The organism is Flavobacterium sp. RNTU_13 (genome assembly GCF_046614455.1).
Classification (GTDB): domain Bacteria; phylum Bacteroidota; class Bacteroidia; order Flavobacteriales; family Flavobacteriaceae; genus Flavobacterium.
This window is the reverse complement of record NZ_JBKJHB010000002.1, coordinates 57,672-115,342: the sequence shown is the minus strand read 5'-3', so window position 1 is coordinate 115,342 and position 57,671 is coordinate 57,672. Positions and strand designations below refer to the sequence as shown.

37 protein-coding genes (2 of these 37 cut by a window edge) are annotated in these 57,671 nt (G+C 44.3%); 24 read left to right on the top strand and 13 right to left on the bottom strand.

All coding sequences use genetic code 11. From position 1 onward, the window contains the following. Positions 1 to 1,102 carry the 3' portion of an energy-dependent translational throttle protein EttA gene (gene ettA, locus ACLI08_RS05505; RefSeq protein ID WP_411427465.1) on the top strand. It extends 593 nt beyond the left edge of the window, so only the last 1,102 of its 1,695 coding nucleotides appear in the window; its start codon lies beyond the left edge, outside the window; its stop codon occupies positions 1,100 to 1,102. A 170-nt stretch (positions 1,103 to 1,272) separates the two neighbouring features. On the opposite strand, the gene ACLI08_RS05500 is transcribed toward ettA, so the two are convergent. Then, positions 1,273 to 1,803 carry a hypothetical protein gene (locus ACLI08_RS05500; protein ID WP_411427464.1) on the bottom strand — a complete coding sequence of 177 codons (531 nt, stop codon included), beginning with the start codon at positions 1,801 to 1,803 and terminating at the stop codon, positions 1,273 to 1,275. Between the two features lie 535 nt (positions 1,804 to 2,338). Here ACLI08_RS05500 and ACLI08_RS05495 point away from each other — a divergent pair. The 8 genes from ACLI08_RS05495 to ACLI08_RS05460 all read left to right on the top strand — a co-directional run bounded on the left by ACLI08_RS05495 (position 2,339) and on the right by ACLI08_RS05460 (position 17,831). After that, positions 2,339 to 3,754, top strand: a complete 1,416-nt coding sequence (locus ACLI08_RS05495; RefSeq protein ID WP_411427463.1) for a T9SS type A sorting domain-containing protein — start codon at positions 2,339 to 2,341, stop codon at positions 3,752 to 3,754. A gap of 108 nt (positions 3,755 to 3,862) precedes the next feature. After that, positions 3,863 to 6,661 carry a triple tyrosine motif-containing protein gene (locus ACLI08_RS05490; RefSeq protein WP_411427462.1) on the top strand — a complete coding sequence of 933 codons (2,799 nt, stop codon included), beginning with the start codon at positions 3,863 to 3,865 and terminating at the stop codon, positions 6,659 to 6,661. A 247-nt stretch (positions 6,662 to 6,908) separates the two neighbouring features. After that, the gene (locus ACLI08_RS05485; RefSeq protein WP_411427461.1) at positions 6,909 to 9,944 is read left to right on the top strand and encodes a SusC/RagA family TonB-linked outer membrane protein; all 3,036 of its coding nucleotides are present in this window, start codon (positions 6,909 to 6,911) and stop codon (positions 9,942 to 9,944) included. Positions 9,945 to 9,956: 12 nt separating this feature from the next. Then, positions 9,957 to 11,429: a RagB/SusD family nutrient uptake outer membrane protein gene (locus tag ACLI08_RS05480; RefSeq protein ID WP_411427460.1), complete on the top strand. Its 1,473-nt coding sequence runs from the start codon at positions 9,957 to 9,959 to the stop codon at positions 11,427 to 11,429. 12 nt (positions 11,430 to 11,441) lie between these two features. Beyond that, on the top strand, positions 11,442 to 12,986 hold the full coding sequence (locus ACLI08_RS05475; RefSeq protein ID WP_411427459.1) for a PKD domain-containing protein: 1,545 nt from the start codon (positions 11,442 to 11,444) through the stop codon (positions 12,984 to 12,986). A gap of 7 nt (positions 12,987 to 12,993) precedes the next feature. After that, a complete protein-coding gene (locus tag ACLI08_RS05470; RefSeq protein WP_411427458.1) occupies positions 12,994 to 14,655 on the top strand; it encodes a family 16 glycosylhydrolase in 1,662 nt (553 codons plus the stop codon). Positions 14,656 to 14,756: 101 nt separating this feature from the next. Then, positions 14,757 to 17,063, top strand: a complete 2,307-nt coding sequence (gene bglX, locus ACLI08_RS05465) for a beta-glucosidase BglX (RefSeq protein WP_411427457.1) — start codon at positions 14,757 to 14,759, stop codon at positions 17,061 to 17,063. 12 nt (positions 17,064 to 17,075) lie between these two features. Then, positions 17,076 to 17,831 (top strand): family 16 glycosylhydrolase, encoded by a 756-nt coding sequence (locus ACLI08_RS05460; RefSeq protein WP_411427456.1) that lies wholly within the window; start codon positions 17,076 to 17,078, stop codon positions 17,829 to 17,831. Between the two features lie 64 nt (positions 17,832 to 17,895). Here ACLI08_RS05460 and ACLI08_RS05455 read toward each other — a convergent pair whose 3' ends face one another. The 6 genes from ACLI08_RS05455 to ACLI08_RS05430 are packed head-to-tail and all read right to left on the bottom strand — an operon-like array spanning position 17,896 to position 24,967. Then, positions 17,896 to 18,297: an excinuclease ABC subunit B gene (locus ACLI08_RS05455; protein WP_411427455.1), complete on the bottom strand. Its 402-nt coding sequence runs from the start codon at positions 18,295 to 18,297 to the stop codon at positions 17,896 to 17,898. 55 nt (positions 18,298 to 18,352) lie between these two features. After that, complete coding sequence (locus ACLI08_RS05450; protein WP_411427454.1) at positions 18,353 to 18,928, bottom strand: chemotaxis protein CheB; 576 nt, start codon at positions 18,926 to 18,928, stop codon at positions 18,353 to 18,355. Further along, entirely contained in the window at positions 18,910 to 19,719 is an 810-nt protein-coding gene (locus ACLI08_RS05445; protein WP_411427453.1) for a CheR family methyltransferase, read from the bottom strand. The genes ACLI08_RS05450 and ACLI08_RS05445 overlap by 19 nt, the downstream gene beginning before the upstream one ends. A gap of 16 nt (positions 19,720 to 19,735) precedes the next feature. Then, a complete protein-coding gene (locus ACLI08_RS05440; protein ID WP_411427452.1) occupies positions 19,736 to 20,101 on the bottom strand; it encodes a response regulator in 366 nt (121 codons plus the stop codon). Between the two features lie 40 nt (positions 20,102 to 20,141). Beyond that, positions 20,142 to 23,732 (bottom strand): response regulator, encoded by a 3,591-nt coding sequence (locus ACLI08_RS05435; RefSeq protein ID WP_411427451.1) that lies wholly within the window; start codon positions 23,730 to 23,732, stop codon positions 20,142 to 20,144. A gap of 26 nt (positions 23,733 to 23,758) precedes the next feature. Then, the gene (locus ACLI08_RS05430; protein ID WP_411427450.1) at positions 23,759 to 24,967 is read right to left on the bottom strand and encodes a response regulator; all 1,209 of its coding nucleotides are present in this window, start codon (positions 24,965 to 24,967) and stop codon (positions 23,759 to 23,761) included. Between the two features lie 244 nt (positions 24,968 to 25,211). Here ACLI08_RS05430 and ACLI08_RS05425 point away from each other — a divergent pair, with 244 nt between their 5' ends. The 7 genes from ACLI08_RS05425 to ACLI08_RS05395 all read left to right on the top strand — a co-directional run bounded on the left by ACLI08_RS05425 (position 25,212) and on the right by ACLI08_RS05395 (position 45,623). Further along, the gene (locus ACLI08_RS05425; RefSeq protein WP_411427449.1) at positions 25,212 to 26,252 is read left to right on the top strand and encodes an endonuclease; all 1,041 of its coding nucleotides are present in this window, start codon (positions 25,212 to 25,214) and stop codon (positions 26,250 to 26,252) included. Between the two features lie 210 nt (positions 26,253 to 26,462). Next, complete coding sequence (locus ACLI08_RS05420; protein WP_411427448.1) at positions 26,463 to 30,737, top strand: beta strand repeat-containing protein; 4,275 nt, start codon at positions 26,463 to 26,465, stop codon at positions 30,735 to 30,737. Between the two features lie 251 nt (positions 30,738 to 30,988). After that, on the top strand, positions 30,989 to 33,772 hold the full coding sequence (locus tag ACLI08_RS05415; RefSeq protein ID WP_411427447.1) for a beta strand repeat-containing protein: 2,784 nt from the start codon (positions 30,989 to 30,991) through the stop codon (positions 33,770 to 33,772). A 592-nt stretch (positions 33,773 to 34,364) separates the two neighbouring features. Next, positions 34,365 to 39,608 carry a YDG domain-containing protein gene (locus ACLI08_RS05410; protein WP_411427446.1) on the top strand — a complete coding sequence of 1,748 codons (5,244 nt, stop codon included), beginning with the start codon at positions 34,365 to 34,367 and terminating at the stop codon, positions 39,606 to 39,608. A gap of 288 nt (positions 39,609 to 39,896) precedes the next feature. Further along, a complete protein-coding gene (locus ACLI08_RS05405; protein WP_411427445.1) occupies positions 39,897 to 43,154 on the top strand; it encodes a T9SS sorting signal type C domain-containing protein in 3,258 nt (1,085 codons plus the stop codon). A gap of 129 nt (positions 43,155 to 43,283) precedes the next feature. Further along, positions 43,284 to 44,543: a glycoside hydrolase family 5 protein gene (locus ACLI08_RS05400; protein WP_411427444.1), complete on the top strand. Its 1,260-nt coding sequence runs from the start codon at positions 43,284 to 43,286 to the stop codon at positions 44,541 to 44,543. 84 nt (positions 44,544 to 44,627) lie between these two features. Beyond that, the gene (locus ACLI08_RS05395) at positions 44,628 to 45,623 is read left to right on the top strand and encodes a hypothetical protein (RefSeq protein ID WP_411427443.1); all 996 of its coding nucleotides are present in this window, start codon (positions 44,628 to 44,630) and stop codon (positions 45,621 to 45,623) included. A 34-nt stretch (positions 45,624 to 45,657) separates the two neighbouring features. On the opposite strand, the gene ACLI08_RS05390 is transcribed toward ACLI08_RS05395, so the two are convergent. Further along, entirely contained in the window at positions 45,658 to 46,086 is a 429-nt protein-coding gene (locus tag ACLI08_RS05390) for a hypothetical protein (RefSeq protein WP_411427442.1), read from the bottom strand. A 119-nt stretch (positions 46,087 to 46,205) separates the two neighbouring features. Here ACLI08_RS05390 and ACLI08_RS05385 point away from each other — a divergent pair, with 119 nt between their 5' ends. Continuing rightward, on the top strand, positions 46,206 to 46,808 hold the full coding sequence (locus tag ACLI08_RS05385; RefSeq protein ID WP_411427441.1) for an IMPACT family protein: 603 nt from the start codon (positions 46,206 to 46,208) through the stop codon (positions 46,806 to 46,808). 77 nt (positions 46,809 to 46,885) lie between these two features. On the opposite strand, the gene ACLI08_RS05380 is transcribed toward ACLI08_RS05385, so the two are convergent. After that, on the bottom strand, positions 46,886 to 47,284 hold the full coding sequence (locus ACLI08_RS05380; RefSeq protein ID WP_411427440.1) for an acyl-CoA thioesterase: 399 nt from the start codon (positions 47,282 to 47,284) through the stop codon (positions 46,886 to 46,888). 189 nt (positions 47,285 to 47,473) lie between these two features. Between ACLI08_RS05380 and dnaA the strand changes: the two genes are divergently transcribed. The 6 genes from dnaA (at position 47,474) to ACLI08_RS05350 (ending at position 53,737) form a co-directional block, all read left to right on the top strand. Next, complete coding sequence (dnaA, locus tag ACLI08_RS05375; RefSeq protein WP_411427439.1) at positions 47,474 to 48,901, top strand: chromosomal replication initiator protein DnaA; 1,428 nt, start codon at positions 47,474 to 47,476, stop codon at positions 48,899 to 48,901. Positions 48,902 to 48,906: 5 nt separating this feature from the next. Then, a complete protein-coding gene (locus tag ACLI08_RS05370; RefSeq protein ID WP_411427438.1) occupies positions 48,907 to 49,374 on the top strand; it encodes a low molecular weight protein-tyrosine-phosphatase in 468 nt (155 codons plus the stop codon). Beyond that, complete coding sequence (locus ACLI08_RS05365) at positions 49,374 to 50,087, top strand: SAM-dependent methyltransferase (RefSeq protein WP_411427437.1); 714 nt, start codon at positions 49,374 to 49,376, stop codon at positions 50,085 to 50,087. The genes ACLI08_RS05370 and ACLI08_RS05365 overlap by 1 nt, the downstream gene beginning before the upstream one ends. A gap of 255 nt (positions 50,088 to 50,342) precedes the next feature. After that, positions 50,343 to 51,839 carry a SulP family inorganic anion transporter gene (locus ACLI08_RS05360; protein WP_411427436.1) on the top strand — a complete coding sequence of 499 codons (1,497 nt, stop codon included), beginning with the start codon at positions 50,343 to 50,345 and terminating at the stop codon, positions 51,837 to 51,839. Between the two features lie 74 nt (positions 51,840 to 51,913). Continuing rightward, entirely contained in the window at positions 51,914 to 53,086 is a 1,173-nt protein-coding gene (nhaA, locus tag ACLI08_RS05355; RefSeq protein WP_411427435.1) for a Na+/H+ antiporter NhaA, read from the top strand. Positions 53,087 to 53,296: 210 nt separating this feature from the next. Beyond that, positions 53,297 to 53,737, top strand: a complete 441-nt coding sequence (locus ACLI08_RS05350) for a hypothetical protein (RefSeq protein ID WP_411427434.1) — start codon at positions 53,297 to 53,299, stop codon at positions 53,735 to 53,737. Here the strand turns inward: ACLI08_RS05350 and ACLI08_RS05345 are convergent. From ACLI08_RS05345 to dapF, 4 genes are all read right to left on the bottom strand, one after another. Further along, a complete protein-coding gene (locus ACLI08_RS05345; RefSeq protein WP_411427433.1) occupies positions 53,706 to 54,353 on the bottom strand; it encodes a peptidoglycan-binding protein LysM in 648 nt (215 codons plus the stop codon). The genes ACLI08_RS05350 and ACLI08_RS05345 overlap by 32 nt on opposite strands. A gap of 295 nt (positions 54,354 to 54,648) precedes the next feature. Then, the gene (mltG, locus tag ACLI08_RS05340) at positions 54,649 to 55,689 is read right to left on the bottom strand and encodes an endolytic transglycosylase MltG (RefSeq protein ID WP_411427432.1); all 1,041 of its coding nucleotides are present in this window, start codon (positions 55,687 to 55,689) and stop codon (positions 54,649 to 54,651) included. 13 nt (positions 55,690 to 55,702) lie between these two features. Beyond that, complete coding sequence (locus ACLI08_RS05335) at positions 55,703 to 56,233, bottom strand: GNAT family N-acetyltransferase (RefSeq protein WP_411427431.1); 531 nt, start codon at positions 56,231 to 56,233, stop codon at positions 55,703 to 55,705. Further along, a complete protein-coding gene (gene dapF, locus ACLI08_RS05330) occupies positions 56,227 to 57,009 on the bottom strand; it encodes a diaminopimelate epimerase (RefSeq protein ID WP_411427430.1) in 783 nt (260 codons plus the stop codon). Before dapF ends, ACLI08_RS05335 begins: the two co-directional genes overlap by 7 nt. Positions 57,010 to 57,125: 116 nt before the next feature. Here dapF and ACLI08_RS05325 point away from each other — a divergent pair, with 116 nt between their 5' ends. Beyond that, a protein-coding gene (locus ACLI08_RS05325) for a Do family serine endopeptidase (protein ID WP_411427429.1) crosses the window boundary here: on the top strand, positions 57,126 to 57,671 show its beginning. The gene runs 849 nt beyond the window's last position; the window shows 546 of its 1,395 coding nt (coding positions 1-546); it begins with the start codon at positions 57,126 to 57,128; its stop codon lies off the right edge, out of view.

The following is a 57,671-nucleotide window of genomic DNA, read 5'->3' as shown; positions in this document are numbered from 1 at the left end:
TACCAACCACCTTGATGCCGAAAGCGTATTGTGGTTAGAGCAACACCTTCAGCAGTATGCAGGTACGGTTATCGCGGTAACGCACGACCGTTATTTCCTTGACAATGTAGCGGGCTGGATTCTTGAACTAGACCGTGGCGAGGGTATTCCGTGGAAAGGAAACTATTCGTCTTGGCTGGATCAAAAAGCAAAACGCCTGGAGCAGGAAGAAAAAACAGCTTCAAAACGCCGTAAAACCCTTGAGCGCGAGCTCGACTGGGTACGCCAGGGTGCTAAAGGCCGCCAGACCAAACAAAAAGCACGTTTACAAAACTACGACAAGCTACTTAACGAAGACCAGAAAGAACTTGACGAAAAACTGGAGCTTTACATACCTAACGGACCAAGGCTTGGTACTAACGTTATAGAGGCTAAGAGTGTAGCAAAAGGATTTGGCGACAGGCTACTGTATGAAAACCTTAACTTTACGCTTCCGCAGGCGGGTATTGTAGGTATCATCGGGCCAAATGGTGCCGGTAAAACCACCATTTTCCGTATGATAATGGGCGAACAACAACCCGATAAAGGTGAGTTTGTAGTAGGCGAAACGGTAAAAATAGCTTACGTAGACCAAAGCCATGCTAACATAGACCCTAACAAATCGATCTGGGAAAACTTCTGCGACGGTCAGGAACTTATTATGATGGGCGGACGCCAGGTAAACAGCCGCGCCTACCTAAGCCGTTTTAACTTTAGCGGAAGCGACCAGAACAAAAAGGTGAGCACGCTATCGGGCGGTGAACGAAACAGGCTTCACCTTGCTATGACCCTTAAGGAAGAAGGTAACGTTCTACTACTGGATGAGCCTACTAACGACCTTGACGTAAACACGCTTCGTGCGCTGGAGGAAGGTCTTGATAACTTTGCAGGTTGTGCAGTAATCATTAGCCACGACCGCTGGTTCCTGGACAGGGTTTGTACACACATCCTTGCATTTGAAGGTGACTCGGAAGTGTATTTCTTTGAAGGCAGCTTCTCTGAATATGAAGAAAACCGCAGGAAACGCCTTGGCGGCGATTTAACTCCTAAGCGTATTAAATACAAAAAACTGATAAGAGGATAGTTGAGTCGAAGTCGAAAGCTTTAAAGTCGAAAGACATAAGCCTTTTTGATTAAAACTATACCGCTTCTTCAAAATACAAAACCCCGCCAATGGCGGGGTTTTGCTTTGTAGAACGCTAATAAAGCCTGCCTTTGCGGCATGCTGTTATTCAAAAAACATAACAGAAGAAGTTATTTTTTAAACACGTATGTAGTAGAACCTGAGGTATATACTGGTTCGCCATTGCTGTTCCTGTTAGGATAGGTAGACAGCAGGTTATCGTTTACATACGTTAATGTTGTTCCCGTTTTGGTTAACGTTACTATGTTGTTATCGCCGTTTTGGTCTGTATATACCGCAGATATAACAGCATTTTCATCGTTACCGCTTTGCTGCTGCCATTGGCCTGTAGCTTGGTATTCCTGTTTACAACCTACCGAACCATCGGCAGTGCTTATAAGAATACCGGTAACTACATAAGTAAGCGTACCATCTGCATTCAGGGTAATTTTGCCATTGTTGTAGCATTGGCTTTCCTGCATTTGGTTCGTGTGTGCAGTACCATCCTGATCAAAGTCGGTTTGCGTTTCGGTGTTAACCTCCTTAAGGTTATACGTTCCGGAAACACCCGAATTTACATTGTTGTTGTCGTCATCGTTACAAGAGACTAAGGTCAGTGAGGCGACTGCCAGCGCACCGAAAATAAAAGGTAGCTTTTTCATACTTGCATTTTAATTAGTGTTAGTGACCCAAAACTATTACGGTTAACGCTTCGATTTTCTTAAAAAAATTTCCGTTAAGTTTTATTTAACCACTGTATTACTAAATATTCTTTACACCCTACTGTTCATCAGCAACTTAAAAAACAACTGACAAAAATGTTTAACGAAACAATACTTAAAAAGTTTAACAAAAAAATTAACCGCACAGTACACAATAACCCACTTAAATCGTCGTAATATGTAATAATAGGCGACAATCTACCTACTACAGGCTTAAAACCAACCACAACAATAACCCACCGATGCGCCAAAATACCTATACATTACCTATACAAGAACGTTATAGATTTAAATAATTACGCCTGCTATTTAAATTTCTACGTAAGCCAAACCCTCACATTTATAAGGAAAAACAACATTTACAGTATTCAAAATTATTCCGTTAAAAAAATGTATAGTTTGTATATACATCTATTTATATATCGTTTTCGTGCATTAAGCTATTTTTACTATCGCAAACCTTAAACAGATATTTATGGAACTCGGAACATTACGCTTCTCTTTTAAAAACCTTGCCCTTGCCGGAATAGCCGCAATGGGAATGAGCACTGCCAGTGCACAGACAAACATTACTGTTGATGCCAATGCTAACTGGGTTGGTGGTATGCTTTGCTTTGACAACACTGAAACGCAACCGTACCTTTGGTACAGCGACTGGGCGATTGCTGACGTAAAGACAGAAAAGAACACTACAGACAACACCCTTACACTTTACCCTAATTACAATACTTACGATGCCGCAAATGCATACTGGTCTAACGGTGCTATGGGGAATAAGATATTGGAAGGCCTTACTATGGTAATAGACGACGCTCTGGCCACCCAGCAGTTTACGTTTACGGCTACGGTAACAAGTTTTACGCTTTCATCTCAATATACACCAAGGATGTTTGTAAAAACATTTGATGCTAACTGGGGTGTATTAAACGAAACGTATGCAGCAATAACAGGTACAGGCACATTTAGCATTCCGTATAATGCTACAATGTATACCGGCGCAGCACACGTACAATATGGCTTCTCTGTAAGAGGATTAAACGCTAACCCGGCTGATATGAATCAACTTGGAAATTTAGTGGTTACTGCCGGTACGCCAGAAGTACCACAGGGTACAGAGGTAAGCATTTCCGCTACATCTCCGGTTGTAGCATACGCTAACTGGTTTACTGCCGATGGTACGACGTATATGGGCGGTAGCAGCTGGGGCCTTGCCGAGCTTAAAACCGTACTCAATGAAGACGGCACTTTAGATCTTCACCCTAACTTTAATACTTATGGAGACGGTACAGATCCTTACTGGGCTAACGGCGAAATAGGCGCCAAACTTTTTGAAGGTAACACCTACATAGACGATGAAACCCTGCTGGGCCAAACCGTAACATTTAAAGGACACTGCGTAAGCAACACACTTGCTGCCGGTTACGCAGGCAAAGCCTTTATAAAAGTACTTGATGCTAACTACGGCATTGTAAAATTTGCTACTGCAGACCTTGTATCTGATGCAGACTTTAATATTACCGTAACTCCTGCAGATTACACAAACGGTGCTCACTTTCAGTACGGGTATTCTGTTACCGGCCTAAACGGTAATCCTGCACAGGAGGCTGCTCTTGGTTTTGCTAAAGTAAACAATGGTGTTGCCGCTGTAGCTACTACTACAAAGAGCACAGTTACTGCATTCCCTAACCCGGCAGGTAACGTACTTAACCTGGCATCTCAAAACAACATTGAGCAAATCAGCATTTACAACATGCTGGGGCAAAATGTACTAAACACAAACGTAAACGCTACAACAGCAACGCTTAATGTAAGCAACCTTGCACCGGGCGTATACATACTAAACGCGGCATCGGCTGGTAAAACATCATCTGTACGCTTCGTTAAAAAGTAGTCTTTCATTTTTTCATGCATAGTTTTTAACCGCAACGCCCCCACGCGTTGCGGTTTTTAGTTTTAGTATTTCTCGTATATTCGTAACTGCAATCCATAACACGCACCCTTGAAAAAAATAATTACCCTTATTTTACTGTTCTGTAGCCTTGGCATAACCGCGCAAGACCTTCCCCCTATTCTAAAATACAGTCCGGGCACATACGCGGCGGGCAACCAAAACTGGATGATAGCCCAGGACAACCTTGGGTATATGTATTTTGCCAATAACGAAGGATTGCTGGAATACAACGGCTCTGACTGGAACCTCTACCCTACCCCTAATGAAACCATTATGAGGTCTGTAAAGGTTATAGGTAACCGCGTGTACTGCGGTTTTTACATGGATTTCGGGTACTGGACACGCAAGCCCGATGGCAGGCTGGCCTATACATCATTAACTAAAAAAATCAGGAAGCAAATAAAAGACGACGAACAGTTTTGGAACATCGTACAGTATGACCGCTGGGTAATGTTTCAGTCGCTTATGCAGATTTTTATTTACGATACTAAAACAGGCACCTTTAACACCATAGGTTCAGATACCGGCATACACCGGGTATTTACGGTAAACAACACCATTTTTTACCAAACCTTTGGCTCAGGGCTTTTCGAAATAGAAAATGGCAGGAGCAGGCTTGTGTCTAACGATGCGTTTCTTACGCAAAACAAAATCGTTAACCTTTATGCTAAAGATGATGGATATTTAGCGCTTACACAGCATAATGGCTTTTTCGAATTTAAAAACGGCGTGTTTACAAAGTGGGATATACAGGCCGAGCCCGAACTTTCGGCATGTACCATATACAGCGGCAGCCAGCTATCTGACCAAAGCTTTGCCATAGGAACGGTGAGCAACGGTATTTATATTATTTCGCCACAGGGAACCATCCGTTATCATATAACCCAAAACAAAGGCCTGAGTAATAACACTGCACTGTCTGTGTTTGAAGATCAGGACCGTAACGTATGGATGGGGCTCGATAATGGCATTAACTGCCTTAACCTGCAGTCGCCCGTACATAGCTATGTAGACGATACCGGCTTTTTAGGAACGGTATACAGCGCCGTACTGCACAGCGGTATGCTGTACATAGGCACCAATCAGGGGCTTTTTGCCAAACACTACAACTCAAACGAAAACTTTCAGTTTATACCCGGCACTAAGGGCCAGGTATGGTCGCTGTACCTGTATGACAACACTTTGTTCTGCGGGCACGATTTCGGTACGTACATCATTAACGGGCAAACGGCTACTTGCATAGCGCAGGGCGTGGGCACCTGGAAATTTGAACCAAATCCTTACAATAAAAACCAACTTATACAGGGTACATACACGGGTTTATCGGTACTTGAAAAAACAACAGCCGGCTGGAAGTTTAAAAACCGTATAAAGGGCTTTGATGTTTCAAGCAGGTTTTTTTGCATCCGCAAAAATAACGACGTGTATATAAGTCATGAATACAAAGGCATTTACCGTATTACCCTAAATAAATTCCTTACAACTGCCAGTGCTGCAACCATATATAAATCGCCCGTAAAAGGACGCAACGTAAGCCTTGCCACTTTTGCGGGTAGCGTGTACTTTGCCGGGAAAGATGGTATTTACCGCCTTAACGACCGCACCAGGCAATTTGAAAAACAAGCTGCACTTTCTACCATTTTTAATAACGATGAGTATACATCGGGTAAGCTAATACCGGATAGTAGTGGTAAGCTATGGCTGTTTACTAAAAATTACATCAACTACTTCTCTGCAGGCAGGCTAAATGCCGACCTGAAACGGAATATTATCCCTATTCCATCATCTATAACCAATTCTATGCTGGGGTATGAAAATATAACACAGCTTACGCCAAATGTGTACCTGATAGGCACTACCGACGGGTACTATACCCTAAACATTAACGAAATATCCTTTAAAAAATACAGCGCATACATTACAAACATTAGTGTTAACGAGCAAAACAGGGATCCGTATGTAATAAATACCACGCAGGAAGTTACGCTTTCGCACAACGATAACAACATTACGTTTTCGTTTACTGTGCCCGAATACGGAAAGTACATCAACGCAGAATACAGCTATATGCTGGAAGGTGTTCAGGATGAATGGACCCCTTGGAGCAGCCGTACTGCTGCCAGTTTTAAAAACTTGTCTCCCGGCGAATATAACTTCAGGGTAAAGGCAAAAACGGGTGACTCGCTTTCTGTAAATACGGCTACGTATACGTTTACCATATGCAAACCGTGGTACGCTACTAATTTTGCGCTACTGGTATACTGTATTATAGGGCTTATAGGTGCGTACGTTATAAACCGTAGCTATAAAAACCACTACCAGGAGCAGCAGGAAAAACTGATTGAAGAAAACAATCGCCTCCTGGAAATTAAAGAACTTGAAAAAGAGCAGGAACTTATGCGCCTTAAAAACGAACAGCTGCAACAGGAGTTTGAAAACAAGAATCGTGAGCTGGCGGTTAGTACCATGAACCTTATTAAAAAGAATGAACTGCTGTCTGCAATTAAAGACGATTTAAAGAAAAGCAGCGAAGACACTAAGAACCTCAAATCAGTAATTACAACCATTAATAAAAACATTAATGAAGACGATACCTGGGATATGTTTAAAGAGGCGTTTAACAATGCCGATAAAGATTTCCTAAAGAAAATTAAAGCATCGCACCCGGCACTTACGCCAAACGATTTACGCCTCTGCGCATACTTAAGGCTGAATCTTTCAAGCAAAGAAATAGCACCGCTTCTTAACATCTCTGTACGAAGCGTAGAAATAAAACGCTATCGTTTGCGTAAAAAAATGGAATTACCGCATGAGCTAGGCCTCGTTGAGTACATATTAAACGTGTAGAATAACTCAACATAAGTGCATTTTACCTATACAACACCTATACAAAACCACTATTTACAAGGTTTTCGTAACGTTACAACTACTGCGTTAAAAGGCTCTTAAAAGCCTGTTAATACTGTATTAACGGTGGTTTCGGGGAGTGGGGCTAACTTTTTTAACGCATGTAGATTTTTTGTAGGGGTTAATTTTGATGTTGATACCATAAAGGGTGGTAATTTTATAAAATCACAAAAAACCCTAATTGTTTATGAAGTCAAAACTCCTCTTGTTTACCTTCCTCCTTTTATCAGCATTCTCCTTTGCGCAGGATGTACAGATAACCGGACAGGTAACTGAAGCGGCAACCGGTATGCCAATACCGGGAGCGAACGTCGCTGTAAAAAATGCCGCTATTGCTGTGGCAACAGACCTTGACGGTAATTACAGTATTAAAGTACCAAAAGGCGGTACACTTGTATTTAGCTTTATAGGTTTCGAGACGGTAGAAAAAACCGTTACTGATTCTGGCAAGGTAACCGTAGCGCTTAAAGAAACCAGTAAAACCTTAGACGAGGTTGTGGTTATTGGTTATGGTAGCCAAAAGAAAAAAGAAATTACCGGAGCCGTGAGCACCGTAAGTGCCGAAACACTAGATAAACTTAGACCTGTAAAAGTAGAACAGGCATTACAAGGAACTATTTCGGGTGTAAATGTTACCACTACATCGGGTGCTCCGGGCGCTGGCCTTACAGTGCGCATAAGGGGTATTGGTACTAATGGCGATGCCAGTCCTATAGCCATTATAGACGGATATCAGGGCGACCTTAGCCTGCTAAACCCCGCCGATATAGAAACCGTAACCGTACTAAAAGATGCTCAGGCAGCTATTTATGGTACCATAGGCGCAAACGGTGTAATCCTTATTACAACTAAAAAAGGACGCAAAAATCAAAAACCAAAACTTTCTTTTAATACATACGCCGGTTTCCAGGAAACCAGCCGAAAACTGCCTGTACTAAATGCTACCGAATATGCAGCTTTAGTAAATGAGGCGTATGCCAATAATGGTGATGCTGTACCCTACCCTAACGTAAGCGGCCTGGGTAAAGGAACAAACTGGCAAAACGAAGTGTTTGGAAAAAGTGTACCGTTAGTAAACCACGATTTTAACTTAAGTGGTGGTTCGGAGAAAATTACCTATACCGTAAGTGGTTCTAACCTGGATCAAAAAGGTATTGTAAGCCCGGACAAAGCCATCTTTAGGCGTAATACGGCTCGAATAGGCTTTACAGCAGATATTACAGATAACCTTAAGTTTAACACCAACCTGATTTATACGGCTTTTAATCGCAAAACCATTTCAGAGAACAGAAACGGCGTATTGTTTAATGCGTTAAATGTACCGTCTACCTTTACTCCGTACGATGCTAATGGAGATTATACGCAAGTACCTACAACAGGTTACGGGGTAGAGCTTGTAAACCCTATTGCACAGTCAGACAATACGTTTAATAACTACAACTACCGTAAACTAAACGGTACCTTTGGTCTAGACTACACTATAATACCAGGGCTTACCGCTACGGCACGTTTCGGTTTTAACAGCGCTAACGACGACGGAAAAACCTTTAACAAAATGGTATACTACGGCGATAGCAAAGTATTTAACCAGTCGCGCAGCAGCGTAAACCAAAGCCGTACAAACAACTACGACTATACTTCAGACTTTTATATTACGTACCAAAAAACCTTTGCCGAAGCACATAATCTAACGGCTACAGTAGGTACAACAGCATACAAAACCTGGGGTAATTTCCTTAGCGCTACCGGCTATGATATACCAAATAACTCTTGGGAATTTGCAGATATTAGCCTGGCAAACGGGCTGCTTGATGCTAAAACTACCGGTTCTTATGCGTATGATGAGCGCAGGCTATCGCACTTTGGCAGGATACAGTATGATTACAAAGGGCGCTATCTTCTATCGGGTATGCTGCGCCGCGACCTTTCAAGCCGTTTTGGGCCAAACAATCGTGTAGGATACTTCCCTTCTGCAACTGCAGGTTGGGTTGTTTCAAACGAACAGTTTTATGGCAACAACTCAGTAATGAACTTTGCAAAAATAAGGGCAAGCTACGGTACGCTGGGTAACGACATGATAGGTAATAACCAATACCTTTCGGTACTGGGAGGCGAGGCTGTCTACGTATTTAATAATCAGTTAACTTCGGGTACGGCAACAGGCGTATTGGCTAACCCTAACATTAAATGGGAACAGGCACAAAAATTTGACGTAGGTGCCGACCTGAACTTTTTTAACGATAAACTTACCCTTGTTGCCGATTACTTTATAGACACCCGAAAAGACCTTCTCATACAGGGTATTCCGGTTTCAGGAATTTTAGGTGTGGGTGCTCCCGGAGCACAAGGACCTACTGCAAACGCAGGTAGTGTACGAAACTCGGGCTTTGAACTGGCACTAGGTTACAAAGACAAGGTTGGAGAAGATTTTTCTTACAACGTAAACTATAACGTAACCTTCCTTAAAAACAAAGTGGTTGCTGTAAATAACTCTACCGGTTTTATTGAAACAGGAACCTTTAACAACTCTGAAACTATAGCTCGTATGCAGGTGGGCCAACCTATGGGGTACTTTTATGGCTACCAAATGGATGGAATTTTCCAAAACCAGGCTGAGATAAATGCTGCACCGAGCCAATCAGGACTTGGCGCTACCACAACAGCACCGGGCGACATACGCTATAAAGACGTTAACGGCGATGGTAAAATAGACGCGAAAGACAGAACCAATCTGGGCGACCCTATACCATCTGCCACTATGGGCTTTAACCTTACCCTAAACTATAAAGGGTTTGACTTTAGCGCATACACATTTGCTTCTATAGGAAACGACATGGTACGTGCCTACGAACGTAATGTACCCCTGGGTAACCGAATGAACTACTGGCTGGACAGATGGACAGGAGAAGGCAGCACTAACAGTATGCCACGTGTTACTACAGGTGCCACAAACAACAATTTGTTTTCTTCATTCTTTGTGGAAGACGCATCTTACTTAAGAATTCAAAACGTACAGCTGGGCTATACCCTAAATAATGAATGGGTAAAAAAAGTAGCTTCAAAAGTCCGCCTTTATGTAGGAGCAAACAACCTGTTTACTTTTACAAAATACCGCGGGTTTGATCCGGGAGCTTCAAGCGGCTCGCCTATTGGCAGCGGCATAGACTACGGGTTTTACCCGGTGGCAAGAACCTATATGGTAGGCGCAAACCTTAATTTTTAATCTCTGTACACCATGAAAAAGAAAATAATTACCGCAATAGCAGCATTTAGCTTTTTAGCCCTTGGCGTATCGTGCACCGATAGCTTTGTAGACCGCGACCCGGTATACTCTATAGACGGCGAAAACTACTTTAACAGCGAAAACGACTACAACCAGGCGCTTATCGGCGCATACGACCTGTTGCAGTCCAGCTACATTAACGTACTAATGGGCGAAATAGCGTCAGATAACACCCTTGCCGGTGGCGAAAGTGCTACAGACGTACCTGGATTTGTTCAGGTAGACCAAATGAGCCACACTCCTGTAAACGCACAGCTAAAAAACCTGTGGGACTGGATGTTTGCCGGAGTAAACAGGGCGAGTTACATTCTTGAATTTAAAGACAAGACCGACTTTGAAGGTAAAGAAAAAGTAATAGCACAGGCACGTTTTCTACGCGCCTACTATCACTTTGAACTGGTGAAATGGTTTGGCGGTATTCCGCTTAAAGGCGATGCCCGTTTTGTACTGGGCGACGAAACAAAAATCCCAAGGTCTTCTAAAGAAGAAGTATATGCCGTAATAGAATCAGACCTGCAATATGCCATAGAAAACCTGGACCCTAACGAGCGCATCCCCGGACGTGTAACCGTAGGAGCTGCAAGAGCACTACTGGGTAAAGCTTACTTATACCAGGGCAAATACCAGCAAGCTGCAGATATGCTTGAAACGGTGGTTCAATCAGGCAAATACAGTCTTATACAAGATTATAGCACATTGTTTGAAAACAATAATGAAAACAACGCCGAATCAGTGTTTGAGGTACAATACACCGATGCTGAAGGAGGTAGTTTTACCTGTTTACAATGTGCCGAAGGTAATGTTGCAGTAGGATTTAACGGTCCGCGCGGATACTCGGGCCCATTATTCGAGTCAGGATATAGCTTTAATGTACCTACTCAGGAAGCGTATGACGTATTTGAACCAGGCGATAATCGCAGGGATATTGCCATACTAAACATTGTGCAATTTGCTGAAGAAAATCCGGGTACCACATATGGAACCGGGTACCAGCACACCGGCTTTTTTAACCGTAAGTACATTCCGCGTAAAGGCGATGCAAACCTTCCGGATGTTAACCTTACTAACCCTAACAATTACAGGGCTATACGCTATGCCGATGTATTACTTATGGCGGCCGAAGCTTTTAATAAAATAGGCAACGATGCTAAGGCAGCCGCTTACTTAAATTTAGTAAGAGCACGTGCTTTTGGCGACAACAACCATGGAGTTACCGCTACGGGAGCAGCACTGGGCGACCTGATTTGGAAAGAGCGCCGTGTGGAGCTTGTAGGCGAAGGACACCGCTTTTTCGACTTAGTACGTACCGGCCGCGGCCGCGAAATCCCGAACTTTGTGGAGGGCAAAAACGAACTTTTCCCTATACCTTACGAGGAAATGCAATTTTCTAACGGCAACTGGAAGCAAAACCCTGGTTACAATTAATAGTTTACAACCATGAAACAGTTAAAATATATTATCAGCATATTGTTTGTAGCCTTTGCACTGGGCTGCAGCGAAGATATTGGCGATACCGCCTTTGTAGACAGAGCAGAGGCGCCAAAAAACATTACGGCACTGTTTACCATTTCTCAGGATAACACCGGTAATGTTACCATAGCCCCGCACGGAGAAGGCATAATGTCTTATGAAGTGTATTACGGCGACGCTACCGCAACGCCGGGTACTATGGCTGCAGGCCAAAAAATAAACCATACGTATGTCGAAGGCAGCTACACGGTTAAAATTGTAGGTATAGGTATAAACGGAAAAAGAACCGAAGCCGAATTTCCTATAACGGTAGCTTTTGTGGCTCCTGAAAATCTTGCCGTGACCATTACAAATGTAGTAGGTAGCCCGCTTATGATTAATGTATCGGCTAAGGCCGACCTTGAAACGTATTTTGAGGTTACCTATGGCGATGACCCTGCTGCTGCACCGGTACAGTTTAATGAAGGTACTACAGTATCTCATACGTATCCTGCTGTAGGAACATATACCGTTACAGTAACAGCATTTAGCGGTGGTGCCGAAACTACAACCTACACTCAGGATGTGGTTATAAGTAACCCACTAACACTGCCTATTAACTTTGAAAACAGCACGCTTAACTATGCGTTTACAGTATTTAATGGCGCGGCCGCAAGTGTAATAAACAACGCTGATGCCAGTGGTATTAACACCAGTAGCAAAGTAGCTAAGGTTACTCCGGCTGCAGGCCAAACCTGGACAGGTGGTTACCTTACCCTTGATAACCCTATAGACATGGCAAACCATTTCTTTAAAATGAAAGTTTGGTCGCCACAGGCAGGGGTTCCGGTACTGCTTAAACTGGAAAACCTTACTAACTCAGGCATCTCTGCAGAGCACATTATGTATACCACTACTGCAAACCAGTGGGAAGAACTTGTGTACGACTTTACGGGTGCTACAGGTAGCTACTCTAAAGTAGTACTGTTCTTTAACGCGGGTAATCCGGGTACGGGTGATTCTTACTATGTAGACGACATTGTACAATCAGCTACGGGTGTAGAAATAGGCTTCCCGCTTACCTTTGAGCAAAGCCCTAACCTTACCTGGAACAGTTTTGGCGGTACTGCAGGCTCACAAGCCACAAACCCTGACCAAAGCGGCATAAATACCAGCATGCAGGTAGGTAAAGTACTTAAAACGGCCGGTTCTCAAACCTGGGCGGGTATAGCAATACCGTTTGACAACGTAATGAACTTCTCGGTTCAGAAAAAAGTAAAAATCAAAGTATGGTCGCCTGTAGCAGGTGCTCCGGTACTTATGAAGTTTGAAAACATGAACCCGCACGTTAATGCAGACGACATAGAGCGTACTGTAAATACTACGGTAGCAAACCAGTGGGAAGAACTTACGTTTGACTTTACAGGTATAGACAACAGTAAAAATTACAAACAGCTTGTGCTGTTCTTTAACTTCGGTGTAGCCGGAACAGGCGAAACCTACTATTTTGACGATGTTAAACAGTCAAACTAAAAAAACTATGAAAAAGGCTTTAAATATTTTAGGTTCACTGGTATTGCTGCTCACCTTTGCGTGGGGATGCCAGGACGACGATCACAGCTTTGGGGAGCTTACGGCTCCATCTAACATGCAACTTAGCTATGAAATTGTAGGTAAGACAGACCAAAATCCTAACGGAGATGGTAGCGGTAACGTAAAGCTTACGGCAAAGGCAGATAATGCTATTACGTACAAATTTTTGTTCCCTGATGGTACATCTGAAGTAAACGGTACAGGTCTGTTTACAAAACGTTTTACCACTACAGGCATTCACTCGTACGACGTTACTGTAGTAGCTACAGGCCGTGGCGGTGTAACCACTACAGCTCAGATAACAGTAGAAGATGTATTAAGTACATTTAATGACCCGGTAACTACACAAAAACTTACCGGTGGAGCTACTAAAATATGGTATTGGGCAGCTTCAGAGGTAGGCCACCTTGGTGTAGGGCCAAACACTGCCGATGGTAACAACTATTGGCCTGAATGGTACCAGGCACAACCGTTTGAAAAAGCAGGCTCGGCTACAAGTAGCTGTCTGTACAATAATAAACTTACGTTTACGCTAGATGGCAATTTTATACGCTATTCACTAGACAACGGTGGTGCTACGTTCTTTAACGCAGGCTACGTGAGCGTTGGCGGCGGTTCTCAAAACGAAGATACCTGTCTTCCATACAACACAACAGCCCAAAAAACTGTATCACTAGAGCCGGCAGGTTCTGTAGTGGCGCCTGAGCATACTACAGGAACACAAATGAAGTTTACAGACAACGGTTTTATGGGTTACTACATTGGTACAAGTACCTATGAAATCCTGCAAATTACAGATAACCGTATGGTAGTAAGGGCTGTACAGGGCAACAACACCGCTCTTGCATGGTACCACATATTTACTACACAAGACCCTAACGGTACGCCAGACCCATCGTTTAACACACTTATGTGGAGTGATGAATTTAATACAGATGGCGCCCCGGATGCTTCTAAATGGAATATGGAAGTGGGTAACAACAACGGCTGGGGTAATAACGAGCAACAGTACTATCGTGCTGAAAATGCTACCGTAAGCAATGGTACCCTTAAAATTACGGCCAAGAAAGAAAACTTTAGCGGTTACGCTTACACTTCGGCCCGTATGCAAACGCACAACAAATACGACTTTAAGTACGGCCGCGTGGTATTCCGTGCAAAACTGCCTAGCGGCGGTGGTACATGGCCTGCACTATGGGCATTAGGTAGTAATTATACCACAAACCCATGGCCTTCATGTGGAGAAATAGACGTTATGGAGCACGTAGGCAACAACCAAAATGTAATTCACAGTACGCTGCACTACCCGGGTAATTCGGGTGGTAATGCCAATACCTCATCGGCTACCATAGCGGGTGTTTCTGAAGGATTTAAGATTTACGAACTTATATGGAGTGCAGATGTAATTAAGTTTTACGTAAGGGATACCGAAACCGGCACCCCTACCCTTATTAAGCAATTTGCTAACTCTGCTACAACCCACCCGTACTTTAACTGGAACTTCTTCCTGATAATGAACGTGGCCATGGGCGGAAACATGGGTGGAAACATAGACCCTGCCTTTACACAAAGTACCCTGGAGGTAGACTACGTACGCGTTTACCAATAGTCCCTTTTCATTAAAAAACATCGTTTCTAAAATATCCGGAAACAAGTAAAGCCGGCACTGCGCCCGGCTTTACTTCATTTTTCGGGAAAACACAAAAAGTAATGAAATACAAATTCAGCAAGTATGTTTTTGTAGCTCCCCTGGCCATAGCTTTAGGTTGTGGGGGCTCTAAAAACACCACTCCGGCAAAAGCGGTTGTTACGACCGAAAAAAATGCCATAGACCGCAAGGCCGACTCGGTACTGGCACTTATGACCCTGGAAGAAAAAGTGGGGCAAATGAACCAATACAATGGCTTTTGGGAAGTAACAGGCCCCGTGCCTAAAGACGGCAGTGCCGCCATTAAGTACGAACACCTTAAAAAAGGCTGGGTAGGCTCTATGCTAAACGTAAGGGGTGTAAAAGATGTAAAAGCATTACAAAAAATAGCGGTAGAACAAAGCCGCCTGCACATTCCTGTAATTTTTGGTTTTGACGTTATTCACGGATACAAAACCGTAAGCCCTATCCCGCTTGCCGAAGCCGCCAGCTGGGACTTGGAAGCCATACAAAAATCTGCCGAAATAGCTGCAGCCGAAGCTGCAGCCAGTGGGCTTAACTGGACGTTTGCGCCTATGGTAGACGTGAGTAGGGATGCGCGCTGGGGACGAGTAATGGAAGGTGCCGGAGAAGATCCGTTTCTTAATAGCCGCATAGCCGAAGCACGCGTACATGGATTTCAGGGTAACCTGGGGCCGCTTAGTGTAGCGGCGTGTGTAAAGCACTTTGCCGGATATGCTTTTGCCGAATCAGGGCGTGATTACAACACGGTAGATATTAGCGACAATACCCTGCACAATATAATACTGCCTCCGTTCAAGGCCGCGAGCGATGCCGGCGCACTTACTTTTATGAACTCGTTTAACGAGCTGGAAGGTATTCCTGCTACCGGTAATGCTTACCTGCAACGTGATATACTGAAAGGCAAATGGAACTTTAAAGGCTTTGTAGTGTCTGACTGGGGTTCTATGGGAGAAATGATTTCGCACGGTTATGCAAAAGACCTGAAAGATGCCGCTATGAAGGCTGCCAATGCGGGTAGCGACATGGATATGGAATCGTCTGGCTATGTAGAGCACCTTGCTGCACTGGTACGCGAAGGAAAAGTATCTGAAGAAAAAGTAAACGATGCCGTACGCCGTATATTAAGGGTTAAGTTTATGCTTGGCCTGTTTGATGATCCGTACAAATACTGCAACGAAGCCCGCGAAAAGGAAACTATTGGCAAAAAAGAATTCCGCGAAGGCGTGCTGGATATGGCTAAGAAGTCAATAGTCCTTTTAAAGAACGACAAAAACCTCTTGCCGTTAGCAAAGCAAGGTAAAAAAATAGCACTTATAGGTGCTTTGGCAAACGATAAAACAAGCCCGCTGGGTAGCTGGCGTATAGGTGCCGATGATGGTACAGCAGTATCTGTGCTGGAAGGCATGCAGCAATACAAAGGCAACCAACTGGTGTATGCAAAAGGTGCCGATGTAGCCTTGGGTAACCCGGTGTTTGTAAGCGAAACTAAAATTAATACTACAGACAAAAGCGGTTTTGCAGAAGCAGTAAAAGCTGCAAAAGCTGCAGACGTAGTGGTAATGGTACTGGGCGAACACGGCCTGCAAACCGGTGAGGGACGCAGCCGCAGCGATTTAGGATTACCGGGGGTACAACAAGAACTGCTGGAAACAGTGTTTAAAGCAAACCCTAACGTTGTATTGGTACTTAACAACGGGCGTCCACTGGCACTGCCATGGGCTGCAGAAAACATACCTGCCATTGTAGAGGCATGGCAGCTGGGTACCGAAGCTGGTAATGCTGTAGCGCAGGTGCTGTATGGCGATTATAACCCAAGTGGTAAGCTCCCTATGAGTTTCCCGAGGAATGTGGGCCAGGTGCCTATTTACTACAACCATAAAACTACCGGAAGGCCGGGCAACGGGCAGCCTACTGAAAGTGTTTTCTGGTCGCATTATACAGATGTGGCTAACAGCCCACAGTATGCGTTTGGTTACGGGCTTAGCTACACTACATTTGACTATAGCAACTTTAAAATAAGCAATACCAGCTTTGGTAAAAACGGCAGTATTACAGTAACGGTAGACGTAAAAAATACCGGTAAGGTAGCCGGTAAAGAAGTAGTACAGCTGTACCTGCACGATCATTATGCTTCGGTAACACGCCCCGTACGCGAGCTTAAAGGCTTTGAAGCCGTAACGCTGGCGCCGGGTGAAACTAAAACCGTTACCTTTGCCATAAATGAAAAGCTGATTGAGTTTTACTCTGCAAAAAAAGTGTTTGAGGCAGAGCCCGGAACGTTTACCGTATACGTAGGCGGCGACTCTAATGCTACGTTACATGCTGATTTTACTTTCACCGAATAAAAACCATACTTTATGAAAATACTATCTACTACCCTGCTCCTGTGCGCTACAAGCGTGCTTATGGCGCAGCCCAAAAAAGGTAAACTGATTTGGGAAGACAACTTTAACGGCACGTCTCTTAACGAAAAAACATGGAACTTTGAGTTGGGAGATAACGGCTGGGGTAATAACGAAAGACAGGATTATACCCGTACCAACCATAAGGTGGAAAAGGGTTTTCTTACCATTACCGCAAAAAAAGACGGCAACCACTACACCAGCACGCGTATAACTACGGCCGGTAAAAAGGAATTTAAATACGGCTATATGGAATGCCGTGCCAAACTACCTGTGGGTAAAGGCATATGGCCCGCCTTCTGGATGCTGGGCAGTAACATACAGCAGGCAGGATGGCCGCTGGCAGGTGAAATAGATATTATGGAATACATAGGCCGTGAGCCGCACACACTGTATACTACCGTACACACTAAAGCCACGCATGGCGAACATGCTACCGGGCACAAAGAAGTGGTGGGTAATATAGAGGAAGGATTTCATACCTATGGGGTAAACTGGACTGCCGAAAGCCTTACGTTTTACTACGATGGCAAAGAAGTATTTACCTATGCGCCAAAAGAAAAAACAGTAGAAAACTGGCCGTATGACCAGCCATTTTATTTTCTTTTAAATATGGCTGTAGGGGGCAACTTTGGTGGCCCAGAGGTAGATGACAGTATATTTCCGCAAAGGTATGTTATAGACTACGTGCGTGTATATAGTAATAAGTAATATGTGTTACTTAAGTTAGCAGCAGGAGGGTTGATAGAAATTGACCCTCCTGTTTTTTTATGCCTTAATTTTGCTGTGCCTTAAACACCTCCAGTAAAAAATGAGGGTCTACCATACCGGTAGATGATGCCGCCATGGCATCGAGTATGGTTTGCGTGGCATAAGGGCTAAGCCCCATGCTTACGCCTATTTCGTGTATGGCTACCTGTTCTTTATCGTGCAGAATACCATCGGCGTGCATAAGTAGTGCAAGGCGGTAAAAATGCAGTATACGCTCGTGCTCGTCTTTTATGGTAATATGCGGAACGGGATTGCAAAAAAGGTCGTTAAAAACATTTTCCTCCACTTTAAGGTTTCGGGCTATAATTTGCAGGAAACGCAGTTCGCGCTCGTTAATTTGCCCGTCTACGCGTGCAAAGGCTATCATGTCTGACAGTAAACTCAGTTTCTCCTGATACGTGCTCATTAGTAAGGATTTTTGCTAAAGTATTCCATTTAGCCCTAAAAAGCAAACCATAACCTTATAGTCTGTTTATGTAAGCAGCGAGTTCGTTTGCCGGGATTATATAGTCGGGTGTAAGTGAGTTAATAGCATACTGCGGCATATAAGGCATTTCGGCAGTGGCGGGCTGCTGTACTACTACTGTGCCTCCGTGCTCATGGATTTCCTTAAGGCCTGCTGTACCATCGGCATTAGCACCCGAAAGCAATATGCCGGTTACCCCCGTACCATAAACGCGGGCAGCCGATTCAAAACAAACGTCTATACTGGGCCTGCTGTAATTTACTTTATCAGAAACATCGAGCCCTACCACGCCGTTGTTTTCAAACAGGAGATGATAGTCGGACGGGGCCACATAAATATTACCTGGGGTTATGGGTGTCTTGTCTTCAATTTCCGCCACCGGAACCGCAGTTTTGGCAGCAATTAAATCTTCCAGGAGTTTATCTTCAGAGCTTTTTCTGTGCAATACAATTACTACCGGAAAAGACAATACGGGTCGCAACAATGGAAGCGCTTTAATAAGCACTTCGAGGCTGCCTGCCGAACCGCCTATAAGCAGTATGCGGCTGCCTTTTACTGTATTTTTTTCCATATTTTTTCCCTTCGCAATTGCTCGTATTTCCGTTGTATGGTAGAAAACTTCATGGTTTCCTTAGTGCCCAGCACCATGTACCCCAGGGGTGAAAGGCTTTCATCAAACAGGGTAAGTGCCCTGTCTTGCAGCTCCTTATCAAAATAGATAAGTACATTACGGCACAGTATCAGGTCAAACTCGTTAAACGAACTGTCGGACACCAGGTTATGCTGGGAGAATACCATTTTTTCGGTAAAATGGCTGTCAAACTTTGCCATGCCATAGTTAGCAATATAGTATTTGGAAAAATCCTGTTTGCCACCCGAAGCCAGGTAGTTTTCGCTATACTGTTTCATCATGCGCAGCGGGAAAACGCCGCTTTTAGCCGATGACAGCACCAGCGGATTTATATCTGTAGCATAAAGCAAACTCTTGTGGAGGAGGTTAGCCTCATGCAGTAATATGGCCATAGAGTACACCTCCTCCCCGGTAGAACAGCCTGCATGCCAAATCCTTATAAAAGGTTTAGTGGCAAGCACCGGGATAATTTCCTGGCGTAAAACAGTATAAAAAGAAGGATCGCGGAACATTTCGGTAACGTTTACCGTAATTTCCTCAACCATTCTTTTAAAGTAGGCTTCATCTGCCCGTACCCTGGATAAAAACTCACCAAAACTGCCAAAACCATCCATTTGGTACAGCCTGTCTACCCTTCTCTTAAAAGAAGCCCTGGAATATCCGCCAAAATCATAACCATGATAGTCAAAAATATCATTAATCAGCAACTCCAGCTCCCTGTCTTCAATCATACGTCATTAATTTATTTTAAACTTCCTGCAGTACGCGCATCAGTTTATCTACATCTATAGGTTTAGAAATGTAGTCGTCTGCGCCACTTTCAAGGCATTTTTCGCGGTCGCCCACCATTGCCTGGGCGGTTACCGCTACTACGGGCATGCCCTCCCGTTTTTGTATTTTTTTAATGGCCGGTATGGCTTCATAGCCATCCATATCGGGCATCATCATATCTATAAGCACTACATCTACCGGAGTATCTGTCTGGAGTAATTCCAGTGCTTCAGCCGCACCTTGGCAAGAAAGGCAATCATAAGACTTCGCCCTGAGTACAGCACTAAGCGCAAAAATATTTCGCGCATCGTCGTCAATAATCAACACGGTTTTTTTGTTCATAGAGGTTTTTGATTTATGTAATTGATTATCGAAAAAAATATTAGTTGTTATCGTACAGCCATACCCTTAGTAAAGACAGCAACTGATCTACATCTACCGGTTTTGTTATGTAATCGCTGGCCCCGGCATTAATACACTTTTCGCGGTCGCCTGTCATGGCTTTTGCTGTAACGGCAATTACCGGCAGGTTACGGAATTTAGGATTTTGCCTTATGCGTGTAGCGGTTTCGTACCCGTCCATGTTTGGCATCATCATATCCAGCAACACCACGCTGGTATCAGGATTCTGGCTCAGCATTTTTAGCGCTTCCTTACCATCAATGGCAGTGATTACGTTCATTTTTAGTGCCTCAAGCGATTTTGTAAGCGAGTAAATGTTCCTTACGTCATCATCTACCACAAGTACCGTTTTGTTACTCAGCACATCGTTTAGCGCACCACGGGTTTTAGCAATGTTTTGCTTCCCTTGCTTCTTCTCCTCCACCAGGTGCAGGAACAAAGAAACCTCATCGAGCATACGCTGGTAAGAATGTGCGGTTTTTACAATAATGCTGTCGGCATACTTTTTAATTTTAAGCTCCTCCTTCATAGAAAGGCTCTTACCGGTAAACACAATAATAGGAAGGTTTTCCAGTCCCGGGTTTTGCTTTACATTTTCCAGGAGTTGGTAAGCCTGCTTATCGGGCACGCCCATATCCAAAATTACGCAGTCTACCTGATTGCTCTGCAGGGTGTTTACACCCGCATCTATTTCGCTCTTAATTTCAGAACTAATATTATACGTTTCAAGGAAATACGCTAAAGCCTGCGCGTGCTTAGGGTTATCTTCTACAATAAGCACTTTTTGCGACTCGCGGTTTACAAAGTGTTCTATGCGTTTAAATACCTCAGGTATTTGCTCGTAGGCCACAGGCTTGTCTAAGAAGTTAACAGCACCTTTAAGTAAACTCTCTTTTTTAACCTTGTGGCTAGACATGATGTGTACCGGAATGTGCTTGGTATTACCGTTGCTTTTAAGGTCTTCCATTACTTCCCATCCGCTCTTCATAGGCAGTTCTATATCAAGCAGTACCCCTACAGGGCGGTAGGCAAGTGCCAGGTTAAGGGCATGGTCTCCACGAACCGATACAATGCCTTTATAGCCCCGCTTCCTGGTAAAATCAAGTAAGGTTTTGGCAAAGTTTACATCATCCTCTACAATCAGTACTGATTTATCGCCTGCCTTAATAGCATCGCGGTCGTCTTCTACAGACTCCGGTATGCTTTTACTACGGAACAAATGATAGTTACCCGGCTCATGGGTAATTGCCTCGTCTGTTGCAGATGCAGGCGCACTTACCGGCTGTTGGTTTAAAAATTCAGGAGATACTGTAACCTGTTGTGGTGCAGCGGCACCATATACCGGCAGTGTAAGGGTAAACTCTGTACCCACATTTACTTCGCTTTTTAGCGAAATTTCTCCGTTAAGCAGCTTGGCAAGTTCTCGGCTTATAGATAAACCAAGGCCCGTACCGCCGTATTTACGCTTGGTACTGCCATCGGCTTGCTGAAACGCCTCAAATACCAGTGCCTGTTTTTCGCGTGGTATACCTATACCGGTATCTTTTACTGTAAAGTTTATAAGCTTTTCGTTTAAAGGGTTTCGGGTAACGTTTAAGGTTACACTACCGCTCGATGTAAACTTAATAGCGTTAGAAATCAGGTTTTTAAGTATTTGTTCTAAACGCATTTTATCGGTACGCAGTACCAGTGGCGCTTCTTTATCGTTTACAATAAACTCAATCCCCTTTTCTTTGGCCATTTGCGAAAACAAACCGGTAAGGTTACCGGTAATCTCCGCCATGCTTACATCGGCAAAATCAAGATCCATTTTACCGGCCTCAATTTTACTCAGGTCCAGTATTTCGTCTATAAGCCCCAGTAGCCCGTTACCCGAACTGTTTATAACACGCGCAAACTCCACCTGCTCGTTATTCATATTCTGCTCATTATTTTCGCTAAGCAAACGGCTAAGCAGCAGTATAGAGTTTAACGGCGTACGCAACTCATGCGACATATTAGCAAGGAACTCGCTCTTATATCTGGTAGTAATTTCCAGCTCTTCTGATTTCTTCTGTATCTCCAGGTTACGCTCTTCAAGGAGTGCGCTGCGCTCGCTGAGTTCCTCATTAGTTTGCTGCAGTTCTTCCTGCTGCACCCTTAGTTCCTCCTCGCTTGCCTGTAGTTTCTCGGTTTGTGCCTCAAGCTCGGCATTCATGCTTTCCAGTTCGGTATGTTGTGCCTGAAGCTCCTCGCTTTGTGCCTGGGTTTCCTCTAACAGTTCCTGTACACGTTTGCGGTTTTGAGCCGCCTTAAGCGCTACCCCTATGTTATTTGCCACCGCCTGAAGGAATAAAATTTCGCGGCTGTTAAAGCCTTTAACACTTGCCAGCTCTAACACCCCTTCCACCTTAATGTCTATAAGCGGCAGGGCTATAATGTGCGATGGCTTTATTTCGCCCAGGGCGTAAGAAACAACAATATCAGGTTGTTCTACATTTTTAATTTCCATAAACGTACCGCTTTCGGCGGCCTGGCCCATAAGGCCGTGCCCCAGTGGCAGCAGCCTGCGCGACTCTTGCGGTACATAGCTGTAACCCGCCGCAGCCATAAGGTAGTCGTTTTCTAATACGTATAGCGCACCGGCATTACCCGATGTGTATTTACACACAAACGCCACAATATCATTAGTAAGCTGCGCCAGTGTTTTTTCGCCCAGCATTACCTGGTTTAATTCTGCCACGCCCGACTGGTGCCATTCGTTATCAGAGAGGGTTTTAAACGATGCCGACAACGACGAAGCCATGGTATTTAACGATTCGCTTACCACACCCAGGGCGTCGCTTTGCTCATCATCTATACGGATATCATAATTACCCTGCGATATTTGTGTAGCTATGGTGCTTACGGCATCTATACGCTGGGTCATTTCGCGGTCTTTTTGGCGAAGCGACTCATGCAGTTTGGCACGATCGCGGTAATCATTCATAATACGGCGGAAATAAAACCCGCTAATAAGCAGCGAAAGTATGGCTGCAAGTACAATGGTTATTACAGATATTTTGCTGTACTCGCTGGCGCTGTCCATACGCCCGGCCAGTAGTGCCTGTTCTTCTTTTTCGAGGCCGCGAATCAGCACACGGATTTCCTTCATCAGTTCGCGCCCGCGGTCTATATCATCTGCAAACACCGGGCGACCTGCCCTTTTGGTCTGTATACGGTCGTTCATAAAACTAAAGAACGATGCTTTAAACGGCTTTAGCTTACGTAGCCTTTCCTGTTGCGCAGGGTTGTCCAGGGTTTGCTGCTCTACCAGGCTGAAAAAAGAATCCGACTCACGCTGCGCATCCTGGTATTGTGCCAGGAATTCTTCTTTGCCCGTAATCAGGAACCCGCGCATACTGGTTTGCGCCTCTAACACCACTGTGTTACCCCCGTTAAGGTTATAAATAACCTGCTGGGTGTGGTCTACCCATTTAGTACTATCCAGCAACTTTGTGATAGAAAAGTACGATGCCAGCGAGCTTACAAGCAATATGGCAAACGAGATGCTGAAGCCTACGAATAAATTCCGCCTAAAGTTAGTATCCATTTATTTGTGTTTGATGTTTTTTGTGTTTAGTGAACGGGCAATACCATTATAAATTCAGATCCTTCGCCCTGTGTGCTTTTTGCGGTAATAATACCGTTATGCCTGTCGGTAATTTTTTTGGCAATGGCCAGCCCTATGCCCGTACCATCATACAGTTGCCTGTCGTTAAGGCTCTGGAAAATGATAAAAATGCGATCCAGATATTTTTCGTCAAACCCTATACCGTTGTCTTTTACGCTAATGCGGTAGTAAGGCCCATCGGGTACCACCTGCGGGCTGTCAAAATCCTTATGATCTACAAAGTAACCCTTTACTGTTATTACCGGTGGCACGCCTTCCCTGGAAAACTTAAGCGAATTACCTATAAGGTTTTGAAACAACTGCCGTAACTGCCCCGGTACACCCATAATGGTGGTAAGGTTTTCTACGTGTACCTGCGCCTGTTTTTCTTCAATCCGGTAGTCAAAATCGGTAAGCACCTCGGTTATAATCGCGTTAAGATCTGTAACCTCGGGCACTACATTTGCCGAAAGCCTGCTGTAATCCAGCAAATCAGTAATAAGCATACCCATACGGTCTGCCGAACGCAGTGTACGGTTTATATAATCCTGTGCATCGGGCGTATTAATATAACGGTCGCGCACAATTTTGGTAAACATTTCTATTTTCCGCAGCGGCTCTTTCAGGTCATGCGATACCACCCAGCTAAATTGTTGCAGCTCATGGTTACGCAGCTCCAGTTCTTCATTTTTGTGCAACAATTCGCGCGTGCGCTCCTCTACCTTAGCCTCCAGGTTATCTTGCGCCTCCTTACGTATTTCTATTTCCTTGCTCAGTATATCGCCTATGCGTATAAGCTCCTGCTTTTGTTCGTGCAGCTTTAAAAAGGTTTTCACCTTCATAATCAAAAGGTCTGGGTCTACAGGCTTGGTAATATAATCTACCGCCCCGGTTTCAAACCCTCTGGAAATATACTTTTTCTCTTTACTAATTGCCGAAAGAAAAATAACCGGTATATCTTTAGTACGGCTGCTGCCCGCCATCATTTCCATTACCTCAAAACCATCCATGCCCGGCATTTGCACATCCAGGATGACCAGCGAGTACGGAGCTTTAAGAATTTTTATAAGCGCCTCCTCACCAGATAGCGCCGCATCTGACTCCAGCCCGTGCAATTGCAGTATTTTTTGTAAGGGTAAAATATTTTCCCTTTGGTCGTCTACAATAAGTATCATACCCTTAAGGGTTTATGTTTAAATTAGATTTACAACGCGTTGTATGCCGTATAACGCCTTTGGCGTGTTGGTGTTTTTCTTACAAAACCGTTGTTGGGCATAACGGTCAAAAATATAAAAACTTACTGTTAAACTGTTGTTAAGGCTATTATCTTAAGCGTTATTTGTTAAAAACCATAGCGCTTTTACCATCATACCTTTGTTTTGAGTACATTTGGCAGCTTGCCTAAACATTACGTATCGCATGAAAAAACTGCTACTCTTATTACTTACAACCCCTTTTGTTTGCCTGGCGCAAATACCGCAATACTACAGTACCGTTGATTTTTCGCTGACCGGAAACGCGCTGAAAAACCAGCTTGCCACGCTGATTACCGATACCCATACCACACAGCTTATTTATACGCCCGATGTATGGACCGCGCTGAAGCAGACCGACCTTGACCCGGCAAACCCTGACAACGTACTCCTTATATATGGGTATGATGATACAGATACTAATGTAAGCAACGACCGCAGCCGCAGTAAAGACCTTAGCTGCCATACCAGTAGCTGTAGCGGGTTGTGGGTACGCGAGCACGTTTATGCAAGGTCATTAGGTACGCCTAACCTGGGTTTTGAATTTGCCGGGAGCGATGCCCACCACCTGCGCGCCATAGATAACAGCATGAACAACAGCCGTAGTAACCGTGTGTATACCGATGATGCCGGTAATGCCCATACCCTGCCAAACGACCAGTTTTACCCGGGCGATGAGTGGCGTGGCGACGTAGCCCGCATGGTTATGTACATGTACGTGCGCTACGGCAGCCAGTGCCTGGCAACCAACATAGGTACAGGCAGTACCAGTTACAGCATATATGGCGATATGCCCAACGTGTTTTTAGAATGGAACCAGGAAGACCCGGTAAGCGACTACGAGCGTAACCGTAACAACATACTGCAACAAATGCAGGGCAACCGAAATCCGTTTATAGATAACCCTTACCTGGCTACCATACTATGGAACGGCCCGCAGGCCAATGATACCTGGGGACTGCTTAGTGCACCAAGCGAAGATTTGGCACAAATTATAGCCTACCCTACCGTAACTACAGGGGTGGTTACTGTAAAAAACACCGAAAATAAAGTGTTTACCTATACATTATATAACACCCTGGGGCAAAATGCGATTTTAGAAGTGCAAAACGATTTGCTAAACATAGAAAAAAATGCCGCGGGAATGTATTTTTTAACCGTTTCTGACGGGGTAAAAAGCAGGACAATAAAATTGCTAAAACAGTAGACGTAAAAAATTGGCAAAATTTTTACCATTATCATAACATAAGTCAGTTTACACGGATTGTTTTTTAAATTTATGTAAAAAAATCACAAAATAATTCTTAACATAAAGATAATAAACAATAGTAGTGCAGCCGTATGTTAAGTTAACATCATGGAGTATATTTGCAGTGTGTTAATTTATAGCGCATTGAACCTAAATCACTACACGAAAATGGTAAAAACACTACTTAACAAAACAACATGGCACTGCCTGCTGTTAATGGTATTGCTATCCCCCGCAATATCGTTCGGGCAGGTAACAGTCTTCACAGAAAACATGGGTTCGCCTTCGGCTAACACTGCTATTTCTGCTAACACATTTCAGAACACAACCCCTATCGTTTTCTCCGGAACGGCCGACGTAAGGACAACTACGCCTTCAAATTATACAAGTGCATCAGCAGGTGGAAATATCTTTTTTACTTCCACCGCAGGTCGATATTTTGAAATTGGCGGTATAAACACTACCAGCTACACTAATATAGCACTTTCTTTTGGGCATTATAAGAGTAACACCGCTGCCACTACGGCACTTACAGTGCAATACAGCACCGATGGTACAAATTATACCAATGTAGCTTACACAAGAACAACGACCTCGGCTACATGGGAGTATGTTACAGCAACTACAGCAATACCAGCAGCAAGCAATGTAAGGTTACGCTTTACCAATACATCTGGGTCTATACAATTTAGGTTAGACGACGTAAAATTAACCGGAACCCCGCCATCCCCTACGGTAACAACTACAAGTGCAACTGCAATTACACAGTCTGCCGCGACTTCAGGAGGTAGTATTAGCGATGTAGGCACGGGAACAATTACTGCAAAAGGTGTGGTGTGGAATACAGCTACCGCCCCAACGATAGCCCTTGCCACAAAAACAAACGAAGGGACAGGTACCAGTACCTTTACAAGCAGCATTTCTTCATTAAACAGCAACACACGTTATTATTATCGCGCTTACGCTACTAACAGCCTTGGTGGCACGGGCTACGGCACCGAATACAACTTTTATACCGCAGCCGCTATACCGGGCACACCTACACTCGGTAACCCACAGCAAACCAGTATAGATGTTACTGTAAACGCTAACGGAAACAACGCTACTACTACCTATGCCATCCGTGTAAACGGAAGCCAGTATGTACAGGCCAACGGAACATTGGGCGCAAGCCCCGTATACCAAACTGCTGCTAACTGGGGTACAAAAACCATAACAGGGCTTACAGCAGGTACAACCTACACCGTAGATGTTGCCGCACAAAACACCGATGCTACGTTAACCACAGCATACGGAACCAGTGCATCGTTAGACACGCTTTCTGCTACAGCGCCATCGTTAACGCTTACAGCATCATCGCTTTCATTTGGCAATGTTTGTATAAACGCCACCGCAACAGGCACCTTTACGTTTGAAGGCGCTAACATTGTAGACACAACAGACATTACCGTGCCTGCAATAAGCGGGTTTAGCTACTCACTTACAGCAAACGGCACCTATACAGATACGCTTACCATTACTAACTATAGCGGCGCTTCGGTTACCGTGTATGTAAAATTTGCACCAACCGTGGTACAAAGCTATGGCGGTACGGTAAACGTTGCAGGCACAGGTGCTAATGCTACTGCACAGTTTAACATTACAACATCGGGTGCGGGTATTAATACCCTAGCTACCATTACTACAGTGGCAGGGGCTACTAACATTACAGGATTTACAGGTACCATAAGCGCTACCTATACTACAGGATGCTATACGCCTACCGCACTGGAATTTGAATACTCTACCGCAAGCTTTGCTAACGGTTCAGGTATTGTAATATCGGCAAGCACTACAGCGGCCGGTGGCTACAGCGCGGTACTTACCGGCCTTACGCCATCTACCCGCTACTATTTTAAAGCTAAAATTACCGATGCAAGCGGTACGTATTACGGTTTCCAGAATTCTTTTGTAACCAACGCCATAGACGCTCCGGTGGCTACAGCGGCTACTAACATAGCTACCAACAGCTTTAACGCTAACTGGAATACGGTTTCTACGGCAACCTACCAGCTTGACCTAAGTACCAGCCCTACCTTTGGTACAGGTACACGCGCTACAGACCTTTTCTTTTCTGAATATGTAGAAGGTTCTTCAAACAACAAGTATATAGAAATATATAACGGTACCGGTAACACGGTAGACCTTTCTGACTACAAACTATCATCTTACGCAAACGGAAGTGGTGCTGCTAATACAGAAGTACAGCTTACAGGAGCGTTATTAGACGGGCAAACAAAAGTGTACAAAAACGCTTCGGCAGCTGTGTACACCGGAGCAGCAGAAAGCAATTCGGCAGTTAACTTCAGCGGGGATGATGCTATAGCACTTATAAAAATTTCTACCGGGGCTTATGTAGATATTATAGGTAGCATAGGCTACGACCCGGGTACAGCATGGACATCGGGCTCTTTCAGCACCGCCGAAAAAACCCTTCGCCGTAAGGCCACCGTTACATCTGGCTTAACCGTAAACCCGGCAACCTCTTTCCCTACCCTTAGCACAGAGTGGGAAGTAAGTAATCAAGACAACGTGGCTAACCTGGGTTCGCACACCTTTAGCAGCTGGACGCCAAGCTACGTTACCGGATATCAAAACATACCGGTAAGCAGCAACCTGCTAAACGCAACTACTAACATTAACGATAACACTACCTATTATTACAGGGTACGTACTGTTCTGGGCAATAGTATATCTGTAAACAGTAACGTTATCAGCTTTACTACCCCTATAGGTAACGTAACCTGGACAGTGCCATCTGGACAGTCTACCGCTACATGGGTGCCTGCGACCACACTAACAAGCGATATTAACGTAACGCTTAACGCAAACTACGACACAGCGGTTAACGGCAACATTATTGCAAAAAACCTGACCCTAAACAACGGTTACAATCTTGCCGTAGCGCCAAATACTACCGTTACTGTATACGGAAACATAGTAAACAATGCGCAGCCAAATAACTTTGTAGTAGAGAACAACGGTTCGCTGGTACAATACGGCAGCGGCACTGCAACAGGCGCCATTACCGTAAACAAAAGCAGCAACCCGCTTTACCTGCTTGATTATACCCTGTGGTCGTCTCCGGTAAACGGCACACAAACCCTTCAGGATTTTTCACCTAACACAACAGCCAGTCGTTTCTACGAATACAAGTACGCGTTAAACAGCAGCAACACTATGGTAGAGGCGTACTTCCATGTAGATGGCACCAGCACCTTTACCCCGGCTAACGGTTACCTTATCCGTATGCCAAACCAAAACGCCGCTACCGGTTATAACGAAGGTACTGCAGCCATAAGCTACCCAGGGCTATTTACAGGTACGCCAAATACCGGGACCATAACCAAAGCCATGAATACAGGCGGTAACCGCTACACCGGTACGGGTAACCCGTATGCATCGCCTATAAGCGTGGTAGATTTCTTTACGCAAAACGCATCAGTGCTGGATCCTTCATCGGGTATTTACCTGTGGAGGAAGAAAAACGGTGCAGCATCGGCCTCTTACGCTACGCTTACCCTTGCGGGCTTTACGGCGTCGGGTGCTACCTTTGGTGGCGAAGACCAGCAAGGTTACTTCGGGGCAGACAACAGCTTATGGACACTGGCTCCGGGCCAGGGCTTTATAGTGCGCACCAGCGCATCGGCTACCGACAACCCGGTGGTAACCTTTACAAACAGCATGAGGAGAAGCGCTTCGGCATCGGGCCAGGCATTCTTCAGGCAGGCAGGTAACAGTAAGTCACGCTACTGGATGAGCCTTAAAAGCGCAAACGGTGCAGCAGCCCAAATGGCAGTGGCCTACATGGGCGGTGCTACTACAGGTATAGACGCAGGCTACGACGGTACACGCTACAACGATAACAAAATATCAATATATACCCTTGCAGAAAACACGGAGCTTGCCATACAGGCACGCCCGGCATTTGAAGCCAACGATACTGTAAAACTGGGCTACGTTACCGAAACAGCGGGAACGTACACACTTACATTAGACAATAAAGACGGTGTGTTTGCAAACGGACAGGATGTGTTTGTATACGATACTACCGAAGGACTGGTGTACAACCTTGCTAACGGCGGCTATACCTTTACTACCGAAGCCGGTACGTTTAACAACCGTTTCGAGCTACTGTATACTACACAGGCACTGGGTACAGATACTGTTATAGATGCTAACGCTGTTGCGGTATACAAATCAGGTACTACGATTTATGCCAATACCGGCAACGCGATTATTAACGCTGTTACCGTGTACGACATCCGTGGCAGGAAACTGTATGAAAACAACAATGTAGCTGCTAATGCTACTACCATAAGCACGCTTAACGCAGCTCAGGAAGTAATAATAGTGCAGCTTAAAACCAATAAGGGAACCGTATCTAAAAAGATTGTTTTCTAATACAAAACACACCTTTTGCGGTTTACCATATAAATCCCCCATTAGCCCGGCTAGTGGGGGATTTTCTTTTTACAGCCAATATTAAAGGCTTAAAATTCCACTTTCCGTAAAAAAATCCTTCCAAATTAAAAACTTATCAACACGCAAACGTTGTAGAATACCCCGAAAACGATTGATGCCTTGCAGATATATAAATACGATGTAGTTTTACATATCTATTTAATAAATAATAGTAACCTAATCATTTCTGTATGAAAAAATTACTACCTATTATTACAGTACTTTTATGCCTGCCGTATGCTGCTGATGCCCAGATAGCAATATACTGGCGCGGCGAAGCACCAAACGGAAACTGGGAATGGGGAAGCACCTGCGATGCAGGATCTGACGGTAGCTGGTTCTACCCTTCGCCATGGAACGGGTTTAGGAAACGCCCTGATTGTTACGGCGCTAAATACATACATTTTGACAACAACAACCAAACTTCGATGAACCTTAACTCGTCGGATGATTTTAGCGCGTATCAAATACTTTTTGACGGTGGTGCCACTGTAGGCCGCACCATAACTACATCTGCCGGAAGGAAAATATTTTTTAAGGTGGGCGCGGCGTGTAAGATAGAAAACTACTCTACCGCTACACACACCATTTCGCCAGATATTACGTTTGAAAACAGTACAGAGTTTAACCCCATAAACGGTAGCCTTACCTTAAACGGTACCATTACCACTGCGGGTAATGCCATAAACGTGTACGGCCCTAATGCCAAAACCCTTACCATAAACGGTGTGATTAACGGCAGCGGAAGCCTTACCATAAAACAAAACAGCATAGTACAGCTTAACGCCGTAAACACCTACACGGGTGCTACTACCGTAGAGGCCGGTACGCTACAGCTTAACAACAACAGCGGTGCCCTGCCGGCTACGGCAAGCGTTACTGTAAACAGTGGCGCTACCCTTAAAATAAGCAAGAACCAAACCCTGGCTTCGGTAAACCTGCAAAGCGGCGGTACACTGGTTATAGATTCGGGGGCGGTGCTAACGCTTACCGGAAGTATGGTAAGCGCCGGTACCATAACAAACAACGGTACGCTTAAGCTAAACGTTTCGGGAAGCTACACATTTCCGGGCAGTGTAAGCATTACAGCTATGAACGCCCTTGAGGTTGCCGCAGGAACGGTATCGCTAGGCGCCAATATAAGTCCGGCTTCGCTTACGCTTTCGGGAGGGACGTTAGACCTTGGCAGCTATACGGCTAACGGTAGCGGAACACTAACCCTAAGCAGCGGAACGCTTAAAATAGGCGGTACCAACACCTTACCATCTGGTTATGCTACCTACAGCGTCAACAGTGCCAATACGGTAGAATACTACGGTACTACCCAAACCATAGCCGCACCGGGCAGCCAGAAATATGGCAACCTGGTACTATCGGGTAGCGGGCAGAAGAAACTGGGTGCTAACGTGGGCGTGGCTAATAATGCTACGGTAAACAACGGCACATCGTTACTCATAGAAAGCCTTAAATCACTAACGGTAGACAACAGACTTATTAATAACGGAAACGCAACCGCACTTACCATACAAAACAACGGTGCTTTGGTACAAACCAATAACGTAAGCAACACCGGGCAAATCACTCAGTACAAAAACAGTAACAACCTGTACCGTTTTGACTACACGTTATGGAGCGCACCGGTAAGCGGGCAAAACCTGCTGGCATTCAGTCCGCAAACGGTAAGCAACAGGTTTTATGAATACCGTTATGGCACCAACTCGGCTGGCACGCCGCTATCGGCATACTTCCATGTAGATGCTTCGGCAAACAGCTTTACACCGGGCAAGGGATACCTTATACGCATGCCCGATACCGCCGCGGGAGTAAACGGATTTAACTCCGGCAGCACGGCCCTTAGCTTTAACGGTACTTTTGCAGGAACGCCAAACAACGGTACTATAACCGTACCGCTTTCTACAAATGGCGACAGGTTTACCAGTATAGGCAACCCCTACCCTTCGCCGATAAGCGTAAGCGACTTTTTTAGCCAAAACAGCAGCGTTATAGACAGTAATGGCGCGATTTACCTGTGGAGGAAACGCAATGCTACCAATACCAGCAGCTATGCCACCCTAACCCTTGCCGCCTACACGGCAAACGGCAGCGGGCAAAACGCCACCAACAATACCGGCGGGCAAAATGCATCGGGATTTTTTACCGGGGGCAGCAGCAACTGGCTACTGGCACCAGGGCAGGGCTTTTTGGTAAAAACCAAAAGCGGTGTTACAGGCAGCCCGGTAGCCACCTTTACTAACAGCATGCGCCGTATAGTACCGGGTGCGGGTACAGCGTTTTTGCGTACTACAGAGGGTGCCATTTCGCGTATGTGGATAAACATTAGCAACAGCGATACCGCCTTTAGCCAGGCAGCATTAGTATATATGCCGGGTGCTACCACGGGGAACGACTTTGCCCTGGATGGCAAACGCTTTACCGAAAGCGGCATTGCCGACATATACACCCTATCTGGCACAGAGGAACTGGCCGTACAGGCACGCCCTGATTTTACCCCTGCCGATGTGGTGCCTTTAGGCTTTACAGCACCTACAGCAGGGAACTACACCATAAACCTGGACAGGGTTGAAGGTGTTTTTAACAACGGGCAGGCCATTTATCTGGTAGATACTACAGAGGGCATTGTACGCAGCCTTACCGATAAAAGCTATGAGTTTACTACCGAAGCCGGAACCTTTAACAACAGGTTTGAACTACGCTACACTACCGCGGCGCTTTCGGTTACAGATACTAATAAGGCAAACGCCATGGTATATATACAGGACGGGAATCTTCACGTGAGTACACAGGGCAGCAGCCTGCAGAAAATTGCGGTGTACGACCTTAACGGAAGGCTGGTGCAAACCCAAAACGCCTACGGAACCACAGCCGTGCTACCACTGGGCAGCGTGGCACACCAGGTGCTTATAGCACAGATAATTACTGATAAAGGAACGATTTCGAAAAAAATTATTTATTAATACCTAAATGTAAATATCTGTTTTTAAATCAGATAGATTCCCAACTACAACAGTTGGGAATTTTTTTTTGCATTTTTTTACTTTTTTAAAACCATGAAGTAAACCCTATCGTATATATAGGGTGTAAGCAAAAGGGAAAAATATACGAGCCCTCGTTAAATTCCCCAGAAAGTGAATGTGCCGGCAGGGATGTACCTGCGGCATTGGTGCACCGCCTCTCCGGATGCTAAACCCCGGAGAGGTTTTTTAAGCCCCTGATGCTTACGGGTTAAACACAGGCATCTAATGTCATATATAAGTTTTTTTTGGGTAGAAAACAACCTGTGCCACCAAACCAAGGTAAGGTGTGGTTTTGGTGGTAAACCTCTCTTTTGGTAACATAAGGGAGGTTTTTTTATTTAAATGATAAATTAGGTTGTTAACCTTAAGGTAACCTTTAATAGTTACATAATTAACTGTTATAGTGTTTTTTGTGACAAATTTTATATAACTTTGCAGTTCCCAATATACACTTGTCAAACAGAGAAAATTATTTAATGCCTATTTTATGCTAAAAAATTTACAAAGTAATTTGTGGACGCTACTCACGTGCATGATAGTTTTATTGTGCACCAGCTCCGTACAGGCGCAGATCACCGAAAGTTTTGATACAGGAAGCACCACCTTAAGTAACTGGACGTTTAGTGGTGCAGCTCCTACTGTCAACAACCCACGAAATGGTGATAGAGCCTTAGGTTTCACTGCTACAGGTCAAACTGCAACTAGTCCCGCAATCAGTTCGCCATCACAACTATCCTTCTACTATAGGAGAAGTAGCAACACGACAGCCTGGGGGCTAAAGGTGGAAGTGCTTAACGCTTCTACCAACGCGGTAGTTGCAACACTAACAGCAATAACCTCTGCCAGTACAACTTACGCACAATATACTGCCGACTTAAGTTCCTACTCAAATATTAAAGTAAGATTAACGGACACGCGCTCTTCAGGAGCACAAGAACGTTATGTCGACGATTTTAGTATTACAGCAGGCGCTACCACCTACACCGTAACCTACAACGGAAACGGCAGCACATCGGGTTCTGCACCTACCGACAGCAACGCTTATGCAAGCGGCGCTACGGTAACCGTACTGGGTAACACCGGTTCGCTTGCTAAAACAGGCTCTACCTTTAACGGCTGGAACACTGCTGCTAACGGCAGCGGTACCACCTACCAGTCGGGTAACACGTTTACCATTAGCGCAAACACTACACTATATGCACGCTGGGCTACACTTACCCCATCGGGTACAGCATTAACCGGGTTTAACTATACGCAGGGTTCGGGTCCGTCTGCATCGCAGTCGTTTAACCTTACCGGAAGCAACCTTAATACCGGTGGCGGTACCATTACCGTTACAGGTTCTACTAACTACGAGGTATCTTCAGATAACACCACCTTTGGCAGTACGGCTAGCATTACCTACACCGGTACTTCGTTAGCGTCTACCCCTGTATACGTTCGCCTTAAGGCAGGCCTTACAGCAGGCAGCTACAACAGCGAAACCATAAGCATAAGCGGTGGTGGCACCAGCAGCAGCCTTACGGCAAGCGGCAGCGTATCGCCAAACACCCCTTTTATATCAACCAGCGGTACAGTTAATGCACTTAGCACTACCTATGGTACGGCTTCGGCTAACGGTACGTTTTCGGCATCGGGTAGTAACCTTACTACACCTATAGTAATTACTGCACCAAGCGGTTTCGAAATTTCTACGGCTACGGCCTCAGGCTTTGGCAACTCTGTAAGCCTTACCCCTACCAGCGGTACGGTAAGCAGCACCCCTATATATGTGCGCCTTGCGTCTACAACAGCTGTAGGCTCTTACTCGGGTAACATTACCCTTGCAAGTACAAGTGCTTCCACAGTAACTGTAGCCATACCAAGCAGCACAGTATCGGCTAAAGCACTAACCATAACGGGCCTTACAGGCGGTACAAAAGTATATGACGGTAACACTACAGCTGCCGTAACCGGTACTGCTACCCTTAGCGGTGTGGTAAACGGCGACAGCGTAACGCTGGGTGGCTCACCTGCCTATACCTTTGCTACTAAAGCAGTAGGTACAGGTAAAGCCATTACCGTAACCGGATATTCTATAAGCGGTACAGGTTCGGGTAACTATACAGTAACTCAGCCAACAGGCCTTACAGGTACTGTTACCGCTAAATCAGTAACCGTTACCGGAGCTACTGTTACTACTAAAACCTATGATGGTACTACTGCCGCTACCATAAGCGGAGGTACAGTGGTAGGCGCAGTAAGCGGCGATGCGGTATCGGTAAGTACTTCGGGTACATTTGCCAGCGCTAATGCCGGTACCGGAATAGCAGTTACCATAGCCCTTACAGGCGCAGACGCTACTAACTATAGCCTTACACAACCGGGCATTACAGGTACTATAAACAAGGCAACTTTATCTATAACAACATCAGATATTGGCCTTACCATTAACGGAACTTATTCTTTACCGGGCGCTAACATTACCATCCCGTCAGACGGTACTGTAAGCTACAGCGTGGTAAACGGCAGTATAGCTTCTTTAAGCGGAACTACAATTACGGGTCTTGCAGTGGGTACTACTACCTTAAACATCTCTGTTGCAGAGGGCACTAACTACTTTGCCGGTACTGCATCAGCAGCTATTAATGTAGTAACTTATCCTAACAATACCTACGAAACTACTTCTAACGGTACATGGCCATCGGGATCAGCTACATGGAATCGTCTTGTAAACGGAGTTTGGACACCAGCTTCTGCACCTTCAGCTTCAGTAACAGACCTGCTTATTGTAAAACATACCATTACAAGTAGTGCCTCATTCTCGGCAACAGGCGGTGTGGGTACAAAAGTTATCGTTGCAAACGGCGGTAGGTTTGAAATGGGTCACTCTTGTACACTTAGTACACTTACAATAGAAAACGGAGGTACTGTGCGACTTAATACTCCAAGTGTTACCCTGCTTAGCACAGGTACTGTAACTGTAGAATCAGGCGGTACGCTGATATCAAACTCTGCTACTTTTAACCTTGGTGATAACTTTTGGAATGGAACCGAAAACTTTAAAAACGGCTCTACATTCGAAATACAAGATTGGGACTGGAGTGAAACAACAGCTAACGAAAGACTTGTAGATGCAAACGGTACAGTTAGCAAGAATGCTGATGACTATTACTACGGAAACATCTATATTAACTCTGGTACACAAGACAAATTGTTTACTCTTGTAGGTGCTACAGGAACACAAAAACTTTGCCAGAACAACCTGACCGTTAATAGTGCAAGCAGTACTTATGCTACTGTAATGACTACAGTGAATGCTAATGTAGAAATCGGAGGAAACCTTATAATACAACAAAATAAGTTTTCGGCAGGTGCTACTACAAGTGCTAACGTTACCCACACAGTTAAAGGTAACATAGAGATGACAGGCGGCACACTGGACCTTAACCAAAACAATTCAACTTCGGGTTCTGTAACGCTTAACGTAAACGGTAATATTAATGCTACTGCAGGTAGTATAATAAGTACTGACGATGGCTGTAAATTTGTATTTAACGGAACTGCGCCTCAAACACTTAATATAGCTAACACAGTTACAGTGGGTACACGTGTTGACTTTGATGTGGCTTCGGGATCTGAAGTACAGCTAACAGCAAGCCTGGCACTTCCTAACTCAACTAACGACTTTAACGTATTAAACGGAGGTACAATAAACGTACAAAACAATGCTATAACAGGCAGTGGTGTATTTAACCTGAATGCAGGCGGTACTTTGGCTACCAGCAACACCGGAGGTATAGCCACATCTGTTACAACAACTACCAGAACCTTAGCTACAGGTGCACACTATGTATTTAATGCAGCTACTACGTCGCCATTCCCTACAGCTACGTTTAACAACCCTGGTAACGTTACTACTAATGCTAATGTAACGCTTAACCGCACAATTACCCCTATTGGTAACCTTACGGTAAACTCAGGCACGCTAGATCTTAGCACCTTTACTATTAACCGCAATGCAAACGGTGGTAGTATAACACTGGGTAACGGTACTACGCTAAAAATAAACGGCACAAACGGTTTCCCTACAAACTATGCATCACAAGTGCTTAACAGCAGCCTTGTACACTTTGCCGGCGATGCCCAAACGGTTAACAAGCTTTCGGTTGATTACTATGACGTGAAGCTTTCGGGTACTGGTGCCAAGTCGTTTGATAACGGCACGGTGGTAGGTAACAACCTTACACTAGATGCAGGGCCAAGCGTAACGCTTCCTGCAAATACTACGATTACCGTTAAAAACCAACTGGTAAATAACGGTACTGTAGAGAAATTTGTTATTGAGGAAAATGCTGCGCTACTACAAACTAACAGCGTAGCTAACAGCGGTAGCATTACGGTTAAAAAAGACAGTAACGCAATTTATAGGAACGACTACACTATGTGGAGTTCGCCTGTTACAGGTTCTCAGACCATGTCTGAGTTTTCGCCAAACACGCTTACAACGCGTTTTTACGAGTACGATTGCCGTAATAACGGTTCGGGTTACAACGAGGTGTTCTATCACGTAAACCCTGCAACAGCTACTTTCGTAGCCGGACGTTCTTACCTTATCCGTATGCCAAACGAAAATAACGGTGATACTGATTATTTTAATACAAGGGCTACACTTAAGTTTAACGGTGTATTTAAGGGTACTGCTAACAATGGTACAGTAACGCGTACGCTAAATGTAAACGGCAATAAGTTTACTGCAACAGGTAACCCTTACCCGTCGCCTATAAGTGTTGATGCATTTTTATCTGCAAACAGCAGCGTACTGGAGCCAGGTACAGGTATCTACCTTTGGAGGAAGAAAAACAGCGCTTCTACAGGCTCTTATGCTACGGTTACACTTGCAGGTTTTGCCGCTAATACCAACAATGGTGCCACAACGGGTGGCCAGGTAAATGCCGGTTATTTCCCGCTTAACGATGCATCTTCTTACAGGATTTCTGCAGGACAAGGCTTTATTGTAAAAACTGCCAGCACTGCTACAGGCACACCTCAGCTTACGTTTACAAACAGCATGAGACGGGCGGTAGCTACCTCAGGCGGGCAGTCATTCTTTAGGCAGGGAACATCTAATACATCGCGCTACTGGGTAAACCTTGCCGATGCTAACGGTAATGCCAGCCAAATGAACGTGGTTTATATGGATGAGGCCACTAACGATATTGACTACGGTTACGATGCGCTTCGCCTTGAAGAAACGTCTACACTGTCTACATATACCCTTGCGGGCGATAAGGGCCTTACCATACAGGCTAAACCTGCATTTAATGTACAAGATGTAGTAAAAACAGGCTTTGCAGCACCACAGGCGGGTACGTATACCTTTGCCATAGATAATAAAGAAGGTGTTTTTGAAAATCAGCATATTTACCTTAAAGACAACGCAGAAGGTATAACACGCGACCTAACCGAAAACAACTATACCTTTACTACCGAAGCAGGTACATTTAATGATCGTTTCGAAATACTGTACACCACTGAGGCTCTTGGCACAAACAATCCTGCTAAAGAGCAGATAAATGCTGTAGTATACAAGTCGGGCAACACGGTAACAGTAAACACCGAAACTGCCCTGATAAAGGGTATTACTATTTACGATATCCGTGGTGCTAAAGTGTATTCTCAACAAGGTATTAATGCTACAACGGCATCTGTAGCAAACCTAAACGTGGCACACCAGGTACTTATTGTAGAAATAAATACGAATAAAGGAACAGTAAGTAAGCGTATTATTTACTAATAATCCTTAGTCCATATTTTACAAAATCCGCACTTTTTAGTGCGGATTTTTTGTTTTTAGGCGTTTTACATCCCATCATTAAAGGTATTTCGTGTTAAAGAAAAAAAGCGGTTAGGGTAACCCCTATAAAAATGATATTTAAATAATAAATAATCCTCGTATATTATTAAAAATTAACCCACAAAATAGGGTAAAACACTACGCTAAAAAAGTTAATACCCTAATATTCAGATTTTTAAAAAACATAATAATCGGTTTAAACGTAATTTGAGGTTAAACCGATTTTTTATGAGAAACAACCTTTACTCACGCATGAGCAGCCCCATTTTTGCTATCGGTCTGCTATTATTTACTATCCTTGGTTACGCCCAAACTAACACGTACCCTACAGGAACCGTTACCGCAAGTGCTTCCGGAGTTACAAACTCAGCTAATGCCGGAGGGAATGACCTTACCAATGCCGCGCGCATTTCATCGAGCCTTTTATCTAATAACAATTATGTCCAGGTAAACTTTACATCTGCCGTAAGTGCCAATACGCCGGTATACATAAAAGTAAACGCCGAAACCACATTACTACAAGGCCTGCTGGGCGGCGCCATAGGCGGGCTGGTTACAGACCTTGCAGCACTGCTGGTAGATGGGCAAAACATTACCGTACAAGCGTTAAACGGAAGTACATCGGTAAACTCGGCTACCATAACAGCATCGTTTAATAACGATACCGGCTCTACCGTAAAAATTATCCAGAATGCAGCCGGAGACACCTACATCCGTTTTATTCCATCCGGTAGTTTTAACAATATCCGCATCACAAACACACGTCTGGGAGTAGCTGGTACATTGACTTCCCGTTGGCTGGACGTGTATGGTGCGTTTTACACCACCGGCTATCCGTCGTGTACATTGGCACAATACACCAGCTATACCGGTGGCGGCCTTGTAAGTGCCGATATTACCGCGGGTGCAGGCAATGCAAACGGCTACCGTGCTATAGATAACAGCGCCTCTACCTTCTCTACCCTATCCATCGGTACAGCAGGTGTAGCAGCCTATGCCGAACAGCAGTTTTATTACGAAGGTAGCGCAAGCGCATCAGATACCTACTTTGCCAGCTTTTCTATTAATCCCCAATTAATATCGGCGGGGCTGCTAAACAACATTACCTTTATAGGGTACAACGGTAATAACAGCGTCTATACTGTGGCAGCAGCATCACTTTTATCTGTAGATTTACTGGGTCTGCTACAAAGCGGCGGCAAAGCCAGTGTAGCGATTTCGCCTAATGCAGCTATTACAAAACTGGGCATACGCATTACAGGCCTGGCAAATGCAAACCTTGCCCAGCAAATAAGTATTTACTCGGTTACAAAAGGAGGGTTTAGTGTGGCACTTACCGGCGGCGGTAACTACCTGGTGGGCCAAACCGCTACTCTTACCGCTACGCCTACGGGGTGTTCTACGTACACCTACTCATGGTCGGGCGGGCTGGGTTCTACCGCCTCAGTAACAGCGCCTACTACCACGCCGGGCACTTATACCTACAAGGTAACCGTAACCGATGCCTTTGGTATAAGCGTAATGGCCACTACAACCGTTACCGTACTACAGCCACCTGTAGCAGGAACCGTAAACGGGGCAGCACTAACCTGCTACGGCACACTGCCGGGTAACCTCACCTTAACAGGATATACCGGAAACATACTGCGTTGGGAAAAAAGTACAGACGCTGGTTTTACATCGCCTGTAACCATAGCTAATACCACCGCTACGCTAACAGGTACCGAAATAGGTGCTGTAACCCAAACCACCTATGTACGCGCCGTGGTAACACAAAATGGCTACCCGAATGTGTATGCTACAGGCACTATAACGGTTAAAACTACAACATGGAACGGTACCGCCTGGAGCAACGGTGCGCCCGATATAAACACCGTGATTTTCTTTACCGGAAACTATAGCGAAAATGCTAATGTAAGCGGCTGCGCCATTCAGGTGAATAACAATGCCGTAGTAGTAATACCTACAGATAAAACCGTTACACTGCAATACAATATTTCAGTAAACAGTGGCAGCCTAACCTTTAACAGCAATGCACACCTAATACAGCAAACCGAAACTGCAAACGTGGGTAATGTAACCATGATACGCAACTCGGTTCCGCTATTCAGGCTGGATTATACATTATGGGCTTCGCCGGTAAGCGGCTTACTGTTAAAAACCTTTTCACCAAACACCTTAAACGACAGGTTCTATGAATACAAATACGATTTTAGTGCGTCTATGAATCAGTACTTTGAAGGGTATTTTCACGTAGATCCGCTTACTACCTATTTCACCCCGGGCAAAGCATTCTTAATCCGTATGCCAAACTCCAGCACGGTAACAGGATATAATACCGGAACTACTCAGATATCGTTTCAGGGAAATTTTACAGGACTACCAAATAACGGTACCTATACAAAAGCACTTGCTACTAACGGAGACCGCTTTACTGCAATAGGTAATCCGTACCCTTCTCCTATAAATGTGCAGGCTTTTTTTGATGCCAACCAAAGCGTATTAGAAAATGGATCTGCCTTGTATTTTTGGCGGAAAAAGAACAACAGCAATGCCAGTAGCTATGCTACCATGACCCGCGATACCTATGTAAGCAACCCTGCCACTGGTGGAAACACAGGCGAAAACCAGTACGGGGGCGACAACTGGGACGACTTTTTTAACAACCAGGTAGCTCCTGCAAACTGGGTGCTAAACCCGGGACAGGGATTTTTGGTTAAAACATCATCGGCAGTAAGCAGCGCAAACGCTACGTTTACTAACAGTATGAGGCGCGATGTACACAACAACCAGTTTTTCCGTACCGGGAACACTGAAGTTACAGACCAATATGCTATAGACGTAACCGGTGAAACCGACAGCAGCCGCATAGCGCTTGTACATAGCTCTACCGCAACTACAGGAATGGATATTTTTAGGGATGCTACGCTGCTTGAAGTAGAAAACACCCTAAATTTTTACAGCCTTGCGCAAGACAAGCACCTGGTAGTACAGGCGCTGCCAAACGAGCTTGATAATCAAACTATAGCATTAGGGTTCAAGGCTGCTGCAACAAATCAGTACTCGGTTAGCGTTACACACCGTAAAGGTACATTTGCAAATGGTAAGCCCGTGTATTTAACTGATACTTACGAGGGCATTACACGCAATATTGCAGAACAGCCGTATACGTTTACCACCGACGCGGGTACATTTAACAACCGTTTCCAGATTACATATACTAACACGGCATTAGGCACCGATGTTATAAACGAAGTACAAAACAGTGTAGTGATTTACAAAAAGAATGATGTGGTAACCATAGATGCAGGTAACCTGCAAATTAATAATCTAAGGGTATACGACCTTAGCGGACGTACACTACATACGCAGCATAATGTAAATGCTACTTCGGGCAAAATAACCAATCTTACACCCGGCAACCAGGTTGTAATTGTAGAGGTAAACACAGTAAAAGGCACCGTAAGCAAAAAGGTTGTTTTCTAATTAAGAAATTACAGTGTACTTTACCTGATTCCCCTGCTAAACCCCGGCGGGGGAATCTTTTTTTATGCCGTTGTTGCTACATCGTAATAGTTTGTATCTTTAGCCTTCCAAAACAAAACATCTGTTCTAATGAAAAAACTATTATGTAAGGGCATTACTACAGCCCTTGTATTGCTATTACCCATAGCGGGTATAGCACAAAAAAAGGCAGCACATGCCTTTAACAACAACACTAAGGTACCGCACACAAAAGGCACCGAAATCCTAACGCCAAACGGAACACCCATTATGCTGAAAGGCACCAACCTGGGTAACTGGCTGGTACCCGAAGGCTATATGTTTAAAACCGGGCAGGTAAGTTCGCCTACAAAAATAGATGAGCTGCTTAACCAGCTTGTAGGGCCCGACAGTACAGCGGCTTTTTGGCACAAATACCTGGACCTTTACATTACCCATGATGACATTAAGTACCTTAAACGCATAGGCTGCAACCATATACGCCTGCCGTTTCATTACAAAATGTTTACTAACGACTTGTATATGGGTACGCGTAATGCCGGTTTTACTTATATGGACCGCGTAATAGAATGGTGCCGCGCCGAAAACCTGTATGTATTACTGGATATGCACTGTGCCCCGGGCGGACAAACCGGAGACAACATAGATGACAGTGCAGGATATCCGTGGCTGTATTTCAGCAAAACCAGCCAGGATGAAATGAGTGCCATTTGGGTTCGTATAGCACAGCACTATAAAAACGACCCTATAGTTATAGGGTATGACCTTGCCAATGAACCTATAGCGCATTATTTCCTTAAAGAGATACCGGATTATAACCACCGCTTGTTCCTACTGTACAAAAGGCTGATTGCCGATGTGCGTAAAGTGGATAAAAAGCACAGTATTTTCCTGAACGGGTCGGTTTGGGCAGGTGATTTTGGCGTGTTTGAAACCATACTGGACGATAATGTGGTGTATGAGTTCCACAAGTATTGGTTTGATGTAAACCAGGAAGCCATACAAAAGTATGTGGATTTTCGCGACAAGCATAAAGTGCCGGTGTACATAGGCGAAACCGGCGAAAATACCGATGAGTGGATAGCACAGTTTACGCCACTGCTTAACAAAAACAACATCCACTGGGCCTACTGGCCGTATAAAAAAATGGACAACACCCGTGGTATTATGAACTTTAAACAGCCGGAAGACTATCCGCTGATTACCAAATTTGCCGAAGCAGACCGCGGCAGCTACGAAAAGGTTCGTAATGCCATGCCAGACCGTGCCAAGGTACAGCAGGCACTAAACGGTTTCTTAGAGAACTGTGTTTATAAAAATTGTTTCCAAAATAAGGGCTACATAGAGGGCTTAGGCCTAAAAGTGGAATAGTCTCTTTTACCTTTTTCTATATAAGACCGCAGCTGCAATGCTGCGGTTTTTGTTTTATATTTGGAGAACCAAACAAGCAAAAGAATGACAATAAAAGAAGCTATACTTAAAAGCCTTGAAGATATTATAACACTCACGGATTATAAAGTTGTAACTGATCATATAATCACCAATAATTATTATGATTTTAAAGATGCAAAAACGCCAAGAGCAACTGTTTCAGCTCAACTTGGAGATTACATTAGATTAGGGGATGCGAGGGTGAAACGTATTAAAAAAGCCGGTGCTTATTTTTATTATCTAGCGAAAAATGAAAGTCTAATAGATATTGAAATACTGTCTGGCGACAAAAAAGTGATTAACGAAGCAGTCATCGACATTAAGCAAGAAAAGAAATTACCAAAGAACAAAACATACGAAGAACGCTCACTTCATAAATTACTTTCGACATTCCTTAAGAATGAAAATATTTATTCAAAAACCATTTTCCATGAACAGTCCAATTCAAAGGACAGCAATCAAATTTGGACTCATCCGGATATGGTAGGTATACAATTTCTATCCCTTCAGACAAAAACAAGCCAAAACTTTTTAAAATCTATTAATAAAGTTGATGCCTTTAAAATAAGTTCATACGAAATAAAAAAAGAAATCAACAGTGACAGCGAACTCAAAAAAGCTTTCTTTCAAGCTGTATCAAATTCTAGCTGGGCTAATTATGGGTATTTAGTAGCATTTGAATTTAGCGATAGCCTAGACGAAGAAATGAGCAGATTGAATCAGTCTTTTGGAATAGGAATAATAGAATTAAACTCAAATCCTTATCAAAGTAAAATTCTATATCCTGCAAAATATCACGATTTAGACTTCAAAACTATTGACAAACTTTGCAAGATGAATAATGAATTTGACAGGTTTATCGAACAGATTGAAAAACTACTTGTGGCACAAGACCGATATTACAAATCTACTGAAAAAGAATTGACCGAGTTTTGCGATTCTTATTTTAACAGCGATAGCGAAATTGAAAACTATTGCATTGAAAAAAACATCCCTCTAACAAACAATGAAGAGTTTTAAACAATAAACGCCCTGTATAAAGGGCGTTTATTGTTTACTTCTTTTCTACCTGTTTCGTCTTAACAGCCGCTACGAGGTTATTGTTTTCGTTAGTATAAAAAACAATTTTTCGGGTGGCGGGTAAATCAGGCAAAGTGCTCTGCAGCAGGTCACAACATATTTTTTCTACCACCGCTTTATCGTTAGGCGCTACTACGTAAATACCTATTTCATTCGCTTTCTTATTATAAAAATACACCTCTACGGGCTTTTCGGCGTACACACTTTTTACTTCGGCAGTAACGGCAGCGAGCAGGGTTTTATCGGCTTCGGTATACTTAAAGTTGGCCGCCATGGTTTTGGCATCAATCACCTCAAAGGCACTCATGCCTATGCCGCAATACATTTCTTTAGGTTTTTCGGTTTGCCCGCAAGACGATAACAGCACCAATGCCAGTGCCGACGCTATAAAAGTTGTTTTCATGGTTTCTGTAGATGTTTTAATTGTTTGTTCTGAATGGTTAAGATAATAATTTTTCGGGGAATATAAATCCTAAACTTCCATTAAGATTTTTTATACACAAACCTTACCTTTGCACCCGCATGGAAAAAGACACCTATAACACACTGGCCGCTCCCGGCGAAGAAACCCTTTTTAAGGAAAAGGGCAGTAAGTTCTTTGGCTATGCGTTTCCGGTGGCAGATGAAACCGAGGTAAAAACCCTGCTTGCCGACATTAAAAAACAACATCCGCAGGCGCGCCATTGGTGCTATGCGTTTCAGCTTGGTACCGAACCAAACATCTACTACCGCGCTAACGACGATGGCGAACCCAGCAACACTGCAGGCATTCCTATTTATGGACAAATACAAAGCCTTGGGGTAACCAATGTCCTAGTGGTATCAGTAAGGTACTTTGGCGGGGTAAAGCTTGGCGTAGGCGGACTTATATCAGCATACAGACTTTCGGCGCAGTTGGCACTTGAGGCAAGTGAAATCATTGAAAAAACCATTAACGTACACTACACCCTAAAATTTGGGTACCAGGATATGAACCGCGTAATGCGTGTTATTAAAGAAAAAAACCTGGAGGTAGTTTCGCAAAAAATGGAAATGGACTGCGAAATAGTAGTTGCTACACGCAAAAAAAATGCCCCCGCAGTACTGGAGGCATTTGAAAGTCTTTATACAATTTCCGTAAAATAGTTTAAAGTTTCAGGTTTTTCTTAACGTTGTTTAAATGTACAGAACGGTCAAAAAAACTTTAAACCTGAAACTTTAAACTAAAAGACGAGCTTTTCTCTTACATAGTCCGGAGGGCTTACAGGGCGTCCGGTTTTCATGTCTACAAACACTAACATAGAGTACCCGGTTGTTAATAACTCGTTAGCTTCGTTGTATATTTCGTAGTCAAATTCTATCTTAACGCCGTCTTGTTTTTTAAAGATGGTACGCACCCTTAGCAGGTCGTCGTACCGGGCGGGCTTTTTGTAGTTCATGGTTAAAGACACTACCGGCAGCATAATCCCGGCTTCTTCCATAGACTTATAACTAACCCCCAGATTTCTAAGCCATTCTACACGGCCCATTTCAAAATACTGTGCATAATTACCATGGTAAACCACTCCCATTTGGTCGGTTTCGGCATAGCGGACACGTACGTTAAATTCGTAAAAATTCATATTTTTTTAATGTTAATTTAAGCCTAATTTTTCGTTACTCATGCTTACAATTTTTTTTTAGAAAAATCAATATAGCCAAAGTTTTTTTTTGAGGAATTTTGTGTTCATATTTGTTCTCCCGAAACGGAATGATCCCGTGCATTCCGCTAAAGTAGAAACAACAATTATTAAACACCTAATATTCAGGATATGACAAAAACTGCGCAATCGGTCTGGGAAAACTGTCTGTCGTTCATAAAGGACAATATTCAGGAGCAGGCGTACAAGACCTGGTTCGAACCGATTAAAGCAGTTGAACTTTCAGACAACGCACTTTACATCCAGGTTCCCAGTAAATTCTTTTACGAATGGCTGGAGGAACACTATGTGAAGCTGCTGAAAGTAGCACTTACCAAAGAACTGGGCCAGGGCGCTAAGTTACTTTATAAAATTAAGATGGAAAACACTTACGGCAACAAACAGCCCTTTACAGAGCAGTTGCCCAGTGCCCACCGTGCCCCTGTAAAACCACAGGAGGTAGATGTGCCTATCCAGAACAAAAACCCGGAGCTAAAAAACCCGTTTGTAATTCCCGGAATACGCAACCTTAAAATAGAATCTCAACTGAATGCAAATTACAGTTTTGATAACTTTTTTGAGGGCGACGCTAACCGCCTTGCCCGTTCGGCAGGTATGGCTGTAGCTAACAAACCGGGCGGAACATCGTTTAACCCGCTACTTATATTTGGTGGTGTAGGTTTGGGTAAAACCCACCTTGCGCACGCCATAGGTATCGAGATTAAAGAAAAGTACCCGGAAAAAACCGTGCTTTACATTTCTGCCGAAATATTTACACAACAGTATATAGACTCGGTAAAGCGCAACACCCGTAATGACTTTATTCACTTCTATCAACTGATAGATGTACTTATTATAGACGACGTACAGTTCCTTTCCGGTAAAACAGGTACGCAAGATGTGTTTTTCCACATCTTTAACCACCTGCACCAAAACGGCAAGCAGGTAATACTTACCTCAGACAAGGCACCTGTAGACATGCAGGATATAGAACAACGCCTGTTGTCGCGCTTTAAGTGGGGTCTTTCGGCAGAGCTGCACCAGCCTGATTACGAAACGCGTATTTCTATCCTTAACCACATCCTGTACCGAGATGGTGTAGAGATGCCGCAGGAAATCATAGAATACGTAGCCCGTAACATAAAGAGCAATGTACGCGAGCTTGAAGGCGCTATTATATCGCTTATTGCACAGTCGTCGTTTAACCACCGCGAAGTAACGCTGGACCTTGCCAAGCAGGTAGTAGAAAAATTTGTAAAAAACGTAAAGCGCGAAATATCTATAGACTACATACAAAAAGTAGTTTCAGATTATTTCCAGCTCGATGTAGATACATTAAAGTCTAAAACCCGTAAGCGCCACGTGGTGCAAGCCAGGCAGCTGGCCATGTTCTTTGCGAAGAAGTTTACCAAAGCTTCACTGGCAAACATCGGCTCGCAAATAGGTGACCGCGACCACGCTACGGTACTGCACGCCTGCAAAACGGTAGATAACTTGGTTACTACAGATAAGCAGTTCCGCAAGTTTGTAGACGATATTAACAAGAAACTTTCTGTTTAAGCATAATGGCCGTAAAGATACTGATGGTATGCCTGGGTAATATATGCCGCTCGCCACTGGCCGAGGGTATTTTGCAGAGCAAACTGCCGTCAGATAAATTTATAGTAGACAGTGCCGGTACCGGCGGCTGGCATGCCGGCGAATGCCCGGACAGGCGCTCTATAGCCACTGCCAAAGGGCGCGGTATAGACATTAGCAAACAAAAAGCGCGGAAGTTTAAAACATCTGACTTTACAAAATTTGACTACATCTATGTAATGGACAGCAGTAACCTGCAAGACGTTACAGCACTTGCCCCTAGCCCGCAAGCCCGGGCAAAGGTAAAAATGATGATGGATGAAATTTTTCCGGGACAGAAAGTAGACGTACCCGACCCCTACTACGGCGGGCCGGAAGGTTTTGAACACGTATACGATATGCTGGACGAAGCCTGCACCGTGGTTGCCGAAAAACTTTTAAAACAACACCCATAATGCCTGCTGGTAAGCTGTATTTACTACCCGTTCCCCTTGGCGAAGACGCCGACCCTAAGCACGTACTACCCGAAACGGTAGCCCGTTCTATCGAGTTTATAGACCACTATATAGTAGAGAACGAAAAAACAGCACGCCGCTTTATAAAGGCGATACTCCCTACAAAAAAACAACCCGAACTGAAGCTTTCGTTACTTAACAAACGTACCGAAACAACAGAACACGCCGGTTTTTTACAGCCGTGCATGGAGGGTAAAAACGTGGGGCTAATGAGCGAAGCCGGTTGCCCGGGCGTAGCAGACCCCGGTGCGGCAATAGTAAAGCTTGCCCACGAAAAAGGCATACAGGTGGTGCCGCTTGTAGGCCCATCGTCTATATTGCTTGCCATGATGGCCAGCGGCATGAACGGACAAAGCTTTGCCTTTAACGGCTACCTACCCATAGACAAAGGCGATAAAAAAACAGCACTGAAGTATTTTGAAAAAGTTTCGCAGGAACGCGGACAATCACAACTGTTTATTGAAACCCCTTACCGCAACAATAAGTTAGTAGAAGATCTTTTGGTACTGCTGCAACCCAACACCCATTTGTGCATAGCAGCCGATATTACCCTTGATACCGAATACATTAAAACCAAAACGGTAGCCCAGTGGAAAAAAGAAAAACCAGACCTGCACAACAGGCCTGCGATTTTTATTGTGCACAGATTCTGAGTCGCTGAGATACTTAGACACTGAGTTCCTGATCAGCTTCACTCATAGTATTATAATGAGTAAGCAAGTCCCATCTGTACAGTACTTTCTTTACGCACCGTCATTGCGAGGGAGGCACGACCGTGGCAATCCCACAGCCATGTTATTGATCGCTTCGTAATTCGCGATGACCACACCATAAAAATGGCACAAAAAGAATCAACCTCAAAGAAAACTAAGTTACTAAGTGTCTTAAAAACTCAGTAACTTCGCGAAATGAAATTTTTCGACTTATCCCAAAAAATCAATTATAAAAACGAAATACTGGCGGGGCTTACCGTAGCCATGACCATGATACCAGAATCGTTGTCTTTTGCCATACTTGCAGGCTTCCCTCCTTTGGTTGGGTTATATGCCGCCTTTATTATGGGGCTGGTTACCGCAGTGCTTGGCGGCAGGCCGGGCATGGTATCTGGTGGTGCAGGCGCCACGGTTATTGTACTCATAGCCCTTATGAAATCACACGGAATAGAGTACGTTTTTGCAGCGGTGGCACTGGCTGGCGTGTTCCAGATTCTTGTGGGCGTGTTTAAGTTTGGCAAATTTATCCGCCTTGTACCGCAACCCGTTATGTACGGATTTGTAAACGGGCTGGCGGTCATTATTTTTATGTCGCAATTAGAGCAGTTTAAAACTGTAGTAAACGGAGAAACGGTTTGGCTCTCCGGCACGCCGTTGTATATTATGGGCGCACTGGTAGCCCTTACGGTTGCCATTGTGGCTTTTTTTCCAAAAATTACAAAGGCTGTGCCCGCCTCTTTGGTAGCCATTATGGCAATATTTGCCATAGCCCTGGTGTTTAATATAGAAACCAAAACGGTAGAAGACATAGCCTCGGTGCAGGGTGGCTTCCCTCCTTTCCATTTGCCGCAGTTGCCTTTTAATTTAGAAACATTGCAAATCATACTGCCGTACGCGCTGATTATGGGAGCCGTAGGCCTCACCGAAGGACTGCTTACCCTGAACCTTGTAGACGACATAACCGAAACACGAGGTAATGCCAACCGTGAGTGTGTAGCTCAGGGCACTGCCAATATAGCAAACGGATTTTTTGGCGGTATGGGCGGTTGCCCCATGATAGCCCAAACCTTTGTAAACCTTAATGCCGGGGCCCGGGCACGTTTATCGGGTATTGTAGCGGCGTTAACCATACTGCTTATAATACTGGTAGGCGCACCCGTAATAGGCAAACTACCTGTTGCGGCGCTTACCGGTGTAATGATGATGGTAGCCATAACCACCTTTGAGTGGTCCAGCTTTAAGGTGATAAACAAAATGCCAAAGGCCGATATTATCATCGGTATGCTGGTGGCAGCAATAACCATTGTTTTCCATAACCTTGCCCTGGCTGTACTTTCCGGTGTTATTATTTCTGCCTTGGTATTTGCATGGCAAAGTGCGGTAAGCATACACTGCCACTCGTTTACAGACCCTGAAGGCACCAAACATTATGAAATTTACGGCCCGCTGTTTTTTGGGGCGGTTACCACTTTTTCCGAAAAATTCAGCCCGAAAACCGATCCGGAAAAAATAATCATTGACTTTAAGGAAAGTACCATAAGCGATATGTCGGCCATCGAAGCACTAAATAATCTTACAAAAAAGTACAGCGCCGAACAAAAAACCGTGTACGTTAAAAACCTGAATCCGCAAAGCCTTGCACTGCTGCACAAAGCCGGAGATCTCATAAGCGTAAATCTTTTAACCGACTAAAAACAGTGGTTTAAAACACTAAGCCCACGTTAAAAAGGAAGTACAAAACTTACTAATTGGCTATATTTGCAACTATGGCCAAACTGATAAACCTTAAGATTTTCCGAAGATTTTTTGCCTCGTCAAGCGCCGGTGGTATTTTATTGCTTATAAGTGTAGCGGTGTCATTAACGCTTGCCAACACTAATGTGGCTGACGATTTTAATCATTTGCTTAATACACAAATAGGCTTTTCGGGAGAAAATTTACATTTAAAATATCCTGTACTGAGCTGGATAAACGATGGACTCATGGCCGTGTTTTTCCTGCTGGTAGGTCTTGAAATTAAACGCGAAACCGTAGAAGGCGAACTATCGTCGTTTAACCAGGCCATACTGCCGGTGCTTGCAGCCGTGGGCGGCGTGGTAATACCGGCACTTACCTACAGTTTTTTTAACCATGACCACGCGCATACAGCACCCGGTTGGGGCATCCCTATGGCTACAGATATTGCCTTTGCACTGGGCATATTATCGCTATTAGGCAACAGGGTACCCGCGCAGCTAAAGATATTTTTAGCCGCACTGGCCATTGTAGACGACCTTATGGCCATACTGGTCATTGCCATTTTTTATACCAAAGAACTACATACCAACTATCTACTCTATGCGGGAGCCATGTTTTTACTGCAAATGATCTTCAACCGATTTAAAGTAAAAACGGTGTGGGCGTACTTAGTGCCGGGTATATTTATGTGGTATTTTATCCATCATTCAGGTATACATGCCACTATATCAGGAGTGCTTACCGCTCTTACCCTACGTACGACTGAAGATGACACCGAGTCGCCACTGGAAAAACTGGAACACGTACTTAGCAATCCGGTAAATTTTATAATAATGCCCATTTTTGCGATAGCGAATACAAACATAACCTTTGAAAGCGGCATGTCTAAAGGATTACTAAGCGGCATGGGTATGGGCATAGTACTGGGGCTTGTGCTGGGAAAACCTATAGGCATAGTAAGTATGAGCTGGCTGGCGGTAAAGCTTAAAATAGCGCGACTGCCCGACAATGTAACCTGGAAACATCTTACAGGATTGGGTATGCTGGGCGGCATAGGCTTTACCATGTCGGTATTTATAGCACTACTCTCTCTGGACAGGGCATACCTGCAACAAGAGGCTAAATTTGCCATACTGGTAGCGTCGGTTTTTTCGGGTATGGCGGGTTTTATGTACTTAAAATACCTTTCAAAGCAGCAGTAACATGCGCAGAAGTTGTTTCAGCACGTATTTACGCTTCGTTAAAAAGTAAAACAAAACCGCTAAACACTACCTAATTGCTACCTTGGCATTATGAGTTTGCTAATTTTATTAAGTAAATTTTAACAAATTGTTTTTTCTTTCGCAAATACAAAAAAAGTTAGAAGATAACCTGTTAAATTACTTAAATTAGCAGCAAATAATCACATCATCATGCCGTTAATTCCAGAATATACCATTGCTGCTGCACTGGGGGTTATACTGATATTGTATATACTTTCCCGGTTTTTTAACAGCAGGCCGGGCCACCTTACAAGGAAAAACGACATCCTTGATCGCTTTCAGCAACTGAGGTCTGTATCAATTAAGCTACAGGAGGAGCTTAGCAGCTACATTTTATCTAACAGTGCAGATAAACAGGTTTTATTTGATAAAGTAACCTGTAAAGAGTTTTTAAAACACCTGCAGCGTAACCACATCCAGAATCTTTCGGATAAAAATTATGCCCGCCTTAAAAACACACATAACCGTGTAATTTTAAGACAGGCAAATAAGATGTTATCTGAACAGGAAATTATACTTACAGATGCTCAGACAAAACTAAAGGTTATAGGCTACAACTTTACTGCACAACCGGTGCAGGGTGCGCTATGATATTAGAAGTATCGTAGCCGCCAAAACGCCTTATGTAAGATTTTAGTGAGGTACCGAAACCGTCATGGGCTTCGTTTTTGCCGTTACTGTTTAAAAAAGATTTTACAGAACCGGCTCCGGCAAGGTGCGCTGCTGCTAAAATACCTGATTCGGTTATTTTAATGCCACGTATTATGCGCCCTTCGTAACGATCTATCTCGTTACGCAATTCCCATTTGTTTTTGCTTAAAAGCGCTTTAAACGCACGCTCTTGCAATCCAGGGTTGTTTAAAAAGTTTTTTGCGTTGGTAATGCCCACAGAGCGGAGCGCTGATTTACCAAACTGGTACTTGCCAAGGTAACCAAAACGGTTTACCAGTTTGTAAAGCCCCTGGCTTTCTTTAATGGCTATCGCCTGTTTAAACCCAATGTACGACTTCCCTGTAAACGGAAAGCTAAACGATACTTTGGCTGTTTCATCAATTGTAGGAACCGAGTAATTTGTAATCTCGTCCTCAGAAACGTGGAAACCCTCAAGCTTCCCGAACTGTTTTTCTTCTTTGGTCTTAAAACCTGTACTTACCGTAGCAATAAAAAGGGCCAGGCCCGAAAAGTAAATCCATTTTTTATTTACCATCTATTTTAATTTCTCATAATCTGTCACCTTATGAATTTCACAGGAGGCAAATATACGAAAAAATCTAAGCTTGATACACAAGCACTTACACACAAGCTTTACTTTAACTTTACATTAAGACCACAAAAAAGAGCGCTAAACCACCCCTAACCACCCGTAAACAAAGGGGTTGCCCTGCCCCGGGACTGCCGTTTTACGGAAGGGTATTTTGTAATAAAAAAGTAGTATTATGTAATAAAAAAACACCCTCCGGAAGCTCAATCCGAAGGGTGTTGCAGTATATTTTTGTACGAAATTATCGTTTAATTCCCATTTTTTCTACCCACGCCACATACTTTTGGCGGTTTACTTCGTGCTGTGCAGGTGTTACGGCAAACTCATGGTAACCAAAGTTTGTAACGCTTGCGCAGAAGTAAATGTAGTTGTGTTTTTCGGGGTTTAGTACAGCGTCTATAGCCGTAATATCGGGCATGGCTATAGGCCCCGGAGGAAGCCCGTTGTACTTATACGTATTGTATGGAGAGTCTATTACCAGGTCTTTATAAAGTACACGCTTAATAACCTGGTCAAAATTACCCGATTGCTTTTTTACCGAGTAAATTACAGTAGGGTCTGCTTCCAGCTTCATTCCTTTTGCCAGGCGGTTTAGGTATACCCCTGCCACGCGTGGCCTTTCGTCTGTCTTTACGGTTTCCTTATGCACAATAGACGCCAGTGCCGATACCTGAAGCGGCGTAAGGTTAAGCGCTTCGGCTTTAGCTATGCGCGCCGGTGTCCAGAATTTGCGGTACTCCTTAATCATTTTGTCGCGCACCTTGGTAGCGGTAGTGTTCCAGTAAAATTCGTATGAATTAGGTATAAAAATGCTCAGCACGTTATCTGCATTAAGGCCGTTTTCATCCAGGAACGCTTTGTCTGTAAAGGCGTTAAGTATAGCAAGGCTATCCGGCTCCAGCTGGTGCGAAAGGCGGCCCGCCAGGTTTTGTATGGTTTCCTGGTTGTTAAAAGACACCTTTACAGGCACAGGATTACGCAGGGCAATGATAATATCGTTGCTGCTCATGTCCTTGGTAATGATAAATTTACCGGCTTTAACGTTTTGCGGGTATTGTTTTTTTTCAGCTACCCAGTCCAGGCGGTCCATATCTTTAATGTAAGGCGCTACAGCTTTGCGTGCCTGATCGTAGTTAGCTCCTGTAGGGATAAAAACCGACACTTCGCCATCGTTAAATTTAGTGTTTGGGGAAAATATTTTCCTGAATAGGATGTACCCTACAATAGTTCCGCCGAGGATAACCACCAGCGAAAAAATACCAATAATTTTTCTTGCTTTCAAAGGTTTACTGTTGTTATTGATTGTTTATTAACTGGTACAGCGCTTCATCTTTCCACAGGTTTCCACGTCTATTCCATTGTTGTTTTATACCCGATAAGGTAAAGCCAAAATTAGTAAAAAGGGCGGTACTTGCAATATTGCCGGTATCAATATTTGCATACAACTGGTGCAGGTGCAGGGTATTAAAGGCGTACTTAATAACCAGCCCCAGTGCTTCGGCACCCAGGCCGTTACCGCGGTCATTTTCATCGGCTACTATAATGCCTACGCCCGCGCGGGCATTGGCAGGATCGTATTCAAACAAGTCAATGAGCCCCAGCGCAGTAAAGCTACCCCTGCGGCATATGGCAAGGCGAAGCTGTTTTGCCTCATAAATGTCCTGATGGGCATTTTCCAGGTACTGCCGTATAAGGAAACGGCTGTACGGGGTTTGTGTATAGCTAACTTCCCACAGGGCTTCGTTATTTTCTATACGGTATACAAACTCCAGGTCTTCGGGCTCCAGGGCGCGGAGGTAAATGTTATTTCCGGTAAGCGTTACCATGATACAGTACCCTGAAATACAAACGTAGCCGGGCCTGTAAGGTATACCTCCTTAAACTCTTTGCCCTGCTGAACAAATGACACCTTAAGTACGCCACCCGGGGTAGCAAGCGACACCTCATTAGCCTCGGTTTTACCCAGTATTTTCATGGCAATGGCTACAGCTGTTACGCCTGTGCCACACGAGTAGGTTTCGTCTTCTACCCCACGCTCGTAGGTACGGACTGAAAATTTGTCAGCCTCAAGCGGGGTTACAAAGTTTACATTGGCACCCGAGTCGCCATACAGGCCGCTGTAGCGTATGCTTGCACCTATCTGTTTTACGTCGAGCTTTTCAAGGTCTTCTACAAGTTCTACATGGTGTGGCGACCCCGTATCCATAAACACATAGTTTTCGTATACCGAAACCGTGTGTACATCTTTCATATGTAATGATACAGTGCCATCATCGGCTATAGTGGCATGGTGGCGACCGTCTACGGCTTCAAACTCCGTTTCGTTGTCTATAATTCCTAAAAAGTTGGCAAAAGCCACAATGCAGCGCCCGCCGTTACCGCACATGGTACTGGTATTTCCATCAGAATTATAATACACCATACGAAAATCAGTACTGCCTGCGTTCTCTAATAAAATAAGCCCGTCGGCACCTATGCCAAACCTTCGGTCGCAGAGTTTTGCTACGAGTTTGGTATCATTTTTGGGAAACGTTTCATCGCGGTTGTCTATCATCACAAAGTCGTTGCCGGTGCCCTGGTATTTATAAAAAGTGTATTCCATTAGTACTGATGTTTCAGGGCAAAAGTACAAATATTAGCAACACAAGTGGTAAAGGCAGTACCGTACTTTAACGCATAGTTTAACGATTTATAAAAATTATTAAATACTTATTGTTTATGAAAAATTATTCAAGTTTGTTTTTGGTTTCGCTACTAAGCGGTGCCACTACCCTTGGAGCGTATAAACTGGTATTTGAAGACCATAATACCGCTTCGGCACTGGCAGTAGCCGGCCCCGAGGCACGTGCCGTATCGTACAACGGCGCAGCTCCGGAAAGTGTAGATTTTACCACCGCGGCAGATAAAGCTGTACATACCGTAGTACACGTAAAAAACACCATTTACCGCCAGGCTCCCATTAGTATGATGGATTACTTTTTTGGCTATCGCGGTAACGGGCAGCAACAGGCCCAGGTGGGCACCGGAAGCGGGGTTATTATTACCGCAGACGGCTATATAGTTACAAACAACCACGTAATACAAGATGCTAACGAACTGGAGGTTACCCTTAACAACAACAAAACCTATAAGGCTAAGCTGGTGGGCACCGACAGTAAAATGGATATAGCATTGCTTAAGGTAGATACCGACGAAAAACTACCGTATGCGGTTTTCGGCAACAGCGACGACCTTAAAGTAGGCGAATGGGTGCTTGCCGTGGGT

What these genes read in the sequence shown, in the direction of transcription:
- ACLI08_RS05500 (WP_411427464.1), bottom strand. Translation starts at nt 1,803, where the DNA reads ATGAAAAAGCTACCTTTTATTTTCGGTGCGCTGGCAGTCGCCTCACTG.
- ACLI08_RS05495 (WP_411427463.1), top strand. Translation starts at nt 2,339, where the DNA reads ATGGAACTCGGAACATTACGCTTCTCTTTTAAAAACCTTGCCCTTGCC.
- ACLI08_RS05485 (WP_411427461.1), top strand. Translation starts at nt 6,909, where the DNA reads ATGAAGTCAAAACTCCTCTTGTTTACCTTCCTCCTTTTATCAGCATTC.
- ACLI08_RS05480 (WP_411427460.1), top strand. Translation starts at nt 9,957, where the DNA reads ATGAAAAAGAAAATAATTACCGCAATAGCAGCATTTAGCTTTTTAGCC.
- ACLI08_RS05475 (WP_411427459.1), top strand. Translation starts at nt 11,442, where the DNA reads ATGAAACAGTTAAAATATATTATCAGCATATTGTTTGTAGCCTTTGCA.
- ACLI08_RS05470 (WP_411427458.1), top strand. Translation starts at nt 12,994, where the DNA reads ATGAAAAAGGCTTTAAATATTTTAGGTTCACTGGTATTGCTGCTCACC.
- bglX (WP_411427457.1), top strand. Translation starts at nt 14,757, where the DNA reads ATGAAATACAAATTCAGCAAGTATGTTTTTGTAGCTCCCCTGGCCATA.
- ACLI08_RS05460 (WP_411427456.1), top strand. Translation starts at nt 17,076, where the DNA reads ATGAAAATACTATCTACTACCCTGCTCCTGTGCGCTACAAGCGTGCTT.
- ACLI08_RS05455 (WP_411427455.1), bottom strand. Translation starts at nt 18,297, where the DNA reads ATGAGCACGTATCAGGAGAAACTGAGTTTACTGTCAGACATGATAGCC.
- ACLI08_RS05450 (WP_411427454.1), bottom strand. Translation starts at nt 18,928, where the DNA reads ATGGAAAAAAATACAGTAAAAGGCAGCCGCATACTGCTTATAGGCGGT.
- ACLI08_RS05445 (WP_411427453.1), bottom strand. Translation starts at nt 19,719, where the DNA reads ATGATTGAAGACAGGGAGCTGGAGTTGCTGATTAATGATATTTTTGAC.
- ACLI08_RS05440 (WP_411427452.1), bottom strand. Translation starts at nt 20,101, where the DNA reads ATGAACAAAAAAACCGTGTTGATTATTGACGACGATGCGCGAAATATT.
- ACLI08_RS05435 (WP_411427451.1), bottom strand. Translation starts at nt 23,732, where the DNA reads ATGGATACTAACTTTAGGCGGAATTTATTCGTAGGCTTCAGCATCTCG.
- ACLI08_RS05430 (WP_411427450.1), bottom strand. Translation starts at nt 24,967, where the DNA reads ATGATACTTATTGTAGACGACCAAAGGGAAAATATTTTACCCTTACAA.
- ACLI08_RS05425 (WP_411427449.1), top strand. Translation starts at nt 25,212, where the DNA reads ATGAAAAAACTGCTACTCTTATTACTTACAACCCCTTTTGTTTGCCTG.
- ACLI08_RS05420 (WP_411427448.1), top strand. Translation starts at nt 26,463, where the DNA reads ATGGTAAAAACACTACTTAACAAAACAACATGGCACTGCCTGCTGTTA.
- ACLI08_RS05415 (WP_411427447.1), top strand. Translation starts at nt 30,989, where the DNA reads ATGAAAAAATTACTACCTATTATTACAGTACTTTTATGCCTGCCGTAT.
- ACLI08_RS05410 (WP_411427446.1), top strand. Translation starts at nt 34,365, where the DNA reads ATGATAGTTTTATTGTGCACCAGCTCCGTACAGGCGCAGATCACCGAA.
- ACLI08_RS05405 (WP_411427445.1), top strand. Translation starts at nt 39,897, where the DNA reads ATGAGAAACAACCTTTACTCACGCATGAGCAGCCCCATTTTTGCTATC.
- ACLI08_RS05400 (WP_411427444.1), top strand. Translation starts at nt 43,284, where the DNA reads ATGAAAAAACTATTATGTAAGGGCATTACTACAGCCCTTGTATTGCTA.
- ACLI08_RS05395 (WP_411427443.1), top strand. Translation starts at nt 44,628, where the DNA reads ATGACAATAAAAGAAGCTATACTTAAAAGCCTTGAAGATATTATAACA.
- ACLI08_RS05390 (WP_411427442.1), bottom strand. Translation starts at nt 46,086, where the DNA reads ATGAAAACAACTTTTATAGCGTCGGCACTGGCATTGGTGCTGTTATCG.
- ACLI08_RS05385 (WP_411427441.1), top strand. Translation starts at nt 46,206, where the DNA reads ATGGAAAAAGACACCTATAACACACTGGCCGCTCCCGGCGAAGAAACC.
- ACLI08_RS05380 (WP_411427440.1), bottom strand. Translation starts at nt 47,284, where the DNA reads ATGAATTTTTACGAATTTAACGTACGTGTCCGCTATGCCGAAACCGAC.
- dnaA (WP_411427439.1), top strand. Translation starts at nt 47,474, where the DNA reads ATGACAAAAACTGCGCAATCGGTCTGGGAAAACTGTCTGTCGTTCATA.
- ACLI08_RS05370 (WP_411427438.1), top strand. Translation starts at nt 48,907, where the DNA reads ATGGCCGTAAAGATACTGATGGTATGCCTGGGTAATATATGCCGCTCG.
- ACLI08_RS05365 (WP_411427437.1), top strand. Translation starts at nt 49,374, where the DNA reads ATGCCTGCTGGTAAGCTGTATTTACTACCCGTTCCCCTTGGCGAAGAC.
- ACLI08_RS05360 (WP_411427436.1), top strand. Translation starts at nt 50,343, where the DNA reads ATGAAATTTTTCGACTTATCCCAAAAAATCAATTATAAAAACGAAATA.
- nhaA (WP_411427435.1), top strand. Translation starts at nt 51,914, where the DNA reads ATGGCCAAACTGATAAACCTTAAGATTTTCCGAAGATTTTTTGCCTCG.
- ACLI08_RS05350 (WP_411427434.1), top strand. Translation starts at nt 53,297, where the DNA reads ATGCCGTTAATTCCAGAATATACCATTGCTGCTGCACTGGGGGTTATA.
- ACLI08_RS05345 (WP_411427433.1), bottom strand. Translation starts at nt 54,353, where the DNA reads ATGGTAAATAAAAAATGGATTTACTTTTCGGGCCTGGCCCTTTTTATT.
- ACLI08_RS05335 (WP_411427431.1), bottom strand. Translation starts at nt 56,233, where the DNA reads ATGGTAACGCTTACCGGAAATAACATTTACCTCCGCGCCCTGGAGCCC.
- dapF (WP_411427430.1), bottom strand. Translation starts at nt 57,009, where the DNA reads ATGGAATACACTTTTTATAAATACCAGGGCACCGGCAACGACTTTGTG.